The 56,482-nt window shown below is 46.4% G+C and carries 62 protein-coding genes, 1 tRNA gene and 3 pseudogenes (1 of these 66 cut by a window edge); 47 read left to right on the top strand and 19 right to left on the bottom strand.

Annotation, left to right across the window (positions count from 1 at the left end; genetic code table 11):
- Positions 1-272 carry the beginning of an ImmA/IrrE family metallo-endopeptidase gene (locus tag J2T20_RS04250; RefSeq protein WP_307585916.1) on the bottom strand. It extends 277 nt beyond the left edge of the window, so only the first 272 of its 549 coding nucleotides appear in the window; its start codon is at positions 270-272; its stop codon lies off the left edge, out of view.
- A gap of 170 nt (positions 273-442) precedes the next feature.
- Here J2T20_RS04250 and J2T20_RS04245 point away from each other — a divergent pair, with 170 nt between their 5' ends.
- Complete coding sequence (locus J2T20_RS04245) at positions 443-595, top strand: hypothetical protein (RefSeq protein WP_307585914.1); 153 nt, start codon at positions 443-445, stop codon at positions 593-595.
- A 75-nt stretch (positions 596-670) separates the two neighbouring features.
- Here J2T20_RS04245 and J2T20_RS04240 read toward each other — a convergent pair whose 3' ends face one another.
- On the bottom strand, positions 671-1,114 hold the full coding sequence (locus J2T20_RS04240) for a NucA/NucB deoxyribonuclease domain-containing protein (protein ID WP_307585912.1): 444 nt from the start codon (positions 1,112-1,114) through the stop codon (positions 671-673).
- A gap of 573 nt (positions 1,115-1,687) precedes the next feature.
- Between J2T20_RS04240 and J2T20_RS04235 the strand changes: the two genes are divergently transcribed.
- From J2T20_RS04235 to J2T20_RS04225, 3 genes are all read left to right on the top strand, one after another.
- Positions 1,688-1,984 (top strand): cyclase family protein, encoded by a 297-nt coding sequence (locus tag J2T20_RS04235; protein WP_307585910.1) that lies wholly within the window; start codon positions 1,688-1,690, stop codon positions 1,982-1,984.
- Positions 1,985-2,064: 80 nt separating this feature from the next.
- The gene (locus J2T20_RS04230; RefSeq protein WP_307585908.1) at positions 2,065-3,333 is read left to right on the top strand and encodes an erythromycin esterase family protein; all 1,269 of its coding nucleotides are present in this window, start codon (positions 2,065-2,067) and stop codon (positions 3,331-3,333) included.
- A 556-nt stretch (positions 3,334-3,889) separates the two neighbouring features.
- Positions 3,890-4,465, top strand: coding sequence for a GNAT family N-acetyltransferase (locus tag J2T20_RS04225; protein WP_307585906.1), 576 nt, complete (start codon positions 3,890-3,892; stop codon positions 4,463-4,465).
- A gap of 63 nt (positions 4,466-4,528) precedes the next feature.
- On the opposite strand, the gene J2T20_RS04220 is transcribed toward J2T20_RS04225, so the two are convergent.
- Positions 4,529-4,708 carry a small acid-soluble spore protein H gene (locus J2T20_RS04220; RefSeq protein WP_307585904.1) on the bottom strand — a complete coding sequence of 60 codons (180 nt, stop codon included), beginning with the start codon at positions 4,706-4,708 and terminating at the stop codon, positions 4,529-4,531.
- Positions 4,709-4,842: 134 nt separating this feature from the next.
- Between J2T20_RS04220 and J2T20_RS04215 the strand changes: the two genes are divergently transcribed.
- Both J2T20_RS04215 and J2T20_RS04210 read left to right on the top strand, forming a co-directional pair.
- Entirely contained in the window at positions 4,843-5,376 is a 534-nt protein-coding gene (locus J2T20_RS04215; protein ID WP_307585903.1) for a hypothetical protein, read from the top strand.
- Between the two features lie 482 nt (positions 5,377-5,858).
- On the top strand, positions 5,859-6,194 hold the full coding sequence (locus J2T20_RS04210) for a YolD-like family protein (RefSeq protein ID WP_307585901.1): 336 nt from the start codon (positions 5,859-5,861) through the stop codon (positions 6,192-6,194).
- 35 nt (positions 6,195-6,229) lie between these two features.
- Here the strand turns inward: J2T20_RS04210 and J2T20_RS04205 are convergent, their stop codons facing one another.
- On the bottom strand, positions 6,230-6,394 hold the full coding sequence (locus J2T20_RS04205) for a hypothetical protein (RefSeq protein WP_307585899.1): 165 nt from the start codon (positions 6,392-6,394) through the stop codon (positions 6,230-6,232).
- 113 nt (positions 6,395-6,507) lie between these two features.
- Between J2T20_RS04205 and J2T20_RS04200 the strand changes: the two genes are divergently transcribed.
- The 4 genes from J2T20_RS04200 (at position 6,508) to J2T20_RS04185 (ending at position 9,044) form a co-directional block, all read left to right on the top strand.
- Positions 6,508-7,200 (top strand): M15 family metallopeptidase, encoded by a 693-nt coding sequence (locus J2T20_RS04200; RefSeq protein ID WP_307585896.1) that lies wholly within the window; start codon positions 6,508-6,510, stop codon positions 7,198-7,200.
- A 52-nt stretch (positions 7,201-7,252) separates the two neighbouring features.
- The gene (locus J2T20_RS04195; RefSeq protein WP_307585894.1) at positions 7,253-7,666 is read left to right on the top strand and encodes a WGxxGxxG family protein; all 414 of its coding nucleotides are present in this window, start codon (positions 7,253-7,255) and stop codon (positions 7,664-7,666) included.
- Between the two features lie 159 nt (positions 7,667-7,825).
- Positions 7,826-7,911 (top strand) — tRNA-Leu (locus J2T20_RS04190).
- Between the two features lie 266 nt (positions 7,912-8,177).
- On the top strand, positions 8,178-9,044 hold the full coding sequence (locus J2T20_RS04185) for a tyrosine-type recombinase/integrase (protein ID WP_307585893.1): 867 nt from the start codon (positions 8,178-8,180) through the stop codon (positions 9,042-9,044).
- Between the two features lie 54 nt (positions 9,045-9,098).
- Here the strand turns inward: J2T20_RS04185 and J2T20_RS04180 are convergent, their stop codons facing one another.
- From J2T20_RS04180 to J2T20_RS04165, 4 genes are all read right to left on the bottom strand, one after another.
- A complete protein-coding gene (locus tag J2T20_RS04180) occupies positions 9,099-9,224 on the bottom strand; it encodes a hypothetical protein (protein ID WP_307585891.1) in 126 nt (41 codons plus the stop codon).
- A gap of 148 nt (positions 9,225-9,372) precedes the next feature.
- On the bottom strand, positions 9,373-9,624 hold the full coding sequence (locus J2T20_RS04175; protein WP_307585889.1) for a hypothetical protein: 252 nt from the start codon (positions 9,622-9,624) through the stop codon (positions 9,373-9,375).
- An 83-nt stretch (positions 9,625-9,707) separates the two neighbouring features.
- Positions 9,708-10,199, bottom strand: a complete 492-nt coding sequence (locus J2T20_RS04170) for a hypothetical protein (protein WP_307585887.1) — start codon at positions 10,197-10,199, stop codon at positions 9,708-9,710.
- Between the two features lie 504 nt (positions 10,200-10,703).
- Complete coding sequence (locus tag J2T20_RS04165) at positions 10,704-10,922, bottom strand: hypothetical protein (RefSeq protein WP_307585885.1); 219 nt, start codon at positions 10,920-10,922, stop codon at positions 10,704-10,706.
- A 643-nt stretch (positions 10,923-11,565) separates the two neighbouring features.
- Between J2T20_RS04165 and J2T20_RS04160 the strand changes: the two genes are divergently transcribed.
- The 6 genes from J2T20_RS04160 (at position 11,566) to J2T20_RS04135 (ending at position 19,741) form a co-directional block, all read left to right on the top strand.
- Positions 11,566-12,522 (top strand): thiamine pyrophosphate-dependent dehydrogenase E1 component subunit alpha, encoded by a 957-nt coding sequence (locus J2T20_RS04160; RefSeq protein ID WP_307586251.1) that lies wholly within the window; start codon positions 11,566-11,568, stop codon positions 12,520-12,522.
- Positions 12,519-13,490 carry an alpha-ketoacid dehydrogenase subunit beta gene (locus J2T20_RS04155; RefSeq protein WP_307585883.1) on the top strand — a complete coding sequence of 324 codons (972 nt, stop codon included), beginning with the start codon at positions 12,519-12,521 and terminating at the stop codon, positions 13,488-13,490. The genes J2T20_RS04160 and J2T20_RS04155 overlap by 4 nt, the downstream gene beginning before the upstream one ends.
- 44 nt (positions 13,491-13,534) lie before the next feature.
- Positions 13,535-14,872, top strand: a complete 1,338-nt coding sequence (locus J2T20_RS04150) for a dihydrolipoamide acetyltransferase family protein (RefSeq protein ID WP_307585881.1) — start codon at positions 13,535-13,537, stop codon at positions 14,870-14,872.
- Between the two features lie 36 nt (positions 14,873-14,908).
- Entirely contained in the window at positions 14,909-16,297 is a 1,389-nt protein-coding gene (gene lpdA / locus J2T20_RS04145; RefSeq protein WP_307585879.1) for a dihydrolipoyl dehydrogenase, read from the top strand.
- 170 nt (positions 16,298-16,467) lie between these two features.
- The gene (gene rpoN, locus J2T20_RS04140) at positions 16,468-17,754 is read left to right on the top strand and encodes an RNA polymerase factor sigma-54 (protein WP_307585878.1); all 1,287 of its coding nucleotides are present in this window, start codon (positions 16,468-16,470) and stop codon (positions 17,752-17,754) included.
- Between the two features lie 31 nt (positions 17,755-17,785).
- On the top strand, positions 17,786-19,741 hold the full coding sequence (locus J2T20_RS04135; RefSeq protein WP_307585876.1) for a sigma-54-dependent Fis family transcriptional regulator: 1,956 nt from the start codon (positions 17,786-17,788) through the stop codon (positions 19,739-19,741).
- 7 nt (positions 19,742-19,748) lie between these two features.
- Here J2T20_RS04135 and J2T20_RS25705 read toward each other — a convergent pair whose 3' ends face one another.
- From J2T20_RS25705 to J2T20_RS04120, 4 genes are all read right to left on the bottom strand, one after another.
- Positions 19,749-19,901, bottom strand: coding sequence for a helix-turn-helix domain-containing protein (locus J2T20_RS25705; protein ID WP_373457756.1), 153 nt, complete (start codon positions 19,899-19,901; stop codon positions 19,749-19,751).
- 167 nt (positions 19,902-20,068) lie between these two features.
- On the bottom strand, positions 20,069-20,470 hold the full coding sequence (locus J2T20_RS04130) for a phage integrase SAM-like domain-containing protein (RefSeq protein ID WP_307585874.1): 402 nt from the start codon (positions 20,468-20,470) through the stop codon (positions 20,069-20,071).
- Positions 20,451-20,639, bottom strand: a complete 189-nt coding sequence (locus J2T20_RS04125; protein ID WP_307585872.1) for a hypothetical protein — start codon at positions 20,637-20,639, stop codon at positions 20,451-20,453. The genes J2T20_RS04130 and J2T20_RS04125 overlap by 20 nt, the downstream gene beginning before the upstream one ends.
- A 48-nt stretch (positions 20,640-20,687) precedes the next feature.
- Positions 20,688-20,897: a hypothetical protein gene (locus tag J2T20_RS04120; protein WP_307585870.1), complete on the bottom strand. Its 210-nt coding sequence runs from the start codon at positions 20,895-20,897 to the stop codon at positions 20,688-20,690.
- 521 nt (positions 20,898-21,418) lie between these two features.
- On the opposite strand from J2T20_RS04120, the gene J2T20_RS04115 reads away from it, so the two are divergent.
- The 4 genes from J2T20_RS04115 (at position 21,419) to J2T20_RS04100 (ending at position 27,713) form a co-directional block, all read left to right on the top strand.
- Positions 21,419-22,417: a LacI family DNA-binding transcriptional regulator gene (locus J2T20_RS04115; protein WP_307585868.1), complete on the top strand. Its 999-nt coding sequence runs from the start codon at positions 21,419-21,421 to the stop codon at positions 22,415-22,417.
- Positions 22,418-22,540: 123 nt separating this feature from the next.
- A complete protein-coding gene (locus J2T20_RS04110) occupies positions 22,541-24,019 on the top strand; it encodes a glycoside hydrolase family 32 protein (RefSeq protein ID WP_307586250.1) in 1,479 nt (492 codons plus the stop codon).
- Between the two features lie 19 nt (positions 24,020-24,038).
- Entirely contained in the window at positions 24,039-26,057 is a 2,019-nt protein-coding gene (locus tag J2T20_RS04105; RefSeq protein ID WP_307585866.1) for a sucrose-specific PTS transporter subunit IIBC, read from the top strand.
- A gap of 864 nt (positions 26,058-26,921) precedes the next feature.
- Positions 26,922-27,713: a serine/threonine protein kinase gene (locus tag J2T20_RS04100; protein WP_307585864.1), complete on the top strand. Its 792-nt coding sequence runs from the start codon at positions 26,922-26,924 to the stop codon at positions 27,711-27,713.
- A gap of 57 nt (positions 27,714-27,770) precedes the next feature.
- Here J2T20_RS04100 and J2T20_RS04095 read toward each other — a convergent pair whose 3' ends face one another.
- Positions 27,771-27,986 carry a hypothetical protein gene (locus J2T20_RS04095; RefSeq protein WP_307585862.1) on the bottom strand — a complete coding sequence of 72 codons (216 nt, stop codon included), beginning with the start codon at positions 27,984-27,986 and terminating at the stop codon, positions 27,771-27,773.
- 623 nt (positions 27,987-28,609) lie between these two features.
- On the opposite strand from J2T20_RS04095, the gene J2T20_RS04090 reads away from it, so the two are divergent.
- From J2T20_RS04090 to J2T20_RS04055, 8 genes are all read left to right on the top strand, one after another.
- Positions 28,610-29,578 (top strand): ABC transporter permease, encoded by a 969-nt coding sequence (locus J2T20_RS04090; protein WP_373457751.1) that lies wholly within the window; start codon positions 28,610-28,612, stop codon positions 29,576-29,578.
- An 18-nt stretch (positions 29,579-29,596) separates the two neighbouring features.
- On the top strand, positions 29,597-30,475 hold the full coding sequence (locus tag J2T20_RS04085; RefSeq protein WP_307585861.1) for a carbohydrate ABC transporter permease: 879 nt from the start codon (positions 29,597-29,599) through the stop codon (positions 30,473-30,475).
- A 92-nt stretch (positions 30,476-30,567) separates the two neighbouring features.
- A complete protein-coding gene (locus J2T20_RS04080; protein ID WP_307585859.1) occupies positions 30,568-32,274 on the top strand; it encodes an extracellular solute-binding protein in 1,707 nt (568 codons plus the stop codon).
- A 106-nt stretch (positions 32,275-32,380) separates the two neighbouring features.
- Positions 32,381-34,090, top strand: coding sequence for a sensor histidine kinase (locus J2T20_RS04075; RefSeq protein ID WP_307585857.1), 1,710 nt, complete (start codon positions 32,381-32,383; stop codon positions 34,088-34,090).
- Positions 34,068-35,678 (top strand): response regulator, encoded by a 1,611-nt coding sequence (locus J2T20_RS04070; RefSeq protein WP_307585856.1) that lies wholly within the window; start codon positions 34,068-34,070, stop codon positions 35,676-35,678. Before J2T20_RS04075 ends, J2T20_RS04070 begins: the two co-directional genes overlap by 23 nt.
- A 47-nt stretch (positions 35,679-35,725) precedes the next feature.
- Positions 35,726-36,739 carry a glycoside hydrolase family 5 protein gene (locus tag J2T20_RS04065; protein WP_307585855.1) on the top strand — a complete coding sequence of 338 codons (1,014 nt, stop codon included), beginning with the start codon at positions 35,726-35,728 and terminating at the stop codon, positions 36,737-36,739.
- A 252-nt stretch (positions 36,740-36,991) separates the two neighbouring features.
- On the top strand, positions 36,992-37,405 hold the full coding sequence (locus J2T20_RS04060) for a MerR family transcriptional regulator (RefSeq protein WP_307585854.1): 414 nt from the start codon (positions 36,992-36,994) through the stop codon (positions 37,403-37,405).
- On the top strand, positions 37,405-37,944 hold the full coding sequence (locus tag J2T20_RS04055; RefSeq protein WP_307585853.1) for a hypothetical protein: 540 nt from the start codon (positions 37,405-37,407) through the stop codon (positions 37,942-37,944). Before J2T20_RS04060 ends, J2T20_RS04055 begins: the two co-directional genes overlap by 1 nt.
- A gap of 418 nt (positions 37,945-38,362) precedes the next feature.
- Here J2T20_RS04055 and J2T20_RS04050 read toward each other — a convergent pair.
- Positions 38,363-38,656, bottom strand: a pseudogene (locus J2T20_RS04050) (helix-turn-helix domain-containing protein); the annotation flags it as partial.
- Positions 38,657-38,758: 102 nt separating this feature from the next.
- Here J2T20_RS04050 and J2T20_RS04045 point away from each other — a divergent pair.
- The 6 genes from J2T20_RS04045 (at position 38,759) to J2T20_RS04020 (ending at position 42,591) form a co-directional block, all read left to right on the top strand.
- Positions 38,759-39,028 carry a hypothetical protein gene (locus tag J2T20_RS04045; protein ID WP_307585851.1) on the top strand — a complete coding sequence of 90 codons (270 nt, stop codon included), beginning with the start codon at positions 38,759-38,761 and terminating at the stop codon, positions 39,026-39,028.
- Positions 39,000-39,395 carry an MATE family efflux transporter gene (locus J2T20_RS04040; RefSeq protein ID WP_307585848.1) on the top strand — a complete coding sequence of 132 codons (396 nt, stop codon included), beginning with the start codon at positions 39,000-39,002 and terminating at the stop codon, positions 39,393-39,395. Before J2T20_RS04045 ends, J2T20_RS04040 begins: the two co-directional genes overlap by 29 nt.
- A 159-nt stretch (positions 39,396-39,554) precedes the next feature.
- Entirely contained in the window at positions 39,555-39,905 is a 351-nt protein-coding gene (locus tag J2T20_RS04035; protein ID WP_307585846.1) for a hypothetical protein, read from the top strand.
- 273 nt (positions 39,906-40,178) lie between these two features.
- Complete coding sequence (locus J2T20_RS04030; protein WP_307585844.1) at positions 40,179-40,709, top strand: hypothetical protein; 531 nt, start codon at positions 40,179-40,181, stop codon at positions 40,707-40,709.
- A gap of 10 nt (positions 40,710-40,719) precedes the next feature.
- Positions 40,720-41,376, top strand: coding sequence for a hypothetical protein (locus J2T20_RS04025; RefSeq protein ID WP_307585842.1), 657 nt, complete (start codon positions 40,720-40,722; stop codon positions 41,374-41,376).
- Between the two features lie 96 nt (positions 41,377-41,472).
- A complete protein-coding gene (locus tag J2T20_RS04020) occupies positions 41,473-42,591 on the top strand; it encodes a hypothetical protein (RefSeq protein ID WP_307585840.1) in 1,119 nt (372 codons plus the stop codon).
- 27 nt (positions 42,592-42,618) lie between these two features.
- On the opposite strand, the pseudogene J2T20_RS25700 reads toward J2T20_RS04020, so the two are convergent.
- From J2T20_RS25700 to J2T20_RS04010, 3 genes and pseudogenes are all read right to left on the bottom strand, one after another.
- A pseudogene (locus J2T20_RS25700) lies at positions 42,619-42,846 on the bottom strand (hypothetical protein); the annotation flags it as partial.
- Between the two features lie 14 nt (positions 42,847-42,860).
- Positions 42,861-43,754: a metallophosphoesterase family protein gene (locus J2T20_RS04015; protein WP_307585839.1), complete on the bottom strand. Its 894-nt coding sequence runs from the start codon at positions 43,752-43,754 to the stop codon at positions 42,861-42,863.
- Positions 43,755-43,887: 133 nt separating this feature from the next.
- Entirely contained in the window at positions 43,888-44,466 is a 579-nt protein-coding gene (locus J2T20_RS04010) for a hypothetical protein (RefSeq protein ID WP_307585837.1), read from the bottom strand.
- Positions 44,467-44,550: 84 nt separating this feature from the next.
- On the opposite strand from J2T20_RS04010, the gene J2T20_RS04005 reads away from it, so the two are divergent.
- From J2T20_RS04005 to J2T20_RS03990, 4 genes are all read left to right on the top strand, one after another.
- Positions 44,551-45,132 carry a TetR/AcrR family transcriptional regulator gene (locus J2T20_RS04005; RefSeq protein ID WP_307585835.1) on the top strand — a complete coding sequence of 194 codons (582 nt, stop codon included), beginning with the start codon at positions 44,551-44,553 and terminating at the stop codon, positions 45,130-45,132.
- Positions 45,133-45,186: 54 nt separating this feature from the next.
- Entirely contained in the window at positions 45,187-45,849 is a 663-nt protein-coding gene (gene rnhA / locus J2T20_RS04000; protein ID WP_307585833.1) for a ribonuclease H, read from the top strand.
- 73 nt (positions 45,850-45,922) lie between these two features.
- Entirely contained in the window at positions 45,923-46,591 is a 669-nt protein-coding gene (locus J2T20_RS03995) for a uracil-DNA glycosylase (RefSeq protein WP_307585831.1), read from the top strand.
- Positions 46,592-46,630: 39 nt separating this feature from the next.
- Positions 46,631-47,035, top strand: coding sequence for a hypothetical protein (locus tag J2T20_RS03990; protein ID WP_307585829.1), 405 nt, complete (start codon positions 46,631-46,633; stop codon positions 47,033-47,035).
- A 69-nt stretch (positions 47,036-47,104) separates the two neighbouring features.
- Here J2T20_RS03990 and J2T20_RS03985 read toward each other — a convergent pair whose 3' ends face one another.
- On the bottom strand, positions 47,105-48,202 hold the full coding sequence (locus J2T20_RS03985; protein ID WP_307585827.1) for an AI-2E family transporter: 1,098 nt from the start codon (positions 48,200-48,202) through the stop codon (positions 47,105-47,107).
- Positions 48,203-48,457: 255 nt separating this feature from the next.
- Here J2T20_RS03985 and J2T20_RS03980 point away from each other — a divergent pair, with 255 nt between their 5' ends.
- Positions 48,458-48,721, top strand: coding sequence for a hypothetical protein (locus J2T20_RS03980; RefSeq protein WP_307585825.1), 264 nt, complete (start codon positions 48,458-48,460; stop codon positions 48,719-48,721).
- A 13-nt stretch (positions 48,722-48,734) separates the two neighbouring features.
- On the opposite strand, the gene J2T20_RS03975 is transcribed toward J2T20_RS03980, so the two are convergent.
- On the bottom strand, positions 48,735-48,944 hold the full coding sequence (locus J2T20_RS03975) for a hypothetical protein (protein ID WP_307585823.1): 210 nt from the start codon (positions 48,942-48,944) through the stop codon (positions 48,735-48,737).
- 153 nt (positions 48,945-49,097) lie between these two features.
- Between J2T20_RS03975 and J2T20_RS03970 the strand changes: the two genes are divergently transcribed.
- The 8 genes and pseudogenes from J2T20_RS03970 to J2T20_RS03935 all read left to right on the top strand — a co-directional run.
- On the top strand, positions 49,098-50,240 hold the full coding sequence (locus J2T20_RS03970; protein WP_307585821.1) for a copper amine oxidase N-terminal domain-containing protein: 1,143 nt from the start codon (positions 49,098-49,100) through the stop codon (positions 50,238-50,240).
- 233 nt (positions 50,241-50,473) lie between these two features.
- Positions 50,474-51,238 carry a DeoR/GlpR family DNA-binding transcription regulator gene (locus tag J2T20_RS03965; protein WP_307585819.1) on the top strand — a complete coding sequence of 255 codons (765 nt, stop codon included), beginning with the start codon at positions 50,474-50,476 and terminating at the stop codon, positions 51,236-51,238.
- A 16-nt stretch (positions 51,239-51,254) separates the two neighbouring features.
- Positions 51,255-52,193: a 1-phosphofructokinase gene (gene pfkB / locus J2T20_RS03960; protein ID WP_307585817.1), complete on the top strand. Its 939-nt coding sequence runs from the start codon at positions 51,255-51,257 to the stop codon at positions 52,191-52,193.
- Between the two features lie 45 nt (positions 52,194-52,238).
- Positions 52,239-53,603, top strand: coding sequence for a PTS fructose transporter subunit IIC (locus tag J2T20_RS03955; protein WP_307585816.1), 1,365 nt, complete (start codon positions 52,239-52,241; stop codon positions 53,601-53,603).
- A gap of 16 nt (positions 53,604-53,619) precedes the next feature.
- Positions 53,620-54,072, top strand: coding sequence for a PTS sugar transporter subunit IIA (locus J2T20_RS03950; protein WP_307585814.1), 453 nt, complete (start codon positions 53,620-53,622; stop codon positions 54,070-54,072).
- Between the two features lie 154 nt (positions 54,073-54,226).
- Entirely contained in the window at positions 54,227-54,727 is a 501-nt protein-coding gene (locus tag J2T20_RS03945) for a Crp/Fnr family transcriptional regulator (RefSeq protein ID WP_307585812.1), read from the top strand.
- Positions 54,728-55,036: 309 nt separating this feature from the next.
- The gene (locus J2T20_RS03940) at positions 55,037-55,711 is read left to right on the top strand and encodes a YitT family protein (RefSeq protein WP_307585810.1); all 675 of its coding nucleotides are present in this window, start codon (positions 55,037-55,039) and stop codon (positions 55,709-55,711) included.
- Between the two features lie 486 nt (positions 55,712-56,197).
- Positions 56,198-56,482: pseudogene (locus tag J2T20_RS03935) on the top strand (group II intron reverse transcriptase/maturase); the annotation flags it as partial.

Genomic DNA, 56,482 nt, shown 5'->3' with positions numbered 1-56,482 from the left:
CTTTGGTTGCCCGCGTGGCGGAGTAAATGACAAAGCTCATGTAAAAATTCAAGGCGCTGCATTCCGGCAGGCAGGCGATTATCGATGAACATACTATACATACCGGCCGAGGCCTCAATGCCTTTGCTCCTTACATCTAAATAATGAATCCAAATATTTAGCCGTTCTGAAATATTAGTTATTGATATCTGTGAAGGTTCTCTAATACCCAATCTTTCATAAAGATCCTCAGTCCATTTCTCCAAAGCAGTCATTTGATAATATGATTTCATTATAGCCACCTCAGTCCGTTTAAGAACAAATGTTCCTATTTCACTAAGCATAAAGCAAATAAACTTTAATATCAAGCATTCACTCTTTTCTTTGCCAATTTGCCCAAACGGTATGGTCTATTGCCACATATTCTGTGCTGTAGTCATTATCAATTAGGAGGTTTTCGTAAATGGGAAATGAATGTTGTTACGGTGGTCATGTTGGTGGAGCTAATGTAGGTCCTGGTCCGGTATTGCCAGTTGTTAGTCCTTGGACTTCAACAGGTGCAATTCTGGTTCTTTACATCCTGTTGGTTATTATCTTAAAAGCCTGTATATTCTAAACATGCTAAAAACCGTTCCGGTCCTATTAGGCATCTGCCTGCAGGACCGGAACGGTTTTGAATTTGTCTTGAGCTTTATTTGAACATAAACTCGACGCGTGTACCGTCAGCAAAGTCTTCTAGTTGATTGCCAACCCAGCTTCCGGCGCCTCGATTATCGCTCGGAGGTATGTATTCGATGTCTGCGCCTTCTCCGCCCTCCAGACACATAGCCATAGGCCACTCATCCCGGTCATAGCCTTTTTTAGTAGGCACACCTTTTAGGGAAAGGCGGCGATTTTCGTCAGCACCCTCGCGGTCAATCGTGCAGATCGGTGCCTCGCCATCCTCAATAGCATCTTGAATATGCCTCGCTGTCTTCGGATAACGATCGACAGGGAAGAGGATTTGTACAACCTTTCCGCTGGACGTGGAAGAGGGCTCGTTGCTGAATCTTTCTTCTTCGAACAGATAACTTGCTACGACAAATAGCAGGAGAATAATAACACTCCATAGTAATTTCCGTTTTCGTGCTTTCACTGCGGCTCCTCCTTCTACTTAGTCAAATAAGTACGGCTATGAAAAAACGATAGCCGTTTTTATTTAAGCGTAAATTAGGGCTCTTTCTCGAAATCAGTGCTTGATTTTCCGTTTACGTCACTGTGCCGGGAACGATTTCGATTTAACTTCGCCTGATGTTTCACCGGGTTTGGGGTAACTACGTCTTACAGGTAGCGAATCCGGGTTGCGGACCAGTCCATCGGTGAATTAGAGGGGAAAATGCCCGCTAATACCGACCGAAACGCCATGAATATGAGATTAAAGGGAAAATATCCCTATAATCTTACCCATTCCGTCCCAAAGAGGTATATCCTCAAAATTAGCGGGCGAAATTCCCTCTAATTGCCCAAATGGGGTAGCGGGTGCAGAAATAGAGGGAGAAAACGCCTCTATTGGGCGTAATGGATTTCTGTCTTTCTGGTCACCTGTCAAGAACTGATATTAGTGTTGAGCCTAAATTAGTATATCTTATATCTAAAAGCTCTGTACGTTTTTTTAATAGCGGTGCTAGAACCTACACTGATCATCTATCAGTTGGACATGGAGGGAACTATGATTAGCAAGTTATTTGGGCAAGCCGGTTATTTTAAAAACCATCCCGTCATAACGCTGGCATTCGCTGAGTTATTAGTAAGGAAGCGTGTGAAAATGATCTGCTTGGAGACACCCTCACCGGACCAATACCCTTTTGAAGTACATAAATATTTATTTAAGAATAAAATCCTTGTCACCGAAAATTTAACGAATGTTGAGCAGCTATTAAATGTGGATTCGTTTGAGGTGATTGCATTGCCTCTGCATATCCGGGCGGATTCTTCAGTTGCAAGAGTAATTGCTCGGGTAAGGTAACTTCTGACGAATGTTTTACCCTGTATACGCGCAAACTTTGGTGGACATACACTGAGAAATAGTGCGAGGGGTGAAGCGATATGAAAGAGAAGTTAATCATGCAGTCTATTCGCAAGCTGGCAAGATCCTTCAACAGCGAAGAAGAAACCAAAGGACTGGTCGAAGAGGCTGGTAAGTCTAAATATGTGCTCCTGGGTGAAGCATCCCATGGTACCTCGGAGTTTTATACTGTCCGTGCAGATTTGTCTAAACGTTTGATTTCGGAAAAGGGCTTCCGATTCATTGCGGTAGAAGGGGATTGGCCCTCATGCTACACGTTGAACCGGTATGTTAAGGGTTATACCGATGAGGGTGTCGATGCAAAAGCAGCGCTAAGTGACTTCAATCGATGGCCTACCTGGATGTGGGCTAATCGTGAGATTATAGAGCTTGCTGAATGGCTTCGTCAGTATAATAGGGACAAACCGGATGAGGAGAAGGCTGGTTTTTACGGGATCGATGTGTATAGTCTCTGGGAGTCTATGGACGAAATCTTGAAGTATTTGAGTTCGAAGGAGGACACTTCTGATCTGGAGGCAGCCAAACGGGCGTTTGAATGTTTTGAGCCCTATGATCGGGAGGGCCAGTCGTACGGGATTTCTGCTTCCATATATGGAGAAGGCTGCGAGAATGAGGTTGTTTCCCTTCTCCTCAGGCTGCAGGACAAGTGGAAGGACGCTTACCCGAAGGATAAAGAGAATGCGTTAAGCGCTGAACTGAACGCGTTGGCGGTAAGAGGGGGAGAAGCCTACTACCGGACTATGATTCGCCATGACACCGAGTCTTGGAATATCAGGGATCGCCATATGGTCGAGGCTCTGGAGAAGCTGATGGAATTCCACGGTGAAGGCGCCCGAACGATTGTCTGGGAACATAATACCCATGTTGGGGATGCCCGAGCGACGGATATGGCTGAAGACGGGATGGTTAATGTAGGACAGCTACTTCGGGAGGAGCATGGGGATGAGGTATTTGCCATCGGCTTCGGCACCTACCAGGGAACCGTTATAGCAGGTAAGTCATGGGGGGCTCCAATGGAGATAATGCGTGTGCCGGCCGCAGTTGCCAACAGCTGGGAGGAGATGCTTCACCGGGATGGTGCGGAGGACAAGCTGCTTTATTTTGACAAGGAGGATTCTGTTTTGGACGATACCTTCATTGGTCACCGTGCGATCGGTGTGGTGTACCATCCGGAATGGGAACGGGGGAATTACGTGCCTACGGTCATCTCCAAACGGTATGATGCCTTCATTTACATTGATCAGACGAAAGCGGTTAGCCCGTTAGCGTTAGAAACTGTTAAGGTATAGAGAACAATAGAAGCGAGGCTGCCGGAGGTGTCCGGTGGTCTTTTTTCGCGGTGTGCAGTAATGTTAAGAGAGATGCTCTATATTTTGACTAAAGAGGAGCTTGTTTAATGATCAGGATGTAACAAAGGTCGCCGACCTGTACAATCACGATACCTTGAATGAGGTCAGTTGCTTGGAATTTTTAAAAGCGTCAGCTATATCACCTGTTATTCATGATGTACTAGAGTGCTCTAATGAAAGAGTATTAGTGAATACATACATATGCATCAGGTGCTGATCCCCATGGGATTCGGAAGAGTAACGCGGAGCAAATAAGAAGTCTAGTATTAGACCTCGGATTCGTACCCCAGCATTTGGTCAACCTGAATGTTCTGGATTGGGAGTGGGCGGAGTGGGCGGAGTGGGGGCATCCTCTGAATGACGTTGGTTGGGTGGTATGGTTCACGAAACTCCACTATCCCCAATTAGCTCCTGTTTTGAATAACGCTTTTGTTGAGATCAGGTTGAATGGATCCGGCGTTTAGAATGGACATTTGATACTCTGGAGGAAAATAATATGATGGAACAATTAAAAACACCAAGTATCATGGGGAATAATATTTATCTACGTTTTGTTAAGGCCTCTGATTTGGATACTTATTATTCTTTATTACAGGAACCTGAATTGAACCGACTAACGGGTTCGCAAAGCGAATTTACGGGTGAGGAAATCGCTGTTTGGATCGAGAAGATCGGGGTCCCCCAAGAAGGCCGTGTGGATTTCATGATTGTGGTGAAGGGCACAGATCAACTGGTAGGTGAAGTGGTGTTGAACGAAATAGACCCTATCAATCGGAGTGCGAATATTAGGATTTGCATTCAAGGGACTCAACATCGCGGCAAGGGTTACGGCACAGAAGCTATGATACATATGATCCGCTACGGCTTCAAAACCTTGAATTTACATAGGATTCATCTGGGGGTTTACGACTTTAATCCCCGAGCCATACATGTGTACGAAAAGCTTGGATTTCAACGGGAGGGAATTGAGCGGGATAGCCTATATCAGGACGGGGAGTTTCATGACATGATTTTGATGGCTATGCTTGAGGATGAGTTTCGCTTTATTTATGGAGAAAAAAGTCCGAATTAATAGTATAAAATAAAAAGGCAGCCGCAACTGCCTTTTTTTACAGAGTAAGTACTCTATAATGATCTAAAGTTCTTCCAAGCTGTTCAAAGGAACCTCTTGTTCCTGCTCAGGGTGATCGAGAGGGAAGATTCTAGCCACTTCATTCCCTTCATCCACGTTTTGTATGTAAATAAGAACTCCTTCATAGGACACTTTAGCCATAGAAGGTGATTTGGCAATTTCTTTTGCGCGTTGGATGTTCATAATCTTTAACCTCCATTTTTACTTTGTCTTAATGTTTTCACAATATGGATAAAGTATGCATCCTCAATTTTTACAAATATTTCATTTGCTCTTTACAAAACTCCACATTATGCTTTAGTAGGAGGGATAGAGAAATGAAAAAAATGTTATTAGTGGGACTGATTTTGGTATTTTCCCTACTCAGCGCCTGTAGCAATGAGCCTACGGCTATTGTCTCCAAAGAAGACAAACAGGCCCATGTGCAAAAATTCTTTGATGAAATGTCAGCGATCGAACAGGAAGGGAAATCTTCGTTGGAGGATTTTAATGAATCACTTGCCTCCTATTCCGCTGGAAAAGCTACGGACAAGCAGTTGAAGAAGGCGATTGATGTATTTCAGAACACAGCTACAGATATATTACAACAGGTTAATGATGTGGAAATTTCCTCGGGGTTGCCCCAAGACATTAAGGCATTTCTGGAAGACTCCAAAATTGCCTTTCAAAGTGCTTACTCATTAAAAGAGCAGGCCTCGCAAGGCGCAGATTCGGCTACCGTGACGGCTGAGCAATTTAAAGAATTAAATCAGAATGCTGAGCTCGCCATGATGTACGGGATTTCTAAGCTTAATGAGGCAAGGGTAGCTTCAGGGCTTGTGGAAGCTGAATCAGCGATAGAAGCTAAATAGATTTGGTGTATGAATACACAAAAAAGGCGCTCGACAAATTAATTTGTCAGCGCCTATTTACATCGTTCGTATGATGTTTATTTTGATCGGAGTAATCTGGCTTTGAATTTCTTATGCTTCCACTGTTTTAATTGTATCCCACACAGCTGTAATAGAATGATGAAGACAGTTGCAAGGATAAGCCCAATAACTATTCCGGTTACACTTCCTTTGGTAAAGTCTGAAAGCGAATGGTTCTGATATACAATAAGGAACAGAATGACTATGTATGCCGGTATCATCATAAGTAGTGGAGCAGTTTTTTTCAAAGCTGGGGCTCCTTTCACAATAGAGATACACAATATTATACATATTTTAGGATGAAAATGTTTGAGATATTTGTCACTTATTTCTTATTGATAATTCGCTACAGCATTGAGTATAATACAAACGTACGTTCCCTTTATTGGGGATAGAGCTGAGCGGAGGGAGAAATGAATTCAATGGCCAAAAAACTGGACGGAAATGGGCTGTGGGAGAGTAGCCGCATGATGCTGCCGGAGCATAAAAGCCGGATTAGACGCGATGAACTGGAGACCCTGCGGCGTGATAAGCCAACCCTAGATGATCAAAAGCAGGAGGAGATGGAGCGCGCGCTCGTATTGTCTCTTCGCAACCATGTTCGGGTAACTATAGTCCTATTCGACCCCTTTGAGGATGTTAGGCTTAGCGGGTTTATAACCTCCATTCATGCCCACACGCGTGAGATCAAATTGCAGTGGGCGGAAGAATGGAAGTGGATTGCTCTGGATAATATCGTTGAAGTGTATACGTGTTAACAGTAAGGGTGATAAAGAACTAAGACGGTGGGTGGCTACTCTTTGGAGTCGTTTCCACCGTTTTTTTCATAGGCGATCAACGTAACGGAGTTATTACCGGTTAGATTAGATAAAGCATCCTCAGCCCTTCTTATGATCTCAACTGCGTCCTCTTGATTACTAAGTGCTGCGATTTTGTAGTTATCACTATGGATATCCATAAAGTTGTCCCCCCTTTCCTTTAGTATATTTCCCTAAGGTTTTACAGGATATCCGGGTTATGAGTACAAGCAAGTGTGATTTTATAACATTACATATACCAGGGGGTGATTATATGCTTACTCTGGATCAAGTACAGGATAAATCGGAAGCCCGTCTTAAAGGGCTTAATCCCGCACTTATGGCATATACCAAAGAATTAATACAGCAATGCTACTTCAAGGATGTTCCCATCATTATTACACAGGGTTTGCGGACTATTGCAGAGCAAAATGCGCTGTACGCGCAGGGTAGAAGCAAACCGGGACCCATTGTTACCTACGCTAGGGGTGGAACCAGTTATCACAATTATGGCTTAGCAGTTGATTTCGCGCTGCTCCTGCCGGATGGGAATACCGTTTCCTGGAACATGAGTCGTGACCTTGACCAAGACCGCAAAGCGGACTGGCAGGAAGTTGTAACAGTTGCCAAGCAGCTTGGTTTTGAGTGGGGGGGAGATTGGACCTCTTTTAAAGACAATTCTCATCTGCAGATCACCTTCGGTTTGACGATTAATCTACTGCGGACAGGCAAGCGTCCTACTGCACAGCAGGTTCAGGATCTCTTAACGCGGATTAGCGGAGGTGACAACGGATTGAATAAAGATGCCAAAGTAACGATAACCATAAATGGTCAGAAACTTACGGAAGGGTTTATTGATTCGGGGACGACCTATGCACCAATACGGGCCATAGCTCAGGCGCTGGGAGCAACAGTTACTTTCGATCCTGGTAGTAAAACTGTGGATATCATTTTTTTGAATAAATAAGGAGATAAGTGGGGAAATTATCAGCGATAAACAACAAAGGAGGCATAACAACTTGAATAAGCTGATAAAAAGCTTTGTGTGCTGTTCTGTTTTATCCATGAGTCTGTTAGGTGTTGGTTACGCATCAAGTGCAGCCGGAACTACAGGCATGGGTGGTAACAATCATGTCGGAAACGGTACGAATGGCATTGGAACTATGGGTACCGACACCATGAATGGAACCAATGGCACAGGCGCTATGAACAGAACTGGCAACATGTTGAACAATGGGGTCCGCAACGGAGTAAATGACAATAACAGAGTGTCCCCGTTGGCTAACAACAACCGTAATGGAAATGGGAATTACCGTGCGACGGCAACAAATGCTACCGATAATGATAACGATGGTTTTAGCTGGGGCTGGCTTGGCCTGGTAGGACTTCTCGGTCTAGCTGGCATGAGAAGCAGAAGCGGCGAACGTCGATAATTCAGCTTCCAAATAACCTGTCTCAGCTTCTGCTGGGATGGGTTATTTGTATGTTCAATCAGAGATATAAAAATTCCTTAGAGAAAAGTATTGCCCTTTTTCAAAATCCATGATATGATATTTCTTGTCGCGTTACACGCTACAAACACTTTATATCATGCCGGGGTGGCGGAACAGGCAGACGCACAGGACTTAAAATCCTGCGGTACGTGAGTACCGTACGGGTTCGACCCCCGTCCTCGGCATCTTTGATTTATAAGGGTTTTCAGAGCTATGATTCTGTGACCGACATTCGCAAAACCGCTTAAAATTCAGTAGTCCTGTGTACCTGAAAAGGTCGTTTCAACAACACAGGATTACGGAAGCATGAATCCTCCTTTGCAGCGCTTGGGGTTAAATCTCAGGTGAAGGCGAAGGAGGTTTTTGTTATGGCTGGAAGATTAACAAAGGTAAGAAAGGTGAGAAAGTCAGCACCCGCAACGTATGAGGTGGCATTGGAACAGTTTCTGCTATGGAAGAAGGCACAGGGGATATCGGAACAGACTATGAAGGATTACAGAGAGCATGTGAACCGTTTCACTTTAGGAGGTATCCCGAGGCGAACAATCCGCAAGCTGTTGAATCTTTGGAGAGAAGTGTTTACGAATATCTTGGTGAGGACAACATCAAACCAGCCAGGTACAATAATCGTCTTGTATATTTAAGCACATCCTTCAACTGGTGTACCGATAATGGAATGATTGAAGATAATCCACTGCTGAACTTTAAGAAGCGGAAAGCCGAAGGCAGGATTGTCAATCTTGATGAGAATGTTCTAATGATGCCAGATGTAAGCACATATACGGGGCTGCGCAACCATACATTGATGATCTTCTTCCTGGATACAGGAATTCGCCCTAAAGAGGCATTTGCGCTGCGTAAATCAGACTTTAATGTACAAGCGCTAGAAGTTGAAGTAAGGCAGGAGACAGCCAAAACGAAGGCCTCACGCACCCTTCATTATTCACCTGAGACAGCAAAGGTTATTTCTGATCTGCTCTCTGTTCGTCCTGAGGAGTGGGATGAATCTGTCCCAGTATTTTGCACGTATGAGGGAAATCCGCTTAATCGGCTTTCATGGGGCGACAGAATCGAGTCTTACTGCAAGAAGCTTGGAACCCATATTGTTCCGTATGATTTGCGGCATTCATTCGCTCTTCTGTTCCTGCGGCAAGGCGGCAATGCACTGGCCTTGCAACGTATGCTAGGACATGTTGATCTTACTATGACCAAGCGTTATGTAGCTCTAACGAACAATGATTTGAAGAATCAGCATGCGCTAGCTTCGCCGATAAAGAGACTGCTTCCATCTAAGAAACGGATGGGTAAGCTTAAATAATAGAAGTTGAGCACCATCTCATTGTGGGATAGGTGCTCTTTCTATTTTGGCTCATTAATTCTTAACCTTATTGATAAAGCGATTGATTCCAATTACTGCAAATACAAGGATCAGCAAGATAAACCATGCAGGAGCAGAGAAGGCCTTACCGCCGCCCAGAGCGATACCGATATTACCCATTGAGTTTCACCTCCTTTCCCGTGGACTGAGCCGCAGCGGTAGACCATTCTGATACTAGTTGCCGCCAGTTATCTCTAGTCAAAGGATTGAACAGGAACTCTATGAGCGGTTTACGGAAGTTTCCAACAATAAGAGTAAGCAAGGCGAATCAGTAGAAGTCAGGACGATCCGAAAAGATCTCTATATTGTATTGGTTCTCAATTGTTTCAATGAATTGACCGAAGACTGGGATATTGTAGAGACTTCCGTAGCTTGATTCTAAATTCGAGCAATAGTCTTTGATTAGTTCTATAAGATCAAAGGATTCAACGTATTCGTGCTCTTCAGATAAACTGACCGCATTTTTCCAGGTCTGAAGCTGAAGCCAGTTATAGGCATGTCCCAGAATCGTATCCTGCATATCATTAGCACTTAGGTTATTCAGACTATTGAAGGAATGGAATACTTCCTTTGGTATGGCTCCATTCCTAGTAATTCCTGCTATCAACTTGCTGACAAGAAGGTATCTTCTAGCTGTATCATTAGCTTTTTTCTTCTTAGCCGCAAGGGATTGGATAGTAGGGCGCCCCATTGGCTTAGGCGCTTTATCAGCCTCGTCCTCGGCGATACGGTGGATGTAATCCGCATAGTCGGGCTGGCTAAGTAACCTGTGACAGTATTAAAGTAGTCCATGATGCCGCTGTGAAATTTTAAGAGTCTAGCCTTGAGTTTGTCCCACTGAACAGGGTAGCCTTTCCAGTAAAGAATGAAGATATAATTCTTTTGATTCCCCATTGCTTTATTTGCTTTAAGTTCCTCAATGAAGCGGATAGCTTCCATTGTTCGTTTGTGGTAATAGGTCTTAACCCCTCTCATGCGGCATTGTCCGTCCTTATCACTTACAATCAGACCATATTCATAGTATCGCTCAAACATATACTCGCTAAGGTTTATGCCTTCTGCTTCAACCCGTTGCATTAGGTCCTTCTTCAACATTTCTCTCACCTCTTGAACTGATTGTAGCCTGCCTATGAGGTCGAAACAACGGGATGATAATGCGGAAATGAACAGAAGGAAATCATTTTATTTGTGGAGAGAATGACTTGGGTAGAGATTACAAAGAGGGGTGATTCACGATTCTAGCTGCATATTGCATCCAAGGGATGCTGTCTATATTGGAACCTGGTGTAGTTGATAATATTTTCCTGAAGCACTTTGAGATGTGAGGAGTCGAAGAAAATCCATTGATTGATATGCTTTCCCGTGCTCAGATCGAGGGGGAGCTCCAAAGAATTCTCTACTTTCTTGTGACGATAAGTCTGCTTCTTATATCGGTACTCTATAGCCCGTCTAGTCTGCACGTAACAGGACACATTATATATTCTTCCTCCGAATCCAACCATGAGGTCTATGCTTTAACCGAATTCTCTTCAAATACCCGTAGGAACTGTCTATGGCATCGTATGTAGTGATTCATAAACTCATCCTGTGACATATTGATTAATCCTCCAGTTTCTTCTCGATAAGGTTGCTAAGAGCATTTTGTTTCTTCGTCCATCTCTCCTTACGCCGTTTCATTTTCTCAATCAACAGCTCGGCATCTTCTTTTAGCTCTTCATATTCCAAAGAACTAAAAGAAAATGGTTCATCAATGACTATTTCAGTCACAAGTCCAGATTTAACAGTTAGTGTGAGGGGGGCCTCATATGCAGGCTTCATTGTTCTATAGTCCCTGATTGGGCTATGCAATCCACTAATCTGAAAAGGTTACCGAATACTGGGTGATTCACGCATTTATTCACTCCAAATACTGCTATGCTAATTTAATGTCCTGACTAATGCTCTGTCCAGACTATCTAATAGCAGGCACATTGAGCCCCTAGGGAACTTTCATAGCTACGGTGTACACAAGGGCTGAAATGCTTCCGATAATAGCAATCCCCGATGCTCCCCCATCTCATAAGCAACTTCCTCAATGGATGCGGCCATGTCGAAATCAAATTGCATCAAATAGATACCCATACCGAGACCGGCAATCAGAAGCGAGAGGCTTTTTATACGGATAACATTCTAGCCCTTAGAGCTTTTTGCTAATTCCTCCGTATTCCCATTTCGGGAAACTTCCCATAATAGGAAAATTCTCGTACACCCTTTCCCTTTTTGGGAAAGGGTGTGTTTTTTTTGCAGCCGCCGTTCAGTCGACCGGATAGCCTGTCTGACGGCTGTAATTCAAGGGAATCCACCTGAAAAAAATAAAAATAGAGAATTCTGCAAAGTTGGCACGGAATTTGCTGGTATATAGGTGAGGGCCAAATCAAGAGGAGGGATTCACTTGCGTATTTCAAAAGAATTACTTAGCGGGATGTACCGGAAGATGCAGAGTATCAGAAAATTTGAAAAGACTGCATCCACCTTTTTTGCAGAAGGAAAAATACCGGGCTTTGTCCATCTTTACATCGGGGAAGAAGCAATCGCCGTTGGAGCATGCGCCAATCTGCGGGATGACGATTATATTACGAGTACCCATCGGGGGCATGGACATATCGTGGCCAAGGGCGGAAATCTGAAATATATGATGGCAGAGCTGTTCGGCAAGGAAACCGGGTACTGTAAAGGTAAAGGCGGTTCGATGCATATTGCGGACGCGGAGCTGGGCATATTGGGCGCCAACGGAATTGTCGGCGCGGGCCATCTGATTGCAACCGGGGCGGCGTGGAGCGCTCAATATAGAGGAAGCGATCAGGTCAGCGTGTGCTTTTTCGGAGACGCTTCCACGAATCAGAGTACTTTTCATGAAGCGATGAATCTAGCGAGTCTATGGAAGCTGCCGGTTATTTTTGTATGCGAGAACAATCTGTATGGGATATCGGTCAGCCAAGCCAGACATCAGACCATCAAGGATATTGCCAAACGTGCCGAGGGCTATTGCATGCCTTCCCTTACGGCTGACGGCAACGATGTGGTTACGGTGTACGAACATGTGCAAGAGGCGGTACAGCGGGCGAGAAATGGTGAAGGTCCTACCCTGCTGGAATTCAAAACGTACAGACAGCATGGCCACTTCGAAGGTGATCCGGGAGCTTACAGACCGAAGGAAGAAGTGGAGGCCTGGCTGCAAAAGGACCCGATTCCCAGATTTGAGAAGTACATCATGGAGAACAAACTGATGACGGCGGACGAGTTGAAGCAGATCGAGGATGAGGTTGACGGGAATATTCAGGAGGCGCTTGATTTCGCTTTTGCCAGTAATTATCCGGCTCTGGAATCTTCAGTTCAAGATATTTATTCCGATATCGTTGAGGAGGCGCGCAGCAGATGAGAAAAATGACCTATGGTGAAGGAATCCGTGAAGGTATGCGCAGCAAAATGCTGGAGGATCCGAATGTTGTGTTGCTCGGGGAGGATGTCGGGCCGTACGGAGGAACCTTTGGGGTAACGAAGGGCCTTTGGGAGCAATTCGGCGAAGAGCGTGTACGGGATACCCCGATTTCCGAAGGAATTATTGTGGGGGCTTCCGTCGGGGCGGCCGCAACAGGACTGAGACCTGTGGCCGAGCTGATGTTCATTGACTTTCTGACCTTCGGCATGGACGGACTGGTGAATCAGGCTGCGAAGATGCGATACATGTTCGGCGGCAAAATCTCCGTGCCGCTCGTGCTGCGGCTGCCGGCCGGCGGTGGAATCAGTGCGGGGGCACAGCACTCCGGGTCGCTGGAGGCCTGGGTTACGCATGTTCCGGGACTCAAGGTGGTCTATCCTTCCAACGCGCAGGATGCCTGGGGAATGATGCTGACCGCGATTGAAGATGACAATCCGGTGGTGTATATCGAGAGCAAGGTTCTGTATTCGAAGAAATACCAGGTGGACGATACGGTTGCCGCGATTCCTTTTGGCGTAGCCAGCGTCAAGAGGGAAGGAAGCGACGTTTCCATTATTACGTACGGCAAGCAAGTGGAGGATGCGCTTAGTGCCGCAAAAGCACTGGCTGAAGAGGGCATTGAAGCAGAGGTTATTGATCTGCGCTCGCTTTATCCGCTTGACAAGGAAGCGATCTTCGCATCAGTCGCCAAAACGCACCGGGCGCTTGTTGTAACCGAAGAAGTGAAGCGGGGCGGGTTCGGGGGCGAACTGTCCGCCATGATCTCCGAGCTGTGTTTTGATGAGCTGGATGCTCCTGTAGTCCGAATCGGCGCACTTAATACACCCGTCCCTTATTCTCCGGCGTTGGAAGCCTATGTGCTGCCAAATACGGATGATATTATTCAGGGCATCAAGAGCATGTTCTGATCAGGCTCAGGAAACGTCAGTAAGCAAACTTGCGGAGGTGTACAATGGCTGAACTTATCGTTATGCCCAAATTAGGGCTCACTATGACCGAGGGGACGATCTCCAATTGGCGAAAAGCCGAGGGGGACACCGTGGCTCAAGGGGAAATCCTGTTTGATGTGGAGACGGACAAAATCTCCAATGAAGTTGAAGCAAAGCTTGGTGGTGTGCTGCGGAAAATCATTGTAGAGGAAGGAAATGTGGAGATCTTCCAGCCGGTTGCCGTCATCGGGGATGCCAATGAAGATATTTCCGCTCTGCTCGGTGGAGGCGGGGTGCCGGCGGCGCCCGCTCCTGAGCAGGCCGGAACTCCGGCTGATGCCGGGGCGGCCGCGGCCGATGCTGGTGAAGCGTCGGTTCATGCTGCCAGTGGCAGAATCAAGGCTTCGCCGTATGCGAAGAAGACAGCCGCATTGTTGTCCGTTGATCTGCAGCAGGTGAAAGGGACTGGGCCGCAGGGCAGAATTACCGAAGGGAATGTGCGCAAGTATGCTGCAGAAGGCGGTAGCGGAGCCGCGGCTAAAGTGAAAATATCCCCGGCGGCGGCCAAGGAAGCGGCGGCGCTCGGCATTGATCTTTCCGGGCTCCACAAAGAAGGAAGAATTATGAAGGAGGACATCCGTTCCTTCGCGGCAGCATCCAATCAGACAGCGGTACAGGCTGCCGTGCAGGAAGTCAAACGCGTGCCGATGAACAGCATGCGTAAAATCATCGCCAAACGAATGCTGGAAAGCCAGGCGGTTTCTCCGACCGTGACCTACAATATGAAGCTGGATACAACGGCCCTGGGTGCGCTGAGACAGCAGTTGAAGGATACGCTCAAGGTTACTTATACAGACCTGCTGGTCAGTATTGTAGCCAAGTCTCTGCTGGAGTTTCCACTCCTGAACTGCTCCATTGACGGAACCGAGCTTGTCATGAGAAATTATGCCAACATCGGCGTAGCCGTGGGACTGGATGAAGGACTGGTTGTTCCTGTGGTCAAGAATGCCACGCAAAAAGGGCTGGCCGAAATATCGCAGGAAGTGAAACGGCTGGCGGTAGGAGCCAGAAACAACACCTTGAACTCCGAGGATATGACGGGAGGCACCTTTACCATTACCAATCTGGGAATGTACGGCATGGAGTCCTTCTCGCCGATTATCAATCAACCGGAGGTCGCTATTCTGGGCGTCAATGCGATCGTGGATACCCCGGTCGTGGTCAATGGAGAGATTGTCATCAGACCCTTGATGAACATCAGCCTGACCGCTGACCATAGAGCTGTGGATGGAGCGGTTGCGGCGCAATTCATGCAAAAAATCAAGGCCTATGTAGAGAAACCGGCGCTGCTACTGCTGTGAGAAGCCTATGCTATCAAAACTTTTAGGAGGAGAACAATGAGGATCGTTGTGCTTGGAGGTGGCCCAGGCGGATACGTGGCCGCAATTAGGGCTGCGCAACTGGGTGCGGAAGTTACACTTGTGGAGAAGAAGGCTTTGGGAGGGACCTGCCTTAATGTCGGCTGTATACCCACCAAGGTGCTGCTTCATACTTCGGAGCTGTACACACACCTGAAGCGGGAAGCTAAGGAGCTTGGCATTGAGGCGGCGGAGGTCTCTGTGAACTGGAGCCAGCTGCAGAAACGCAAAGATAAGATCATCAGAATGAACACGGGAGGTATCGAGACGCTGCTCAAAAAAAACAAGATTGCCAAGCTGAGTGGCTCAGGCAAATTTATCAGCGGCAGCGAACTGGAAATTACTGCAGCTGATGGCAGTGTCCGGACGCTTGGCTTCGACCGGGCTATTATCGCTACCGGCTCAGAGCCGTCGATCGTGCCTATTCCCGGTGTAGAGCTGGAGGGGGTCATTACAAGCGATGAAGCGCTCTCGCTTCCTGCGGTGCCGGAGAGCCTCTGCATTATTGGCGGAGGGGTAATCGGCTGTGAGTTTGCCAGTGTCTACAGCAGTCTGGGCTGTAAAGTTACGATTATAGAGATGCTGCCCGAACTGATCGCGGTCATGGACCGTGATATTGTGCAATGCCTGAGGAAGGAATTCGCAAGCTCCGGCATTGAGGTGCACACAGAGACCAAGGTGGAGAGAATCGAACAGACTGCGGAGGGCCTGCGGGTAGTCACTACATCCGGGAACGGCGACCATGTTATAGAGGCGGACAAAGTGCTGCTGTCCATCGGCCGGCGGCCGGTGACTGCGGGCCTGGGACTGGAGGACATCGGCGTGGAGATTAAACGCGGTGCAATCCAGGTCAACCGTAATATGGAGACCGGCATACCCGGCATCTACGCTATCGGGGATTGTAATGGAGGAATCATGCTGGCGCATGTGGCCTCCGCAGAAGGGGTTATTGCTGCGGAAGCGATCATGGGTGAGCCATCGCCGATTGATTTCAGAACGGTTCCTTCCTGTGTCTACACCCGGCCTGAACTGGCATCCGTGGGAATGACGGAGGAGGAGGCCAAACAGCAAGGGTTCCAGGTGAAGACCGGAGTATTTCCGCTTCAGGCCAATGCCAAATCCATGATCATGGGCGAGAGCAGCGGGCTGGTGAAGTACGTTGTTGACGCCGGTAATGATGAAATTCTGGGGCTGCACATTGCCGGACCGCGGGCAACGGACATCATTGTGGAAGGGGCGCTGGCAATTCGCCTTGAAGCAACATTGGATGAGATGGTTACCACCATTCATGCCCATCCGACTGTTGCGGAATCGTTGCACGAAGCCGCGCACGCTGTTCATAACCGGGCCATTCATCTTCACGTTTAACGAATCGCCTTCAATTCTCCAGCGCAAATTCAAATAAGATGAACAGAGTATGCCGGTCCCTTATTTCCCCGCGGATTGTCATACTAAGTTCATCGTATTTGTCTTTATTGGACGTTATGGCGATTTATAATAGAGAGATAATGTAAGCGCACACAGTGAGGGGTGAGCAAATGAGGCTTGCTTTGGATACCAAGCAACGAATGGGTTTGTCTCCTGGGCTACGGCAATCCGTCGAGGTGCTGCAAATGGACTCGCAAGAGCTGGGCCAATATGTGGACCGATTGTCAGAGGAAAATCCGCTGATTGAGGTTCAATATTTATTAGGCGGAAGCAGGGTCAAGAGCGGAAAGAGCAGCCAGCATTTGCTGCAATATGCGGCGAGTCCCCGGCACAATCTGCAGGATCATCTCTTGTCGCAATTAAGTCTGTTGACACTGCCCACGACGGAACGAATCATTGCGGCCTATCTGATCGGCTGCCTGGATAACAACGGATATTTTGCGGAACAGGTGGAGGAGATTGCCGCTGGACTGGGAGTCGGCTGTCAGGATATCGAAGCCGGACTGAGGTGCGTTCAGTCCTTGGAGCCTTACGGAGTCGGTGCCAGGAATTTGCAGGAATGTCTGGTGCTGCAGCTGGAGCACTCCGGCAGAATGACGCCTTTATTGCGGATGCTGATTGAGCGCCATCTTGAGCAGTTGGGCGGCAATCAGCTGGTCCGTGTCGCCAAAGAATTGAAGACCCCCCTAAAGAGCATTCAGGAATCATGCAATGTGATTAAATCATTGAACCCCCGCCCTGGGAATACCTTTGATAATGGGGAATCAACGGTTTACATTGTACCCGATGTGTTCATTATGCAGAAGAACGGCTTTTACGAAGCCGCAGTACATCCGTTGTCCTGCCCACAGATTACGCTTGCCGAGAACTATCGACGACTGTTCAGCCTGAGCGGAGACGAAGAAACGCGCCGCTATCTGCGGGAGAAAAACGAACAGGCAAGCTGGATCATGAAATGCATCGAAGACCGCAAGGCGACTTTGTGCAGCGTAGCTGGCGCCATTCTTAAGCTGCAGCGCTCTTTTTTCGAAAGAGGGCAGGATTATCTGGTTCCCTTAACGCTCGGCAGGATAGCCGAAGAGCTGGTTCTTCATGAATCTACGGTGAGCCGGGCGATCCGGGGTAAATATGTGCAGTGTGTATGGGGAACCTTTGAACTAAAGTATTTTTTTCCTTCCGGAATTGCGGGGGAAGATACCGATTGGACGCCGGATGCCTTGAAGAGAATCATCCGCGACCTTATAGAGGGAGAAGATAAGCGGGCAGCCTACAGCGACCGCAGAATCGCTGAACTTCTGCTTGAGCAAGGAGCGGTCATATCCCGCCGGACGGTTGCCAAGTATAGGGAATCCATGCTGATTGCCTCCGCCCCGGGCAGACGTGAATATCCGATTTAATCTCTGCGGGCCACGGAAAGGAGCAGTAAACATGCGAATCAGCTATGCGCAATCGCTTGGGAACTGGAAACATTTCATATCCAGCGGCGAGTTTGCCGCCGGGACGAAGCCGGAAATTGCCGCTTCATGGAGAAGATGCCGCCAAGCCGGAGTCGATCCGATGTGCGGCAAGGGAATGCAGGTGTCAGAAGAGGAGCTGGCTTCCCGCTTGCAGGAGAAGCAGCAGCTTCTTTCCGTTGCCAAGCCGGCCATGAACAGTATCTATCAGATTATCAAGGATACTGTATACGCAATTGTCCTGACCGATGAGGACGGGGTGCTCCTGCACACGATGCTCAATAAGGAGCTCGAACCGGAATGTGTCAAGGTGAATTTCGTGGAGGGGGCCAAGTGGGATGAGGTCAGCGTGGGCACCAATGCGGTGGGCACCGCGCTGGCTATCAATGATGCGGTTCAGGTGCTGGGCGGCGAGCATTACTGCATGACGCATCATGCCTGGACCTGCTCGGCAGCACCGATTCATGACAGCCGGGGTAACGTGATTGGTTGTCTGGATCTGTCGGGCAAGGCCGAGGATGTGCATGCCCATACGTTCGGCGTTGTAGTATCGGCGGTCAGCAGTATCGAGAAGCAGCTCCATATGCTGGAGACGAGCCAAATGATGCATGCCGTATTCCAGTCGATGCAGGACGGGCTGCTTGTCATTGATACCGAATACCGCGTGCGGCATTTTAATGAAAGACTGGCCTCGATCTTTATGCTCAGCCTGGAGCAGATGGAAGCCTTGAGCATCAAAGAATTGCTGGAAGAGGTCGACTTGGACAGTGTATTTGCCGGTGAGAGACATTTAAGCTACGCGGATTGTATCCTCACCGTCGGCAACAACAAGATCGATTGTATGGTGAATATTTATCCGTTCACCTTCGATCACAAGATTCTCGGCGCTTCGCTCACGATCCGGGAAGCCGGGCAGGTGCGCAAAGAGGTCAATCAATTGGCCGGATTCAAGGCGAATTACCGATTCGAGGAAGTCATCACGGACAATTCCTATATGCAGGGACAAATCGCTTTTGCCCAGAGGATAGCGAAGACCAATTGTACTGTGCTGATCGAAGGGGAGAGCGGAACAGGCAAGGAGCTGTTTGCCCAATCCATTCATAATGCCAGCCTGCGGGCCGAAGGACCTTTTATTGCGATTAACTGCGCGGCGCTGCCCAAAGATCTGGTGGAGAGCGAGCTGTTCGGATACGAGAAGGGCTCCTTTACGGGGGCGCTTCGGGAAGGCAATCCGGGGAAGTTCGAGCTGGCGCACGGGGGAACTATTTTTCTGGATGAAATCGGGGAACTGCCGCTGGAGATCCAGGCGAAGCTGCTCCGTGTTCTGGATAACCACAAGGTCCGCAGAATCGGCGGCAAGCATGAGCGGACGCTGGATGTAAGAGTCATTGCGGCAACCAACCGCGATCTGGTGGAGGAAGTAAGCCTGAAATCCTATCGCAGCGACCTGTATTACCGCTTGAATGTGATCAATATCAAGCTGTCGCCGCTAAGGGAGCGCAGGGAGGATATTGCCCCGCTGGCGGGACTGTTTCTGCTGAAGTGTAACCGTGATAATCCCGGCCCGGCCAAGCAGTTAAGTCCCTCCTTTCTAGAAGCCTTGCAGAGCTATGAGTGGCAGGGAAATGCGCGTGAGCTTCAGAATGCCGTGCAGCGGGCTTATTATGTGTGCAGCTCTGCTTGCATTACCCATCTGGATTTGCCTCCCGCAAGGACTGCGCAGGTGAAACACAGCAACAGCGGTAGTGTGGCGGTATCGCAGACGCCTGCAACGGAGGCGTCCGGCAAAAAAATGGAGCAGATTGAGATGGAGAGCATTTGCAGTGCGCTTAAAACATGCGGCGGCAATGTTGTGACCGCAGCCAAAATGCTGGGAATCGGAAAATCGACCATGTACCGGAAGATTACGGAGTATGGAATAAGCAAATAGGACAAATTTAATCAGGCTTTCTGGCCGATTTCTGATTGGATTTTCTATAGACTGCCGGAGTATCGCCATATCTTTTTTTGAAAGCAATATAAAAGGTGTTTAAGGAGGAAAAACCATATTTCAGTACAATCTGCTCAATCGGCGCTTCGCTGGATACCAGTTCCTAGCAGATGACATTCAGCCGCTTCTGTCATATCTTTGCTTCATGGATTGCAGTAATGTGGCTAGAGTTTTTTATCCACCCATCTCATCTCTTAAATTAATCTCGGCAACGGATAGTTTCCTTCAAAGTAAACAGGAATAACAGTGTGCCGAATACTAATGGTTTTATTCTCCAAAATTAATGGCAGTCCACTTCAAACCAACTACTTCGCTTCGTTGCAATCCATAAAAGGCAGCAAGAATAACTGCCAGCTCAATCTCTTGATGGTTGTAAAAGCTGCCGACAAATTCATTCTTTTTGGGCCGTTCCACCTTATCAGCTGGATTGGTATCGATTAGATCGGTTTTGAGCGCATGCTGTAGGGCTGTACGTATATTGGCGTGGTAGTGGATGGCTGTATTGGTTGTCACGCCGTTTTCATTGTCATACTGATAATAATCCTGAATGTGACTGGGTAGTAATTGTTTGAGAAAAAGGCCCTTTTTTTCAAAGTACGGTACAACATGATTGGTAACAACGTTGTGGTAGGAAGCATAAGTTATAAATTCAACACGGTGTTTCATCATTTCCAGCTTTCGCCTTTTCATATTCATTCCGATAAAAATAATGGCCCATGGCAAATCCCGTACGTTCGTTAATCATCTCCCAAGTAACAAAGCGAAATTCACCATCTCCATCATAATGTCCGGCTAGTACATGATGGTTGTATTCCAGCATGCTCCGGTAACTGCTCACACTAGAGATTCCAAGCTGAGCCGCATTGCGATAGGTATTCTCTATTTCCTAGACTTTTCCGACAATGCTTGGAATCTGGTGAGCGAGTTCAGATCCCTCATTAGCCGGATAGTGAATTTCACCATTATCATGAATAAAGGCAATTGGGTGGTTCGCCTGAAGAACCGAGAGAACGGTAGGTGATTCATGCTGAATGATTAAACTTAAACGAGAGAGTTCTGCTTCCAGCACTTCTTTCATTCGATCATTGATCTCCATTCGCTGGTTGCTCCTTAAGCTGAGTTGGACTCTCCTAAGTAGGAATTACTTTAGGTAGTGATTTTGATTTGTCATCTGAAGATTGTCGATGTTTACGTGGGGTTTGGTGCATCAATTTCTCAAAAGATTGTAGCTTTCCATTCGTAAAAAACATTTCATCATTCCTTTCTAGGTAGTTGGTAATTTGCAATATTTCAGAATGCTGTACAAAATCGCTTACAAAAAAACACGCTATTGCGTGTAGTGTGATTAGCTCTTTACCTTTCAAACTCTTTATCCTTATTGCGAAGAAGCCATTCTTTCTTTGCCTGGTTCGATAAATCACCTCCTATTAGTTAGCTTTTGTCGTCGTAATCCGTTTGGGTATTCATCGCTAAGCCCTCCATCAGGTTAAGCAGCTTTCTAATCCATGAGAAAAAGCTGCCTTGCGCATGCACACATATGCCCGCGCTTCACTTCACAAGTTTTACATGTGGTAAAATAGATGTAAAAGAACGAAAAATTCAGCTAGGAGCCTGAGAATGAAGACTATCATTGATATCGCCCGGACGGCGGGCGTGGCCAAAAGCACGGTCTCACGGTACTTGAACGGCGGTTCCATCAGTGAAGCGACACGAGAGAAGATCGAGAAAATAATCAAGCAAAACCAGTACGTGCCCAATACATTCGCCCAAAGCCTGAAGGCAAAGCGGACCAGCATTATCGGCACAATCGTTCCGCGCCTGGATTCATATGCGGTCTCACAGACATTAATGGGAATAGACGGTGAATTGCGGAGGCGCCAGTATCAGCTGCTCATTGCCAACACTAATCAGGATATGGAGCGGGAGATTGAATTCATTTATGAAATGGCGCGGCAAAAAGTTTCCGGTCTGCTGCTGCTGGCTGCGCACGTGAAGGATCGGCACCTGAAGGCGGTCCGGGAGTGTAACATTCCGGTTGTGCTGATCGGACAACAGCATTCAGACCTCCATAGCGTGATTCATGACGATGTAACGGCGGGCTATTTGATGGGCAAGCATATTCTGGAAAAGGGGCATCGCCGTATCGCTTATCTCGGCGTTACGGAGCAGGATATCGCGGTAGGCGTAAGACGTAAGGAAGGCTTCCAAAGAGCTCTTCGCGAATATGTGGATAGTGATGTAAGGTTCTATACCTCCGGTTTCAGAATGAATGAGGCTGTGGCGTCCGCTGAACTGCTGTTCAAGGACAGGGTGCCTTCCGTCATCGTGTGCGCGACCGACAATATCGCTCTAGGGGTGATGAAAGCGGCTTCTCTCAGACATATCCGTATTCCTAGCGGGGTATCGGTGACCGGTTTCGGCGATTATGAGGTCACCGAGATCGTTCATCCGGCGTTGACAACGATGAGATTTTATTACAGAGAAGTCGGGCAACTGGCTGCGGATAACATCATAGCCTTGGTGAACGGAGAAGAGGTCGCCAAGGTGTCGGTCTCCGGCTGCGAAATTATTGAGCGAGAAAGCGTTGACAATTTGACTGAAATCAGAATACAATAACGTTGGAACCGGTTCCCGGCCTTTTTTCACAGTGATGTTGGAAAGAGGCTTTCTCTTTAATACTATTGGAACCGGTTCCGAAATGAAGAGCTATACTAAATATAGATAGTGGAGAGTCATATGATGAAAATGGGTAGAGAACAGCTGTATCGGCTTATCGAAGAAGCTGAGCCGGGTGAACGGGAAGCGCTTGAGCGGCTGGTCGTACACAGTCCGTGGAGACAAAAATTTCATATCCAGCCTGAGGTGGGATTACTAAATGATCCTAACGGATTCTCTTACTACGGTGGGGAATATCACTTGTTTTACCAGTGGTTTCCTTTGGGGACGCAGCATGGCATGAAATATTGGTATCATACTTCTTCAACCGATCTGGTGCACTGGAAGAATCTTGGTATCGGCATTGCTCCGGGCGGGCCCTTCGATTCACACGGGGCGTTCTCCGGCAGTGCGGTTGAGAAGGACGGTAAGCTGTTTTTGATGTATACCGGCAACACCCGCACCGAGGAATGGGTCAGGTTTCCCTATCAGTGTATGGCTATAATGGAACGGGACGGAACGGTTACCAAGCTAGGGCGTCCGGTGATATCCGATGTGCCGCCCGGTTTTACGGATCATTTTCGTGATCCGAAAGTGTGGAAGGAGCTTGAGAGCTACTATTGTGTCATCGGGACACAGCGCACCGATCATACAGGCTGCGTAGTGTTGTACAGCTCAGCGGATTTACTCAATTGGCGTTTTGAAGGAGAGCTTGGCACCCGACTGAAGCAGTTTGGATATATGTGGGAGTGTCCCGATTACTTTGAACTGGACGGAGCAGGAGTGCTGCTGTTTTCTCCACAAGGCCTTACATCGGAGGGAAACAATTGCCGCAATATTTACCAGTCGGGATATCTCATAGGCGATCCGCTGCGCTTGCCTGACAGGGATTTCCGACACGGCGAATTTTGGGAGCTTGACTATGGCTTTGATTTTTACGCGCCGCAGACGACACAGGCTCCCGACGGCAGACGTCTGCTGGTCGGATGGATGGGCCTGCCGGAGATTGAATATCCTACAGATCAGCACGGCTGGGCGCATTGCCTGACTTTGCCGCGCGAGCTGACCCTGGATAACGGCCGCTTGATTCAGCGCCCGGCCAGGGAACTCGTTAAGCATCGGGGGCGGATGGCGGAGGTCCACACGGTAATGCACAGCAGGGCAGCGGACATGAAGGAGCTTGGGGGAACCGTCTACGAGCTGCTGGCCCATATCTGGGAGGGTGGAGCAGAACGCTTCGGCATTGAGTTCCGTGTCGGCCCCAATGAGAGAACGGTTATCTATTACGATTCCGCAGCCGGCAAAGTGGTACTGGACCGTTCCGAGTCAGGTCAAGGTCTGGCCCTGGAGTATGGGACGCAACGGAGCCACGCGGTGGCTCTGCGGGATAGCATGCTCACCCTGCATATGTTTGTGGATACATCCTCGGTTGAAGTATTTGTGAATGACGGAGAAACGGTATTTTCGGCAAGAATTTTTCCTGAACAGGTAAGCACAGGCATCCGGCTTTATGCCGAAGGCGGCAGCGCGGAGTTCCGGGTTGTCCAATGGGAGATTGAATGAAATGGGGAGGAATAGCGTGATGAACGAAAATCAAACGATCGCCAAGCAGGTTGTACAAGCTATAGGAGGAGAAGAGAACATGGTCTCCTTCGCGCACTGCGCCACACGTCTGCGTATTATGGTGCGGGACAAGGATAAAATCGACCAAGAACGGGTCGAGGGCATCGACAAAGTCAAAGGGGCGTTTTTTAACTCTGGACAGTATCAGATTATTTTCGGTACCGGTACCGTCAACCGCATTTTTGAGGAAGTAGAGAAGCTTGGCATTCAGAGCACCTCCAAGGAAGATCTGAAAGATCAGGGGAAAAAGGCGGGGAATGTGTTCCAGCGAGCCGTTCGTACCTTCGGAGATGTATTCGTTCCCATCATCCCGGTTCTGGTAGCCACCGGGTTGTTCATGGGGCTGCGTGGATTGCTGACCCAGCCGCAGATTCTTTCATTGTTCGGGCTTGCGCCTGAGGATATCTCAACCAACTTTCTGCTGTTCACCCAAGTGCTCACGGACACCGCGTTTGCATTCCTGCCTGCACTTGTGGCCTGGTCGACCTTCCGGGTTTTCGGGGGCAGTCCCGTTCTCGGGATCGTGCTCGGGCTGATGCTGGTCAATCCGGCCTTGCCCAATGCCTATGCGGTTGCCGGAGGGACTGCGGAGCCGCTTATTATGTTTGGATTTATCCCGGTTGTAGGCTATCAGGGGTCCGTGCTGCCGGCATTTATTATGGGGCTGATCGGGGCGAAGCTGGAGAAGGTTTTACGTAAGCGTATTCCAGAAGCGCTTGATTTGATATTGACCCCGTTCCTGACTCTGCTGCTCATGATCACGCTTGGCTTGTTCGCCATCGGACCTCTGTTCCATTCCCTGGAGACGGCCGTACTGAATGCAACCACTTATGTGCTTGATCTGCCCTTTGGCATTGCAGGCCTGCTGATCGGGGCGCTGCACCAGATTGTTGTCGTGACCGGCGTGCACCACATCTTTAATTTTTTGGAGATTCAACTGTTGGAGCGTACGGGCGTCAATCCGTTCAACGCGATCATTACCTGCGCAATGGCCGCTCAGGGCGCTGCTTGTCTGGCTGTCGGGCTGAAGACGAAGAACGCCCAACTGAAGGCGCTGGCATTGCCGTCCTCGCTGTCCGCTTTACTCGGTATTACTGAACCGGCGATATTCGGGGTGAACCTCAGGTACATGAAGCCTTTTGTAATGGGCCTCATCGGCGGCGCGGCGGGCGGCTTCCTGGCTTCGCTGTTCCAGCTGGCCGGCAATGGCATGGCCATAACGGTGATTCCCGGAACCCTGCTATATCTAAACGGCCAACTTCCGCTGTACATTTTGACCAATCTGGTTGCGATGACCGTAGCCTTTGTGCTTACCTGGTTGTTCGGCTATCGTGATGATACGCCCGCAGGTCCGGCAGTGCAGGCGGCAGGCTCCGGCGGAACAGCATCTGCGCCTGCATGGTCTGAAGGGGTGCCGGAGAATACGGCGGGCGGGAGTGTACGTACGGCCACCCCGGTCTTCGCTCCGTCTCTGGTGGAGGTAGCGGATGAGCCGGGAACCCTCACGGTGCTGGTTCCGGTTACAGGAACGCTTATAGCTCTGGATCAGGTGCCTGACCCCGGGTTCGCCGGCAAACAAATGGGAGAGGGCATCGCCATTGAGCCGAGCGAAGGCAAGGTTTACGCGCCGTTCGACGGAATTGTGGCCCATGTGATCAAGAAAAGCAAGCATGCTGTCATTCTGGAGCATGCCGGCGGAGCGCAGGTGCTCATTCATGTAGGCATCGACACGGTCTCCCTGAAGGGAGAAGGCTTCGTGCTTCATGTTGAAACTGGTGAGCATGTAAAGGCCGGACAATTGCTGATTGAATTCGATCCTGACGTCATCCGCGGAGCCGGACTGTCTGCGGTCACTCCGGTTATCGTGCCGGGGGGAATCGACAGCGTGCTTGAGGTGTGTCCCGCTTCACCGGGAACGGTGGTAGCCGGACTCGACAAGGCAATACAAGTGAAATATGTGGTCCCGGTCAGTTCCTAACTCCGAGGAGTTGGGTATTATATACATCTTATGGAACAGGTGGATTTATAGCTGCATTTTAACCTTACACGGATCGTAGCCGTCCTAAAAGCTTCCAGAACTGAGGCAAGAGACTAAAATTCAAACCGAAATAGCAAAACGGGACAAAGCAAAAGTGGTTTCCTGCATTGTCCCGTTTACATATTAATTGCTAAAGGCTTTGTGTAAGAAACAATCCATCCGACCTCCAGGCTCACTATTACGAGGACAGAGGACCACTTCGTTGAAGAAAATTGTGCTTTGACTTCACATATTCATTAATAAAAATAATAACTCAAGGAAAATCCAGTGTACTGTTTATTCATCTCCCAAGGTTATATTGTCAGTTTTTCATCTGAAAATTATCGATGTTTACGTGGGTTTGGCGCATCAATTTCTCAAACGATTGTAACTTTTACGGATTGTAGCTTCCCTTAAATTCCCCAAGAGGGATGTAAAGTGCGAATGAATTCTAGGACTTAAAATCCTGCGGTACGTGAGTACCGTACGGGTTGAACCCCTGTCCTCGGCATACCAGAAGAAACCTTGAGAAATCAAGGTTTTTTCTTTTTTACGGACATAGCTTCTCCCATAATAACTAAAGGTCCTGTGTGTCTAGGAATCACATACCAACACATAGGATCAAGAAGATAATACTCCTTTTCAGTGCTTGTCTAACCACAAGTTCTGGAGAGGAGTTTTTATTATGCTTGGGTGAAGGCTTTTTCTTTTCATTGAAGGGTTGTCTATTAGAATATATATTAAGATTATCGAGTAGTAGCCACAAAGCCTTAAAGCCATGGAGGGAGTGCATTAACGTTGCTTGACAGGTGGCGCAATTTCATAATGGCATGGCGTGATTATCCGGCGCAGACCGGGACAGTGATTGGAGAACGATATCGTGTAGTTCAGGTACTTGGTATCGGAAGCTATGGCATCGCATATCTGTGCCGGGATGAGTTGGATAGCTGTGAAGTGGCGGTGAAACTCGCCAAACCCAGCAAGAAGAAGACTGCGAAGCTTCTGCTGGAACGGGAGAGAGAGGTTCTATCACGGCTGGACCACCCTTATATTCAAAGGCTGAGGAATTATGGGGTGAGTAAAGAGGGAAGCTGGATCGTAACCGACTATATTGCTGGTAAGACAATGGAGGATCTGATCTTTGAGGAGAACCTCGTAATAGGTGAGCGTGAATGCCTGCACTGGACGTTAGTGCTCATGGATCGGATAACCCATGTTCATGAACAGGGATTTGTACATTTGGACCTGCGTATCCCGAATGTTATTGTGCGGGAGCAAGAGGTGTTGGTTATAGATTTTGGTCTGGCACGACCTATTGGGGGCGGACAAGGTCTGCTCTGGGACGATACTTCGCTCAAATCTGTACCTCCAGCTCGCATGAAGCCTTACATCCAGTCGGATCTGTTCGATATTGGTCATCTGATGTTATACATGCTCTACTCCGGTTACAGTCCGGAACAGGGCATACCGGAACGTTCCTGGGAGGAGGAACTCAGTCTTTCCGCTATGGTACGGCAGATTCTCAGGCGTCTTCTAGAGGAGGATAACCCTTATCCTGACTCTGCAGCTTTTGTTGCTGATCTGCACATTGCACTTGGTGGAGTCCCGGGATTATGATGCTGTAGACAGCAAAGAGCCGCCCGTATCAACGGGTCGGCTCTTAACAATGAAGAATCAACTGGAACTGCCGCGGCGGTTCTTATAATACCCGTGTCCGTTACTTCCTCCGCTATATCCGTGACCGGATGAGGAATTCCGGTGACTGCGGTGCCCTGCACTGCTTGAATAACGGACATGGCGTCCCCTGTGGCTGCTGGAATATTTACGGTGTCCTCCATGTTTGGAATGCTCTAATGAATGCAGGACTTTGCCAAGTAATTTTTTCAACATCCTTAACGCCTCCTTGAGTGAATGTACTATTTATTAGCTTTGTTTTAAAGTTCAAATTTAAATGATCTTGACATTACATACGATTTAACTTCCGCAGGGTTTCATTATTTGGCACAGTCTGGCTGAAAAGTCTAGCAGGTGCATGCAGCTCCTGTTTAGCTCAAGCGGTCAAGATAGTGGAGAATCTAGTATCAACACTGGTTTTCGGATGGGTCACGACGCATAGGACTTAAAAACCTGCGGTACGTGAGTACCGTACGGGTTCGACCCCCGTCCTCGGCGTTGTAGTTGTGGCGGAAGATTGAAGAACCAGAAGACAAGGATGAGACATCGTTCAAGAGTGCCGGAGGTTTACCGTGAACAACGGTTCATTCGCGGAGCTTCTTCCCAAAGTGTCTACGTATATCCTACTCGAATACAAAAGGGGCTGACCCAAGTAGCCATGAAATGGCTACCGGGGTCAGTCCCTTTTTATTGAAAATTTTATTGAAAATTTATTGGCAGGTTATAAATTTGTTATTTATGCTTTGAATTTATCGTATCTCTGAAAGGTTGAACTAGCTATGATAAATCAGTAAAGAACACTAACGGATGCACATTAACCGACAAAGGGGAGTAAGTACATGAAAACTTCGGTTCAGCCCAACGGCGTAAATAGCAAAGAAAGTGTTACCGTTGTTGGGACTGTTCGGCGAAAATCACTATGGAAGACAACTATTGGTCTTGATCTTATGATTTTGCCGGCATTGATTTTAACCATAATCTTTTCCTATATTCCTATGGCGGGGCTTGCCATTGCCTTCAAGAATTATAAGCCAGGCCTAGGTTTTAGTAAGTCAAAATGGGTGGGGCTTGAGCATTTTCAATACCTGTTCAGCATTCCCGAAAACGTTCAAATTATCTGGAATACGCTCATTATCGCCGGATTGAAAATGGTCGCAGGGCTGATCGTACCTTTTATCTTCGCGCTTCTCTTGAATGAGGTCCGAAAAATGAGGTTTAAGAAGGCGGTTCAAACCATAGTCTATATGCCTCACTTTCTTTCTTGGGTAATCCTGGGCGGCATTCTTTCCGACCTGCTGGCGAGAGATGGCGGGCTGGTCAATCAGGTTCTGGTCAGTCTGTTCGGGATCAAGCCGATATTCTTCCTTGGAGATGGCAATTGGTTCCGCTTCGTAGTGGTCATAAGCGATGTCTGGAAAGAGTTTGGCTTCAACACGATCGTCTTTCTGGCTTCCTTGGCGGGTATTAATCCAGCCCTTTATGAAGCGGCAGAAGTGGACGGGGCAGGCAGATGGCAGCAAACCCGTTCAATTACGATTCCTTCGCTGCTTCCCATTACCATTGTTGTGGGCACCCTTGCACTTGGTAACGTTCTCAATGCGGGCTTTGACCAAATTTTCAACCTATACAATGCGTTGGTGTATGACAAAGGGGATATCATTGATACGTTTGTTTATAGACTGGGCATCATCGACGGCAAATTCAGCTTCTCAACGGCGGTTGGACTGTTCAAATCGGTCGTCAGCTTTGTCCTGATCGTATCGGCCTACCGCATATCGTATAAATTAGCCAATTATCGTATTTTCTAGAATGGAGGCCTAACTGGTATGTATCATAAAACGAAATCCTATCGAATCTTTTCGGTTTTCAATTATATTTTCCTGATTGCTGTGTCGCTGATGTGTATTATTCCATTGATTCATGTCCTTGCTGTATCGTTCAGTGACAAATCTGCGGCAAACGCAAATCTGATCGGTCTGTGGCCAGTGAATTTCACAGTAGATGCCTATACCAAAACGATTCTCAATGAAAATTTCATCCGTTCGATCTGGGTTACGTTGGAGCGGACAGTGATAGGCACCATTTTCAGCATGGTAGTGGTGATCCTTGCCGCCTATGCGTTGTCCAAGGATAGTGTCAATTTTAGACGCCGGAATATTTATATATGGTTTTTTGTCTTCACCATGCTGTTCAGCGGTGGTCTGGTTCCAATGTACATACTGGTTCAGAAATTACACCTGATGAATACGTTGTGGGTTCTGATTCTGCCAGGTGCCGTTTCGGTCTGGAATATCATCCTGCTGCTTAACTTCTTCCGGGGCGTTCCGAAGGAAATGGAGGAAGCAGCCTTCATCGACGGTGCCGGCCACTTCAGGACACTTATAAGCATTTACCTGCCCGTATCGATGGCTTCTATTGCTACACTGTCCCTGTTTACGCTGGTCGGGCATTGGAACTCATGGTTCGACGGCCTACTCTTTATGACTGACCACCGGAACTATCCACTTGCGACGTTCCTGCAGACGGTCATTGTTCAGCAGGACTTCAGCAAGGTGACCGTACGGCCGGAGGATCTGGAGAACATCTCGCAAAGAACCGTCAAGGCCGCCCAGATTTTTATTGGAATGGCCCCTATTCTAATGGTCTATCCGTTCTTACAGCGCTATTTTGTCAAAGGAATTGTAATCGGAGCGGTTAAGGAATAATTGCTCCTCCCTTAAGGAGGTGATGCCGGCGTTAGAAAGGGAAAGACGTTGGCATAACATTTACTAAAATTTTATTAAAGGGGTTGCAAAAAATGATAAAGAAAATGAAAAGCAGCGCAATGGCTGCACTTTCTGTAGCCATGCTGGCCAGCTCGCTTGTGGGCTGCAGCGGCGACAAGGAGAATACGGGAAATGCCGCAGGTACAGAAAACGCACCAACCGGAGACTCTATGTATTCGGCACCGTTTGAGAACGGAAAGTACACCACACCCGTCACCATTTCGACTGTATTCCCGATTTCTAGCAATATGAAGTTCAAAAATGGTGAGAACATTGAAAATAACGTGCATACCAAATGGGCAAAGGATACGCTTGGCATCGACATTAAATACCTCTGGACGGTAAGCGAGCAGAATAGTGCATATGAAACCAAGCTTCGCCTGATGCTTACTTCGGGAGAGAAAATGCCTGATATTATCGCATTCCGGGGCAGTCCTTCACTTATCGCTGATTTGATCGACAGCGGCCAATTCACGAATGCCGGAGAACTATTTGACAAATATGCTTCCGACGTCTACAAAAAAGCTATGGCTGAAGAGCCGAGTGTTTGGAATCCCTATATTCGGGACGGTAAACGAATGGGTATTCCGATTTTGGAAAACGCCTACAATAATGATCCGGTCATGTATATAAGAGAGGATTGGCTGAAGAAGCTGAATCTGAAGGCTCCAACTAACCTGACCGAGCTGGAGACGGTACTGGATGCGTTCACAAATCAGGACCCCGACGGTAATGGGAAGAACGATACAACGGGTCTGTCCGTGGGCTTTAAGAACAATCTGAATACTTGGATGTCCGATGCCGGATGGATCTTCGGTATGTTCGGTGCAATGCCGAACCAGTGGAATAAAACGGCCGACAACCAACTTGTGTACGGCTCCGTCCAACCGGAGATGAAGCAGGGGCTGGCGACCTTGCAGGGCTGGATGAAGAATGGATATATTTCCTCCGAATCAGGACTGTATGATGAAACTAAAGCCAGTGAAGCCTTTACGGCAGGTAAATCCGGCATCATTGTTGGTCCCTACTGGATGACAGGCTGGCCGATCCCTGACCTGCAAAAGAACGTCCCGACAGCAGAATACAAAACATATCCACTGCCGGCCGGACCAGACGGAACGGTTGGACGTCATGGAACATCGATCAGTACGGGAGCTGTTCTGATCAACAAGGATATGGAGCATAAGGATGCCTTCTTTGTATATCAGAACTATTTGTTCGATAACTGGGCCAACCCGGAGAGTACTACATTTAAAGATGGTTTTGCCAAAGGCTACGACTATGATCTGGGCCCTAACGGTGAGGTGTATAGAGAGCAGCAAAGTGATAAAATTCCAGGGGGTTGGGTGGATGTTATCCGCTATACCTTAACGTTCGATGGAGCAATAATTCCTAACCTGGCAATGAATACACTAGCCAAGCTGGCAGGCGGCGCTGAGCCATCCAATCAATATGAGAAAAACATGGCGGAGCGGATTCCTGAACAGATCCAAGCGGCCAAAATTGTAATCGATCAGAAAGACAGCGTGATGCCAGAGATGTTCACGGGTGCGCCAACCGAAACGCAGCTCTCCCGCGGAGACATGCTTACCAAGCTGGAGAAAGAAATTCTTAACAAGATTATCTACGAGAAGGCTTCTGTCGCTGAATTTGACTCATTTGTAGAGAAATGGAAATTGACTGGCGGCGATAATATGACCAAAGAAGTCAATGAATGGTATCAATCCGTTCAGAAATAAAAAAACCAGGATATATGGACGGCCCTTGAGGTCGTCCTTTATTTCCCGTATTCTTGCCTAAAAGCGAGGTTCAACTGCTTATAAAAAATGTACCGGAGGACTCCATGTGACATCACGACTATCTATTTTTCAATGGTTATTGTTTGTCCTGATGCTGATGCTCTTGATTATCGTGATGGCCTTTTGGATTATTTACATGCTTAACGTAAAAGACATCCAGAGTGAGCTGAGAAGGAACAAGATGAACGAGGTCAAGTTCATAACCTCTCAGTTATCCACACAATTCGAACAGGTGCTCACGAATACCATTACCCTTTCCCAGGATCAATCGGTACGCGGATATCCATATATCCTGAAATTCGGTGATCAGTACTCCAAATATGAGATGAAATTAACCATTATTGATAAATTGGCCCTGAACACGGCCTCCACTTCATGGAACAACACAGTCATTCTGTATTATCCGGATGAGAAAGAAACAGTTTCATCAGATCCATCCTACTCGTTCAGTTCCTTTGCGCCTCCGGCTCAAACGTATAATCGGTGGATTCTGAATATGGCGGAGGATGGTACCGGTTATTACTCTACTGTGATGCGAAGCCATCTAAGTCCGCTGTTGATTGAAGTCAGAATTTCCCTGGATAATCTGAGAAAAATGATGGAGCAGTACGTTTCCGGAACACCGATCCTGTACGATTCACAGAAAAAGGTATTTGTCCAAAAAGGAGAAGAGTTCAGCGAAAAGCTGTACCCAACCGTGATTCCCAGAATCAGCGGGGACAGCGGCACATTTTCCGTAAAAGAGAACGGAACTGAGTATCTAATCAACTACATGAAGTCGGACATGCTGGACTTGTATTTTATCGACGCCTATCCCAAACGCCAGTACATTGAGCCTATCAACCGTAATAATAGGCTGTTTCTATATGTTGTGTTAATCGTTTTGTTCGGGGTGCTGCTCTATACGCTGCTGTTGCGCAGACAGGTGCAGAAGCCCGTCATAACACTCAAGAAGGCGATCGACCGTTTTGACCGTGGAGATTATTCCAGCCGTGCAGTTGATCTTCAAGTCAATGAATTCCGTATGCTCGGCAATTCCTTCAACCGGATGGCGGAGAATACCCAAAGGCTGATCGAGCAGGTTCTGTTGGGTGATATTGAGGTGAAGGAAGCAAAGCTGAAACAGTATCAGGCACAGATTAATCCGCATTTTCTCTACAATTGCCTGAATTATATCCAGAGCAAGGCCAGTATTGAGGACTACCAGGCGGTCACTGCCATGACCCTTCATTTGGCCTCGTATTGCCGTTACATTCATAAGATTGAACAGATCGATTCTACCCTTCAGGATGAGTTGGACTTTGTTGAGCACTACTTGTTCATGGTTCATCTCCGGAAAAGAGAGATTGCTTTTGATATCGATATCCCTGAACATCTAGGAAAATACCGTCTGCCGAGGATGATTCTGCAGCCCTTGGTAGAGAACGGTATTCTGCATGGAATTGAGCCGAGTCTGATGCCAGGAGTCATTACCATTACGGCTGAAGAAGACAAAACCTATCTCCTAATTACGGTAAAAGACAACGGAGTTGGGATGGAAGCGGACAGGCTGTCCGCTGTCCGCAGGCATATGGATGACTATATAATTAAGAATCAGACGCTGGGGACCGGGCTTCGGAATGTTAATCAGCGGTTGCGGCTATATTTTGGCAAACGCTCCGGGCTCTTGCTGGAATCAAGTCCGTCCGAAGGTACCTGTTACCGGATTCAGATTGAAAAGGTGGAGGAGAATCATGCTACACATTCTGCTGGTTGATGATGAGCAATATGTCGTCGATGATCTGGAACTTGCCTTTCCGTGGCATGAGTTCGGCGCCCAAAAAGTATATAAAGCGTATTCCGGTTATCAGGCTATGCAAATGGTCATGCAATATCCGATCGATATTCTGATTACTGACATAGCGATGCCAGGCATGAGTGGGCTTGAATTAGTAAAGCAAGTGAGGCAGGACAAACGGAGAATTAAGTGCATCCTACTTACCGGCTATGCGGAGTTCGAATATGCCCAGGAGGCTCTGCAGCAAGGCGTGGTTGAATATCTGGTCAAGCCTCTCGACCATAGCAAGCTTCGGGTGGCTTTGGAGGACACTGTAAAGATTATTCGGGCGGAGATTGATAGAACGGCTTCATATGAGAAAGCTCTGCTTGCCTTCCGTGAGCATCTGCCTGCTCTTAAGGACAAGCTTCTGGTTGAGCTTATTCAGGGGAAAAAGTATTCCCTTGACAGGCTGAGGGAAAAGCTGTCAGGGTATCAGTTGAACTTTCAGGAACAGGATGAAATCTACCTGATCCTGATTCGTCTGGAGGAGCATTTCACCAGCTTTGGTCTGGAAAGCCAGCTTCTTTTTGAATATGCCGTAACGAATATTGCCTGCGAGCTGCTGGGGGGTGGCTTTGAGGTATGGCATTGCCGCGACCCTTATGAGAACCTAGTTTTTCTAGTGAAATGCAAAGAAGAAACGCTGCAGGCGGATACGGACAGAATTCTGAAGCAGCTGACCCATAATACCCATCAGTTGCACCACAACGTTAATGATTATCTGCGTGGCGGAATATCCGTCATTCTTTCTTACGCGGGAGAATTTGTGCAGGACATACGCTCCATGTATGAGGATTCCCTCGCGGCATTAAGGCAGCAGATCGGCAATGACAAGGGCTATTTCATATCCTTGACAGATAAGCGGAAAAGTTCGCCTGTTCAGCCGCTTAAGGACTTATATGCGCCCCCTACGCTGATGCATCTGCTCGAGACGGGGCAATGGGAAGGTTACAAAGAACGGCTGCAGCAGATGAAGGAACTTACTTACCAATTACCCAAATACACTGAAGAGTATATTGAAGAAATCCGAAGTCTGGTGCTGGGCTCTTTTCATCACATTGCCCATATGAATCATAGGCTTTTATCTGATCTGGTAGGACGGGAGCTACTGAATAAAACTACCTTTCGTTCCTTGTCTCAACTGATTGTATGGGGCGAGACGCTTGTCGACACCCTGCAGGCAAGACTCGAGAAGGAGACACAAACTAATCAACAAAGCATTGTGAAGGACATGCAGAGCTTTATTGCGACAAATCTGGCGGACGCAAACCTGCAATCCGTTGCGGATTGTGTGTCTCTTCATCCTGTCTATGTGTCCAGGCTGTTCAAGCAGATCAGCGGAATAAGCATCAGCGAATATATCCTTAACATGAAGATGGAGCAGGCGGTCACCTGGTTGCGCAGCTCCGATATGAAAATTTATGAAATCTCCGACCAGCTCGGCTATGCCAATTCCCAATATTTCATTAGAGTTTTTAAAGATAAATTTGGAATGACGCCCCAAGAGTTTCGGGGGAAATTGTGAAGTAGACAATAAAAAATGAAGGTGGAAAACTGAAAGGATGGAATTATATGAAGGTATGGCCTGGTTATTCAAGAGGGGTAAATCTGGGGGGCTGGTTGTCACAATGTTCGTATCAGCAAGCACACTATGACAGCTTCATTATACAAAAGGATATTGAAACGATTGCCTCGTGGGGGCTGGACCATGTCCGGCTACCTGTTGACTATGAAGTCATCGAGAAAACGGAGAACGATGAGGCATTCGCCGGCTTTAAGCATATTGACAACTGTATCGGCTGGTGTGCCGACAGTGGGTTGAATCTCATTATTGATTTGCATAAGGCTCCTGGTTATTCATTTGACAGCCTGGTATCCAATTCACTGTTTGACGATCCGGCGCTCCAGCTTCGTTACATCGATCTATGGAAGGCTCTTTCTGTCCGCTACGCACAATATAAGGATACTGTTGCCTTTGAATTATTAAATGAAATTGTGGAGAAGGACAGTAGCCGCTGGAATGCTCTGGCGCATAGAACCATTGCCGAGATTCGTCAGCATGCGCCGGAGAGCAAAATTGTTATCGGAGGCATCCAATGGAACAGCGTACATACCCTTGAATTACTTGATCAGCCTTATGATGACAATATCGTATATAACTTTCATTTCTATGAGCCGTTCTTGTTCACCCATCAAAAGGCGGGCTGGGTGGAGCAAATGCCGGACAGCAACATGGAATATCCAGGTGAGCTTTCCGTGTACCGCAGCACCTCCGAAGCCATCGGAGCCTTCGGATCAGGACTGGATGCGGAAGGCATCGACAAGATGGGGCCGGAGTATATCTCAAGCATGATCCAGTCTGCCATCGATGTTGCGGCCGAACGAAATGTTTATTTGTACTGCGGAGAATACGGAGTGATTGAGCATGCGCCGCCGCAGAGTGTAGTGAACTGGTACAGGGATATCCACACCATTTTTGAACATTACAAAATAGGAAGAGCCGCATGGAGTTATAAATCCATGGATTTTGGAATAAACGACCTGTATGACAGCAGCATTAAACCGGAGATTATTTCCTATCTATAATACCAGATAGTTATATAAGTTCAGAAGGACACCTTAATCGTCAACCGTTGACCGATGTCCGGGCTATACCGCCCGGACTATTGGGCTTAGGGTAAGAAAAAACGCTAAGCCGGACATATCCGATGGTATGGTTTTTAACCTAATTGGTAAATGGGTCCCTTCAAATTGACACCTGACTATAGTTACAGTAAACTGTAATCAATACACTTAACTGTATAGTAATATACGGTGGAATGTAATTGGAGGTGTGTAATGAGTAGTTATACAGCCAAACAGATAGCAGAAATTCTCGAACAAGACGACCCACGTATGAATTTGCGGACGGTAAGGTATTACACGCAAATAGGCATGGTCCCTCCCCTTGAATTATTTGGTAATAAAAGGGTGTATACGGATAAGCATATTCACTATTTTCGAGCTATTATTACGTTGTCAAGAACTGGGGAGACGTTAGCATCCATTCAGGAAACTTTAAAAAAACTTTCACCAGAGGATATTGAAAAAATCAGTAAGCAAATGGAGTTGTATGAGTCCAGCCGAATAATTGAAAATGAAACGCTGAAAATAACAGATGACGTTATCTTAACGATAAGCCCCCGGATTTCTGCGGAGTTAAAACAAAAAGTTATTGATTCGGTATCCCAGGTATTAAGGGGTGAAAATTAATGATACTTGAAATGAAATTAGCCAAATTGATGATGGAGAACGAAAACGGAATGAATCATTTGTGGATTCAAATCGTACGAGATGAAGCGGCTGTTCCCCAAAAATCGAAAATGCACTTACAGCTTCCGAGTGGGATTTCCCGTTCCTATAATCTCAACGGTTATACCGAGGATGAACGTCAACAAATATTCCTAGACGCCAAAGACGAAGAGGTTATGATTGAAATCTTCACACAAGATGCTGTTCCATGTAGAGAAGTATCCATTGGTGTGACCTTGATATCCGGCGAGACCTCACTTAGCAAGGAAATCTTAGTTCAGTTGGTAAGTGAAGATGAAATGGATCATGTTGTGATTGACGAACGGGTGGTTGAACGTATTAAAGAATTAGGAATTTCCAGTACGATATCCACAGGTAAAGATGGAGACTTCGTTTATATTAAACCAAGATATTGGGTAACAAGGATGAATGAGTATTCTTACTTAGAAAAGGAATATCGTGTTGAGGGTAACGGAGTTTATGGAGAATGTAAAAGTTAAATTGTTGAATGAATGAAGACTTAATGATATGAGGCTGCAGGAAGAGACCTTGATTGGCTAAATGCCCTATAGGTCTCTTTTTGTTGATTTGTTATTTACTTAGAACATTGACAATTAGAATCCTAACTAATATGGATGAGGAGAAAATAATATGACTAAGCAAGTTTTAGCTAAAAAGCACAGCCGATGCAAAATTGAATGAGTTAGGTCTCAATTCTCAGCAAGGCCGGATGATCGGTTATATACAGGAGAATCAAGATAAAGGGGTTATTCAGAAGGATCTAGCAGAGGAATTTAATCGTAAAGGTCCAGCATTACCGGTATGGTCCAAGGTCTTGAGAAAAAAGGGTATATCGAGCGTGTAACCCCAGAGAATGATGAGCGGCAAAAAAATATCTCAGTGACGGAAAAGAGCGGCGCTATCTGCCACGTGTCGAACGGCGGATTGCAAGGCGATGCTATCCACCGTTTTGAGCCAATCAAACTGCCCTTTGAGAGCAGGAAGTTGCGTGGCACAGGTGTTGTAGGATAAGCCTTTGCCTGTTGTCGCATAGGTATTGTTCCATAGTCCCAAGAAATGATTGAACACAAAACGGCAACAGCCAAACATCTGATGGATGAGTTGCTGTTGTTCCTTTGTCGGATAGATTCGGTACTTATAGGCTTTATGGACACGTTTTTGTGTACCAAAATCTTGATCCGATGCCAGCATGCCACACATCCCCTTTCAAAAGGGTTATAGGGATATATTAGCACATATGTTCGGTTTCTTAAACCGCCGATTCATCCCCAACCTATAGAGGTAGGGGTGTTCTTGGCTTTTATTGATAAAATAGGTCTTTCTGAGTTGTTTCAAGCCAGTTTTTTAATTGTTACGACACTTCTGCTTAACAACTATGCCATTCAGTATGGAGATAGTGTGGTGGCTGCGTTTGGTGTGACCCTAAGAATTGTTCAGGTTCCGGAATTTTTAGCTATGGGTTTATTCTTGGGTTTGATACCACTGTTTGCGTTTAATTTTGCTAGTAAAAATACGGCAAGAAACTATTTCCATTGTGTTTGTAAGTTTGGTCTATGTATTTAGAGAAACTATCATACGTTTATTCTCTGATGATCCTTCTGTGTGGAGTGTAGGAACAACTGTTATTGGAGCTATGCTGATCTCTGCTTTGTTCAACGGATTTACGGGTTTATTTATTAGTATTATTCAAGCTACTGGACAAGGAACTCCGACTGCCATTATGTCTATAACACAAGGCGTACTGTATATACCTGTGATTATCACATTGCATTTTTTCTTTGGGTTAGATGGTGTGATCTGGTCAATGACGGTAACCGAAGTTACAACAAGCTTAATGGGAGTAATATTATTTATTATTTTTAATAAAAAGTTAAAAGAGGGAAATCAAGAAGATACTCTAGAGGGATCTATTGCGTCTACGTCCGTGTAGGAATGTAAAATGAGGGTTCAAAGATTGCTGTAACAGCGCTCCCTTTCAAGGCTTATGTAACCACAAGCTCTGGAAGGGTGTTTTTATTTTCGAGGAAACGAGCTCCTGTGGCGAAATGAAGAATAAAAGTACCTTTGAATTCGTGTCTCCTGTGGCGGAATGAAGAGTAAAAGTACAATTGAATTCGAGGAAACGAGCTCCTCTGGGGAAATGAAGAGTATAAGTACAATTGAATTCGAGGAAACGTGCTCCTGTGGCGAAATGAAGAGTAAAAGTACAATTGAATTCGAGGAAGTGTGCTCCTGTGGCGAAATGAAGAGTAAAAGTGCAATTGAATTGGAGGAAACGTGCTCCTGTGGGGAAATGAAGAGTATAAATACAATTGAATTCGAGGAAAAGTGCTCCTATGGCGAAATGAAGAGTAAAAGTACAATTGAATTCGAAGAAACGTGCTCCAACGGCGAAGTGAAGAGTAAAAGTGCAATTGAATTCGAGGAAGTGTGCTCCTAAGGTCGGGATAATGTAAACACCATGGAAATTTGCTATTCCAGACGGGGATGCACTAGATGACACTAACCCAATTATCATTGAAATTGTTGTAATGTAATCTTCTATATTATTGAGATCCCGACGCTTTAATTACTATCAAGAAATTAAGTTAGTATTATACCTTTGTACTCGGAGGAGTACATAGAAGGTTAGTGAAGTGGTAGGATATTGGAGAGAGCAGGGCGAAGGTGTATCCTGAGATAAGTAGATTAGAGTGTTGAATGAGGTGAAATCATGGATGAACAAGCCCAACGAGCCAAGGAATTATTCACTTTATATTATGGAAGCTTACTCCATATGCATCGTGAAGGAAAATCCGAAGAATATAGGTCTTACAACATTTCGAAAGAAATTGAAATCGAGTGGTTTCAAGAAATGATACAAAAGCATTCCAAGGATTTATCGATTCGGAACTGGGACGCTGTGGCCTCCTTAAGTTCAATCGCCAAGAATTATCAGGATAGCAGTATGGTTGAGAAGGTGGCCTCCTTTGCGGCACGGAACATAATGAGTGCAGACAGCATTGTTAAATTGATGTTCGCAGAAGGTATGGTAGAGATCATCCGTTCTAATAAAGAGGTAATATCGAAGGATCTTTTATTTAAAGCCTGCAAGGTTACTGTGGAAATATTGGAGGGAATTATCTCTCTGCCGTTAGTGATTGACCCGGGGCATGAATTAGAGCAATTTCAAATCAAAGACAAGCGTTCACTGAATAGCAGAGCTAAACAAGATGTACAAGCAGTAATGAATATTCTGAATTGAGGTGGCAAGCATGAGATTACTCGTAGCTCAACCTAATCACGAAGCAGGTTTGGAACAATTGAGGGAAGAACTCATGAAGCATGAAGATTGTGATGCCCTCTTATACCCTGAAGGATATGTTTTAGGTGATAGCGGTGTACTTAATCTCTGTAAGTTGGCTAAACAGTATAAGAAGCTGATCATCACAAGTTATAGAGATCGGAATAACAAGGATCGGGCCCTGATCATTAATTCTTGTGGAGATATTATATTAGAGCGAGCCAAGTCCCCTATGAACGAGAGCTTGTACAGCCCGTCCGCTGCAGTGGTGGACAATGTTACAATAGGTTATTTATTGTGTGTGGAGATTCTGCAAGGTTTTGCTGGATTAAAAGGGATGGAAGGCCCCGGAGGGAAAATTGACATCATTATGCATCCGATTGGTGTAGGGATGTTCAGCGATGAGCAGTTCGAAGAGTGGATTGAAGAAGCCACGAAGATTGCTCGAAAATATAATGCGATGATTATAGGCACGAGCCATGCAGATGGTTCCTATAGAAATTGTGGCGTCTCCATCCCGATATCCTATTGTATTGATCCTAACGGGGAGCCTGTTTACATATCTAAGAACGATATAAGGAGTCGTATCATACATCTTGAAACCCGGCAGTTCGATATACTCGGCTAATAAAATAAATATGACATACGGCTGTCCAGTTCGCTATGATACGATTTCCAAAGTGGACTAGAAAGTACTCAGTTAGCATATAGGGAGGACAAGAGAGTGGCGGAACCTTTAAAGGCTATGTATAATGAGGATTTTTTGCGTCGCTTCGGTGAGCGTGTACATGCTGCTCATGGGGCGTTTGATACGGAGGATTTCATTGCGACTACAATGACACCTCCATGGGATGAACTGGAGCTCAAAACGCGGATGAGGAGGATTACCGAATCATTGGGGACTCATCTGAAACTTCCGTATGCAGAGGCGCTGGGGGTTCTATTCGCTATTGAAGAGGATTGCGTCGGCTTTCCGTACCTCTTTTTCCCTGATTTTGTAGAGGTATTCGGCCAAGCGGAGGAAGATTGGGGTCTGTCCATGAAGGCGCTGGAGAGATTCACCTCGAAGTCTTCTGCTGAATTTGCTGTCAGGCCGTTTCTACTACGGGAGCCGGTAAAAATGATGCGCCAGATGGAAATTTGGTCGAAACATCCGGGTGAGCATGTTCGGCGGCTTGCGAGTGAAGGCTGCCGACCGCGTCTGCCCTGGGGACAGGCACTTCCAATGTTCAAGCATGATCCGGCGCCGGTGCTTCCTGTACTGGAGCAGCTAAAGGCGGACACATCACTATATGTTCGTAAAAGTGTAGCTAATAATTTGAACGATATTGCAAAGGATCACCCGGAAGTGGTGCTTGAAATAGCCCGCCGCTGGAAAGGCGTAAATCCGAATACAGACTGGATTGTTCGGCACGGCTGCCGTACCTTAATACGAAAGGCCGATCCCGATATAATGTCCCTATTTGGTTATGCTGCTTCTGAGGAATCATCCCCTCTTACGGTTGGGGCCGCCATACTTGTGGATCCCCGGGTAGTGCAAATTGGCGGGAGCTGCACACTGAAATATGAGTTAAGTATAAGGGAGGGTGAACCCGCGCGGGTCCGTATCGAATATGGGATTGACTTCGTGAAGGCCAACGGGCGAACATCCCGTAAATTGTTTTTATTATCCGATAAAACCGTACCCGGGGGTACAAACCTCAAGGGTACGCGGACTCATCGCTGGTCCGACCTGACAACACGTCGCCATTATGCCGGGGAACATAAGATAGGGCTGCTGGTGAATGGTCAAGAGGTGGCTTTTGACATCATAAGTCTGTACCCCCAAGCATTAAATCAATAAATTACTAAGGTTAATTGGAATGACCGCTCAAGGAAGCGTTACATGCAAATGGTGGTTATCTTTGTTACGTTGGTGAGCCAATTGGAGGACATAGCTTTTCTGTGAACCAGGGGGAGCGGTAAGCCAGAGCTGGTAACCCTCAGAAGAGCTTATATCATCCAAGTCTTCAACACGGTTTCCGGCAAAAAAGTTCTTGTGAAGACGTTGAATAACATCCGCCATAGCCCAAATTTGGTGCTCCGTATATTTGGTGTAGCTGTGGTTTTGGGTTAAACGCCGATAGCTCCCATTGAATGATAATTGTCCGAAAGATGATTCGCATTAGAGTAGGTCATTATACCAAATTGATGAGGGAATACCGATAATGCGCTATTTGCTACATCATAGATTTCTTCGGTGCCTTGCTTATAAGAACTGATATCCTGAATATGGATATGTCCGCTGAAGACCGAAGCAATTCCATTTCTTAATAAAACCTCGCGAACCTCCTGTGTATTCTGAATCGTGAAACCATCATGCATAAGCTCGCTATGATCAAGCAGGCTGTGATGCATTATGCCCACGATGGTAGCGCCTTTTTGCTTGGCCAGCTCACCGCATTTATCTATCCATTTCAAAGTAGAGGAAGACAACCTCCCTTCAAGCTGAGGATGTCTAAGCTCTTTATTGTTACGGTACATGTTCGTATCCAACATCAGCAGCCACAGCTTGGCTGAGGGAGCCGCTAAATAGCTTAAGGAGTGACGATCCTTAGATAGCGCTTCATCATAGCCATAGGGACCATAAATTTTACGGAATGTTTTGGGATTAATGGACTCTGTCTTGTATTGATGTTGCCCTTTGAAGCTCTTAGCCCAAGGGTTCAACAGATCGTGATTACCTGGAATAACATAGACTTGGGTTCCGGTGCTGCTTTCCATCGCTTTTAGGTGACCAGCCATATCCAGATGGCTTTGCTTCTCTCCGTTATTCGTCAAATCTCCGCTGATCAGTGTAATATCCGGCTTCTGTATTTGTACATCGTAAGCGAAGGCTTTCATCAACTCCTCACTGTAACGAAGCTGCTTGCCATCCCCCAGAGCAAGGTCTCTTTGGAATGCCGCACCCCCATCTGTCAGACTTTTAGATAAATAATGGATATCCGTGGTAAGGAATATTGTCAAATCACTTCCTGCTTGAATACGGTATACCGGAGTTTGCTCAATTGCCGTGCCTCATTTCTATGTATGATTAAATTCAAAAAAAGGTGTTCCTTTTGTCTCATCGACTTCAGAACACCTTTTACATACTCTGATATTATTTTTGAACTTCGGTAACCCCGGTTACACTTCCTTGATCAGACGGATCATACGTTGCTTGGTATTCATCTTTGGCGAAATAGACGTTGCCCTGAACTTTTGCATTTACGACCTGAAAGCCGTTGGCTTCGACATATACATCACCAACAAATGTTCCTCCTTGAATCCGAGCGTTTTCACTTCTGATGGTTATCTTAGGGGCTGTAAGTGTAAAGGAATTGGTTATATTTTTATCCGCATCCTGTGTGTAAAGGGCAATCTTACGTGCTGGTTTATCCTTATTGGTGAATTCGCCCTCTAAAATGAGGTCCTCAGTGAAGGTCATGTCCCTTAACGTCGCAATAATCCAGGTTCCCTCTTTACTAATCGCCTTTTTGAAGTTCGCTTCATTGTCCACTACGGAAGCTGAGGTTACGGCATCAGTAGGTTGGTCTGCATTGCCATTGGTATTCCCGGTGGTGGTGCCAGCGGCATTATTTGCCCCATTTTGATTTCCGGCTGCTCCATTGTCATTGTTCCCGCAACCTACTATTAGTACCAATAACAATACGGCCGCTAAGCTTGCGATTTTTTTCATGAACTTACCTCCCAAAGTTTTGGCTAATAATCTTTACCAATCGTTCTACAAATGCTAAAATTGAAGGTCAGAGGGGGAGTGACTGTGGCTCGCAATAAAGAGTTTGATGTTGATACTGTACTGAGTAAAGCCATGACTGTTTTTTGGCGTCAGGGATATGAACTCACTTCCATGCAGGATCTTGTTACTCACATGGGAATTCATAAAAGAAGCATGTATGATACATTTGGAGACAAGCATAATTTATTCATGAAGGTGCTGGACCGTTATGCGGAGATTGTGGAATCCAAAATGGATCAGCGTATTCAGAGTCTGCCCTCAGCCATAGAAGCCATCAGACTGCTCTTTGATATGGCCCTCCATAAAGAGGAAAGCGAACCTTTAGGTTGTTTGATTGTGAATACGGCAACGGAGCTATCCCTGCATGATCCTGAGGCTGCAGAAAAGGTTAATGACAGTTTTAGTCGTACAGAGAAGATCCTGTTAGAAATCGTGAAGCATGGCCAAGACAAAGGAGAAATCTCCAAGAACCTTGATCCATCAGCTCTTTCCGAATATTTGAATAATGCGTTAGTAGGATTTCGTGTGCTGGTCAAAGTCACCCGCGACTCTTCCAAGCTGCAAAGAATTATGGATACCACGCTCAGTATTCTGGAGAGAAGATAGATGTAGTATGTATGGATCACCAAATAATTATCCACACAATAAGGAGTTACAACCATGGCAAAGCAAAAATTTTATGTGGTATGGGCAGGTAAACAGCCAGGTGTATATAGCACATGGGCTGAATGTCAGGCACAAACAGATCATTACACAGGTGCCAAATATAAATCTTATGAATCCAAAGCCGCAGCCGATGAAGCTTACAAAGCGGGTTGGAAAGGCAATTGGGGAACAGGGGCTGCGGCATCTGGTATAGCCAAAGATAAGAAGAGCAGTTCGTTCAAGCGGAGCGCTGGCGTTGAGACATCTGAGGAGATTGATTATTTCAGTGTGTCCGTAGATGTGGGAACAAGGGGTAATCCGGGTCCTGTGGAATATAAAGGTGTCGATACGGGAACTGGTGAGGTTATTTTCTCCTGTGGACCGATTAACAAGGGCACCAATAATCTGGGGGAATTTCTTGCCATAGTCCATGCTTTAGCTCTTCTGAAGAAAGAGGGCAGCAACAAGACTGTATATAGTGATTCGGTAAATGCGATCAAATGGGTCAAACAAAAGAAGGTGGCAACCACCCTTCCGCGTGATGCCTCCACTGAGGAAATCTGGGTACTGATTGATCGGGCAGTTAAATGGCTTCAGACCAACACCTATGATAACAAGCTGCTGAAGTGGCAGACCAAGGAATGGGGAGAAATCAAAGCCGATTATGGCCGGAAGTAGTTCCCAAGCTTATAATAGGTTTAATAATAGATAAAGAGCGAACACTACTAAGTCAGCAGGGGGAGTACCCGCTATGTTCGGCAACGATTGGGACAAGGTATTACACGATGAAATCAAAAAACCGTATTTTAAGAACCTGCAGGTTGCCTTGGATAGTGAATATAAGGAGCAGATAGTCTATCCTCCGCATGAGTTTCTCTTCTCTGCCTTCAAGGTGACATCGTATCAGGAGACCCGGGTTGTTATTTTGGGCCAGGATCCCTATCACGGACCTGGACAAGCTCATGGCCTTAGCTTCTCGGTGATGCCAGGTGTTCGGATTCCGCCATCCTTGCGTAATATATACACGGAGCTGAAAGATGACCTTGACGTATCCATTCCTAATCACGGCTCACTGCTTCACTGGGCACAGCAAGGTGTGCTACTGCTGAATGCAGTGCTTACCGTCCGTCAAGGACAACCATATTCTCATAAAGGTCTTGGATGGGAGACCTTTACGGATGCTGTTATAGATAAGTTGAATGAGCGGAACGTTCCGATCGTATTTATTTTGTGGGGAAGTCATGCGCAGAAAAAAGGTTCATTCCTTAATAAAAACCGCCATCATATTATTCAATCCACCCATCCAAGCCCATTGTCTGCGTATCGTGGTTTCCTGGGGAGCCGTCCGTTCTCAGAGACTAACCGGTATCTGGAGGCACAGGGTTTGAAAGGCATTGATTGGGCTATAGAGAGTACATAGGAATTAGGAATTCTCTGATAAACGGAAGAAGGTGAAGCAATGAAACATTGGGTGGGCAGACCTGTAATTATGTATTGTGGCGAACCGCCGTACAGAATTATGAAGGGGGTACTGCGTAAATGGGATGCAGCGCTCGGACAGGTAGTGATTGGCCATCAGGAGATTGCGGTACCTTTTCGTGACATTGCTTGGATCAAAGCCTTAGCGCCTAAAGAAAGAGCTTTGCCGCCCGTCCTTCATTCTGTTGGATACGTTATGAGAGAACGGCAGCAGTTTGATAATGCCATATATTTTAAATCAGCAGTAACCGTTTGGAAAGATGAGGTACTGATCGCCTTAAATACAACTATTGTGTCACATACTAAAGGTTCAGTAACCTTGGAAGATGGACAGTGTTTGATGAAAGGGACTTATTTATTTGTTGTTCGTTCTTTGCGGGGTTGAGTAAAGAAACAGACAGTTAACACACAAAAGGACGGCTGACTCTCCACATTCGGAGGGGGCCGTCCTTTTTTATAGCTCTTTTTGAACCCCGGATGCGTCTTCGACCCTTTCAGCGACTATAATTTCATAGATTCGGAGGAAAATAATTTTGGCAATCATATATACCGGCAGTGCAATTAATACGCCGATGATACCGTAAAAGTCACCGCCTACTATTACGAGCAGTACAATAGTAAGCGGATGAACGTCCAACGATTTCCCGTAAATGATAGGAGATAACATATTATCCTGAATTTGCTGAGCCACCACTACAATCACCATTGCCCAAATAGCCATTGTCGGAGATTCGATAAAAGCCACGATCAACACAGGGATTGCAGCTAATAAAGATCCTACATAAGGGATGAAGTTAAGCGGTACAGAAATCACAGCCAGAAGCAGCGAATAGGGCAGTCCTATAATAAGAAATCCGATATATAAAATAACTCCAAGGATGACGTTAAGCAAAACCCGTGTAACGATGAAGCTGCTAAGAGCCGAATCAATATCCTTAAGAGTTTCTTGTCCTTCTTTACGATATTTTTTAGGAATCAGACTCTGTACGATTGGAGACAGCTTATACCCGTCCTTGAGCATATAATAAAGAATGATAGGCAGTGTAGCTATAACCACAACGATACTGGAGACCACTCCGATCAGATTGGACATGGAATCGGTTACCCAAGTAATGGTATTGTTCAAGTATCCTGAAAGTCGTGAAGCCAAGTCAGACTCACCGGGAAAAAAGCGTGAAAATAAGGGACTCTTCTGTAATTTTTTGAACTGATCTTGAAGTCCCTGAACCAGTTTAGGAGTGTTATCTATAAAGTTCTGAATTTGCTCCCTCAGTGTCGGCCATACCAGCACCCAAAACAGGACAAACAGGCCGATCATCACCAGATAAAGAAGCAAAATAGAGAGGGCGCGGTTCAACTTCCTTTTTTCCAGAAAACTCACTAACGGACGCAATAGATAATACATGAAGCCGGACAGCATCATCGGGACAAGAAGAAGCTTGATTATGGCAGTCAGAGGCGTGAATATAAACATCACTTTGGAGCCCAAATAGAGAATCAATAGAAAGGTAATAATCGCAAAGCTTGTCCGAAAATATTTATGTTGAAGCATCAGCAACACCTCCTAGTATGAAAAAAATTTTACGGTAATTATGTATTGTCTTAACTCTATCTTTATAACCTAATTAGGTCTTGTTGATTCATATTGGAGTCTCATAGCTTGAGTTTCGGTAATATTTGGACATGCAACAGATGCGTCGCTTGCGATTTAAAATTAGTCATAATACCGGTATTGGCAAGCCTGATGTAGGGATTGGCAACAATGGAGTGTTCGGGACTGCCAGAGGAATTGGCACGATGACTGGGGTTGCTCCCTGAGACCGCTGTCGCTGCGGGACCCGCCGCACATAAGATGGCAGGAGCAGAACAGGATGAGTCTAATATACAGGGGGAGGGACTAGCGGTCAGCCTTATGGGACTGGGTATTCCCAAAGAGGATGCCGTAGGCTACGTCAAGCATGCTGCCCTCGAGCATATAATCTTGATTGTCGCCTTCAATAATAAAGAGAAGAGCCAGCAGGTCAACTCATTGTTTAATAAGCATCATGCTATTCCATTGCAGGTTTTTTGATGGAAGCTTGAATTCAATATCTCTTCCTTTTTTTCGAGCGGATATAGACAAGTGGAATTGCACCGGGGGCCTCTCCGGTTTCTTTGGTGATTTCCTTCGCCTTAATAAGTGACAAAAAAGCAAAAAAGTCGCCTAAAGCAGTCAGACCGGCGGCAATGATGGCATAATCCTCGGCGCTAAGTTCTTCCTGTTTTTCCTCATTGCCATTATTCTTGTTGGCCATCCCTCTTTCACCCGCTTTTCCGAAAATTATCTAATATTAAAATATGTAAGAACCGACAATCGTGAATAGGCACTTGGGACAGAATTTAGGGCAGCAACTTTCTCTGTATATTATCGTCTAATGAATATTGGATAAATGAGGGGGATAAGGGTAATGAAGGGATTTCGGAATTCTGCAAAGAGTCTTGCTGTGTTGCTTGCAGCTATATTCTTATTTGGCGGAACGGCGGAAGCTGCTGGGCAGACGATTTGGATCAATTATATGTACACCTCTATGAGTAATCACGCAATTGTCTTAAACGGAACCACTTGGGTCCCGCTAAAAAAACTGGCATCAGATATGAGCTATAATCTCACATGGGACTCCACAACACGGTCAATTACATTAATTCGTCCTGGACAACAAGCTGGGTTTCAAATAGGTTCAAAGACCGGTGTAGTTAACGGAAAGTCGGTTAGTCTCAGTAACAACATACGAATCATCAAGAATACAGCGCATGTACCACTGGTATCGATGGTAAGGGCGTTAGGAGCTACACCTTTGCTTGAAAAGGAAAGCGGCAATCTACAAATTGTAGACAAGCTAAGATTTGTATCTCTATCCACAGCAGGGCGAACCTATTGGGTCTCACAGGAAAGTGGGGAACTCTACCGAATGCTGCCGACGTCTGCCAAGCCTGAACTGCTCATAAAGTTTCCGATTAAGCCCCGGACATCGGGATCTCTGAGTATTAGGCAGGTATCGAAGGACACGGATTTAGTTCTATTAAATTCGCGATACATTTCAATGTTCAATGAGTTTGACAACAGCTATCAGGCCCTCGTAACAAGAGATACAGTGGTAAAGCAGATGGAGTATCATTATGTCGGCCAATATTTTAAGGATCAATACGGTTCTAAAATTTCTTCTAAGCAAATCTATATGACGGATGGGTTGAACGTGCAATACATTAATCAAGACGGTACCCTCGGCAAGCTTTACGAATTAGAGAAGAGTACTGAGAGCAAAGGACCGTTCCTTGTAGAATATGCTACCCCTAAGATATTGTTAGTGCGTTCAACTTCAACTACCGCCCTTGTCGCCATGAACTTAGTTAAAGGTACAAGCGAGAATCTAACGCAGACGCTTATTCCCCTAGAGAATCGTAAAGAATGGGAGAGAGCCGACCCTAATGACCCCTATGTACTATCTCGCATGCTGCGTTTACAAGCGGATGATGGAAAGGAATTAACCTTTACTTTTACCACTTTAATCACAGATAAGGCGAATAAAGTAAGGTATAAATATGAGGAATAATACAAATTATAACAATGTTGAAGATATCTATTTGCGGTAAAGCGAATAGGTATTTTTTTTATGAAAAAAGCGCTTTACAGACTATGAAAACGCTGTTAAACTCATAAGTGAGCACAAATGATCAATAACGGTCATCATATTGAATCTAAATGATCAAGTAAATGATCATGTGAGCTATAGATAAAGAGGCAGAATATTGTCGGCTGCAAAAAAATTTTAAGGAGTGAGTCACGATGCTGTTTGAAGAAGAAAGAAAAAGAAGTATCGTGCAGTTTGTAGAAAAGCATTCTAGAGGATCAGTGCAGGAGCTTAGTCAAGAGATGGGTGTATCGGAGTCTACTGTACGCCGGGATCTGAAGGAGCTGGAGGAAGCTAGATTATTGAAGCGAACCCATGGCGGCGCAGTATCTTTGCAGAGTGTTAACTTTGAAGCAGCTATTTCGGATAAGGAAGACCGATTTCTGGATGAGAAGCTGCGAATTGCCCGCAAGGCTGTGGAAATGATCAAAGCTGGCGACGCCATTCTGCTGGATGGAGGTACTACAACACTGCAAATTGCTAGAGAATTGAAGTCATTCTCGGATATTAAAGTGATTACAAACTCCATCATGGTGCTGAACGAGCTGAAGGATTGCCGCAATCTCGAAGTATCCATTACGGGAGGTATGCTTCGTCAGGATACAATGGCTTTCGTAGGACCGATGACGGAACGTTCACTGGAAATGGTGAGAGTGGATAAAGCGTTTCTAGGAACTAACGGCATGGATTTACGGGAAGGTATTACCACGCCGAATATGCTAGAGGCGGCTACGAAGCGCAAAATGATCAGTGTCGCGAAGCAGGTTGTGCTTGTTGCAGATCACAGCAAGATCGGTCAAGTATCCTTCTGTAAGGTGGCTGATTTAGCGGAGATGGATCATTGTATTTTCGATTCGGAAACTTCGGAAGATTTTGTGCGGAAGATTACAGAAATGGGCGTAAATGTAACGCTGGTTTGAAGTGGAGGAGGTTACCATGAGTAAATTAGTCATCACAGTCACCCTGAATCCAGCTTTGGACAAAACGGTAACCATTGAGGGTTTGGAAGTTGGCGGGTTAAACCGTGTGGATGACATTCGAATCGATGCTGGCGGCAAGGGCATAAATGTAGCCAAAGTATTGAAAGGGTTTAACGAGAATGTGACAGCGGTTGGTTTTATGGGTGGTCACAATGGGAAGTTGATTCTTGAGGGTCTGGAACGTGAAGGGATAACTCATTCCTTTACAGAAACTGCAGCAGAGACAAGAATGAATCTGAAAGTTGTGGATAGTATAGTTCAGGTAACAACGGAGATTAATGAACGTGGAGGTGTTGTCTCCCCTCAAGAAAGAACTCTATTTCAAAAGACTTTAGAGAATCATTTGGATAAGGCTTCTATTCTGGTATTGGGTGGGAGTGTCCCGCCAGGAATAGAGCATGCCGAGTACGCTTTGCTGATCAAGGCTGCCAAGAGTAAGGGAGTTAAGACCATTCTGGATGCGGACGGAGATGCACTAAAATATGGTCTGCTGGCCTGTCCGGATGTTATAAAGCCGAATATCCATGAATTAGAACAGTTGCTGGGTGTCACCCTTGAAAGCGATGATGAGATTGTTGAAGCGGCCCGTAAACTGACGGCCCAAGGCATCGAATGGGTCATTGTCTCGATGGGCGGCGAAGGCAGTCTGGCAGTCAGCAAGGATGAAGCCGTACGCGCACGTCCATTCCGCATTAAACCGGAGAGCACAGTAGGTGCAGGTGATTCTATGGTTGCAGCTATTGCATCAAGTCTGCTGCATGGACGGGGAATGGAAGAAACATTGCGCTGGGCGACAGCGGCAGGAAGTGTGACCGCATCGAAACCGGGAACTCAAGTATGCCGTTCCGAAGAAGTTGAGGAACGCCTGAATGATGTGGGAATTACAAGAATTTAAGGTTAATACAACGAAGTAACACTAAGCATAATGGGGGAATAAACAATGAAAAAGCTATTGGCTGTAACAGCTTGCCCTACCGGGATTGCCCATACGTATATGGCGGCAGAATCTTTGCAAAAAGCAGCTGGAGAGAAAAATGTTCCAATTAAAGTAGAAACGCGCGGCGCAGTTGGGGTGGAAAATGAATTATCTGCAGCTGAAATTGCTGAGGCCCACGCTATTATCATTGCCGCTGATACCGATGTAGATGAAGCCCGCTTCGCAGGCAAGCCTATTGTTAAGGTAGCTGTTGCTCAGGGTATTAAGATCCCGGGTCAATTAATTGAGCAAGCTCTTGCTCTGCAAGCATCGGCTGGAACTGCCGCACCTCAAGCTCAGGTTGCTGAAGGCAGTGATGGTAAGCGCAAACAACCTGTATTCTACAAGCATTTGATGACAGGTGTATCTCACATGCTACCTTTGGTAGTAGCGGGTGGATTGCTTATCGCGCTATCATTCTTTAAACTCAACCCTGATGAGGGTACCTTCCTAGCCAATCTTCTTAAAATCGGTGGGGCGGCAATGGGTCTAATGGTACCGATTCTGGCGGCATTTATCGCATTCTCCATCGGCGGTAAGCCAGCACTTGCTCCAGGTCTTGTCGGTGGTATGTTGTCCACTCAACTAGGAGCGGGTTTCCTTGGCGGTATTCTAGCCGGTTTCCTGGCAGGTTATGTTGCTAAATGGCTCATTCAGAATATTAAGTTACCGCGTTCGATGGAAGGGCTTAAGCCGTTACTGATTGTTCCATTCCTCTCTGTACTTGTTGTTGGACTCTTAATGGTATATGTTATTGGCACACCGATCAAATCTCTTATGGATGCGTTGACTGTTTGGTTGGAAGGTATCGGTTCGGGTAATAAAATTATGCTTGGTGCTATTCTGGGTGGAATGATGGCGCTTGATATGGGTGGACCTTTTAACAAGATCGCTTACACCTTCGCTGTTGGTCTTCTAGGAAGTGGAGTATATGGACCTATGGCCGCGGTTATGGCTGCGGGTATGACTCCACCACTGGGTATTTGGTTGGCAACTGTCCTGGCTCCTAAGAAATTCACCCAAGAAGAACGTGAAGCAGGAAAAGTTGCTTCCATTCTAGGTTTATCCTTTATTACTGAAGGTGCAATTCCGTTTGGGGCAGCGGATCCGTTCCGTATCATTCCTGCTTTTATGATCGGCTCAGGTTTAACAGGGGCATTGTCGATGGTGTTTGACGTAACGTTGCGCGCACCACACGGTGGTATTTTCGTTCTCCTAGTTCCAAATGCGATTAGTCCTGTATTCATGTACCTGATTGCGATTGCAATTGGAACAGTTGTAACTGCGCTGCTCGTAAACCTCTTCAAGAAAAAAACAACACAACTGTGATTGGAGCTGAATGGAATTGAATATTCATGAACTACTAACAGAAGATACAGTATTCCTGCCTTTAGAAGTGGGCACTAAGGAAGAAGTTATAGCAAGAATGACAGAAGGTCTTAAGCTATCCGGTTCTGTAACAGACGGCGTGCAATATGTAAGTGATGTACTCGCTCGTGAAGCTACGGGTTCTACAGGTATTGGCTTTGGAGTAGCCATTCCTCATGGTAAATCGGCAGGCGTAGTCAAGCCGGGTTTGGCTGTAGCCCGTATGGCTGGACCTACAGATTGGGATTCCTTGGATGAAACCCCAGTATCAATTGTATTCCTGATCGCCGTACCGAAGGAAAATGTCGGTAACGAGCATCTACAGATACTGGTTGCTCTGTCCCGTAAGCTGATCCATGATGATTTCCGCCAGTCCTTGCTAGATGCAGGAAGCAAGCAAGAGATCATTGATATCCTCAAAAACATGTAAGTAATCATAAGTGCTTAGCTGCCGTATTTCTAGACCTGTGAGGTCTTGAGATCCGGCAGCTTTTTGCATAAATAACAGATAAACTCCCTTTTGCGGGTTTATTTTTGTATAATTCTTAATATAAATAATACACATGGGTAAAGGAGTAGGCGAGATGATACTGCACAAGGGAGAGTTCTTGTTCCGTCAAGGCGACAGTTGCCAGTTCTTATATCAGGTCAAGAGCGGCCTGTTCAAGGTAACAAGACTCCATGAGAACGGGAATATGGTTCTGTTTAATATTCTATATCCCGGCGAGACGGTTCCCCATCATTCACTCATTTCCCCGAAGGAAGCTCATGGAACAGCTATAGCGCTAATGAGAAGCGAGGTGGAGATTATTCCGGCTGCGGAATGGTATCGGCAGCTGCGAGAGGAACCGGGTAAAGCATTGGAGATTGCGATGCTGCTTCAGGAGAAGGTGCGGTTCATGCAGACTCGACTCGACCACCTGACAGTGGGAACACCGGGTGAACGGCTGGGGCTGCTGACCCGCTGGCTTAATGAGTATACACATGGGGCCATGCTGACTGATCTCCTAACACAGGAAGAGATTGGACAATTAATCGGTGTCCGGCGTGAAACAGTCAACCGTTTGCTCCGGAATACGGATTAATACGATCTTTTCTGAGGATAGGTGTTTTGAGAAGGCTGTCTCCGTGGTATAATCTAATCAGAACATATCAAATTACAGAAAGGATCAGGATACCATGTGTCCCCGAAGGACGATTCCCCAAAGGACGATTTGGAAACGTTATGATCTATCTTATACTTAGCTTCCCTGTAGAAGGTGCGAACCGTTAATTGACGAAACCGCCTCTACGAGGGAAGGAGTATTGTATGCGAAGGAGCAACGCCTCTGGTTCACCCCGTCGTAGAGGTTGGTGGGACGTCTAGCCGCCATATACGATAAGGGGAGACCTGTATGAGGAAACACAACAACGGAGTAATAAATTTACTGCTCCGAATGTCAGTCATTTTGTCCGGAACATTGCTGCTTGCATTTACTTATTATCACATTAATTATCAAAACCATTTGACCGAGGGCGGATTCGTTGGTTTGTCCCTGCTCGGCAAATATGTATTAGGGATTTCACCTTCACTTTCGATCCTGATCTTAGACATTCCAGTACTCCTAATTGCTTGGTTCTCCAAAGGAAAAACGTTTGTATGCAACACATTTGTTTCAGTAGGGGCCTTTACAATCTTCTACGGACTGATGGAACGGTATTCCGGAATGGTCATTCATTTGCAAAACAATTTGCCGGTTGCGGCACTATTGTCTGGCGTACTTACAGGTCTAGGAGCAGGAATGGTACTCCGCGGAGGCGGAGCGAGCGGCGGAGACGATATATTGTCACTGCTGATCAGTGAATGGAAGGGAATCAAGGTAGGAACCGTATTTATTCTGATGGATGTAATCGTTCTGGCATTATCGCTTTTTTATATGCCTCTGAAAGAAACATTGTATACCGGAATGGCAGTCGTTATTGCTGGCTATGTCATTACGTTTACAACCTCTCTAGGCAGACCAAAACTGCAGAAGATGCCGAAGATTAAGCCCGTGCTGGGCAAGCCGCAGGATAGTACAGTAATGTGAAGTGATATCAACAATCAGTTAATTACCCTTAACCAGGGATGTTCTACATTAAGGTCAGCCGGAATTTGGCTGGCCTTTTTTTGGTGCGCCACGCATGGCGACTAACTAGGTGGTGAAAGTCCACTGTGGGGGTCTGTAGTTACCAACCACTAGCCAAGAGCAAGGGTGTCCATCGTGAGATGGAATCTGAAGGAAGCTGGAGGCAAAATTCCGACCCGAGGAACACGAACATCATCAGGCACAATACATGGGATGAGCTTGCTAAACAAAGCGAAGTCCAATAACTACACGGACATGTCAGTGTAAATGATGCGGGTACATGGAAGGAAAGTGAGTCGTCTTACCGTGGGAGGTCTCATGGACGTGAGGAGATGGATTTCGAAACACGGTTGAAACAAGATTTACCATGAGAAGTCAGCAGACGCCATAGTACCTAATGTTGTCGACGACATAAGGGAAGGGCCGAACTTAAGGAGGTGGTAGTCAATGAATGTTACCAAAGCAGGAGCGAAGTACAGCCAACTTCCAATGGAAGGCTCTGCGCGGAAGAATAGTGCGGAACACGAAGAATATGCAGGAGCGTACATTCCGGCAAGGATAACTGAAAACAACACCACCAACGCAAACGAGTTGAAGGAGGGAATGCTTGAGAAAATTGTAAGCAGAGATAACCTCAATGAAGCATTCAAGAGGGTCAGAGCAAACAAAGGATCTCACGGAGTCGATGGAATGAAGGTAGATGAACTTCTACCGTATCTCAAAGAGAACGGA

The sequence above is a fragment of the Paenibacillus wynnii genome, from assembly GCF_030812855.1.
Taxonomy (GTDB): domain Bacteria; phylum Bacillota; class Bacilli; order Paenibacillales; family Paenibacillaceae; genus Paenibacillus_AQ; species Paenibacillus_AQ wynnii_A.
The sequence above is the reverse complement of the archived record's forward strand: the minus strand, read 5'-3'. Positions and strand labels throughout refer to the sequence as shown.

What these genes read in the sequence shown, in the direction of transcription:
- rpoN (WP_307585878.1), top strand. Translation starts at nt 16,468, where the DNA reads ATGAGGCTTGCTTTGGATACCAAGCAACGAATGGGTTTGTCTCCTGGG.
- J2T20_RS04030 (WP_307585844.1), top strand. Translation starts at nt 40,179, where the DNA reads ATGGATGAACAAGCCCAACGAGCCAAGGAATTATTCACTTTATATTAT.
- J2T20_RS04245 (WP_307585914.1), top strand. Translation starts at nt 443, where the DNA reads ATGGGAAATGAATGTTGTTACGGTGGTCATGTTGGTGGAGCTAATGTA.
- J2T20_RS04185 (WP_307585893.1), top strand. Translation starts at nt 8,178, where the DNA reads ATGGAAGAAGGCACAGGGGATATCGGAACAGACTATGAAGGATTACAG.
- J2T20_RS04060 (WP_307585854.1), top strand. Translation starts at nt 36,992, where the DNA reads ATGAGTAGTTATACAGCCAAACAGATAGCAGAAATTCTCGAACAAGAC.
- J2T20_RS04035 (WP_307585846.1), top strand. Translation starts at nt 39,555, where the DNA reads ATGAAGAGTAAAAGTACAATTGAATTCGAGGAAACGAGCTCCTCTGGG.
- J2T20_RS04210 (WP_307585901.1), top strand. Translation starts at nt 5,859, where the DNA reads ATGGCCAAAAAACTGGACGGAAATGGGCTGTGGGAGAGTAGCCGCATG.
- J2T20_RS04220 (WP_307585904.1), bottom strand. Translation starts at nt 4,708, where the DNA reads ATGAACATCCAACGCGCAAAAGAAATTGCCAAATCACCTTCTATGGCT.
- J2T20_RS04025 (WP_307585842.1), top strand. Translation starts at nt 40,720, where the DNA reads ATGAGATTACTCGTAGCTCAACCTAATCACGAAGCAGGTTTGGAACAA.
- J2T20_RS04165 (WP_307585885.1), bottom strand. Translation starts at nt 10,922, where the DNA reads ATGAAGCCTGCATATGAGGCCCCCCTCACACTAACTGTTAAATCTGGA.
- J2T20_RS03985 (WP_307585827.1), bottom strand. Translation starts at nt 48,202, where the DNA reads ATGCTTCAACATAAATATTTTCGGACAAGCTTTGCGATTATTACCTTT.
- J2T20_RS04085 (WP_307585861.1), top strand. Translation starts at nt 29,597, where the DNA reads ATGTATCATAAAACGAAATCCTATCGAATCTTTTCGGTTTTCAATTAT.
- J2T20_RS03995 (WP_307585831.1), top strand. Translation starts at nt 45,923, where the DNA reads ATGTTCGGCAACGATTGGGACAAGGTATTACACGATGAAATCAAAAAA.
- J2T20_RS04150 (WP_307585881.1), top strand. Translation starts at nt 13,535, where the DNA reads ATGGCTGAACTTATCGTTATGCCCAAATTAGGGCTCACTATGACCGAG.
- J2T20_RS04135 (WP_307585876.1), top strand. Translation starts at nt 17,786, where the DNA reads ATGCGAATCAGCTATGCGCAATCGCTTGGGAACTGGAAACATTTCATA.
- J2T20_RS04010 (WP_307585837.1), bottom strand. Translation starts at nt 44,466, where the DNA reads ATGAAAAAAATCGCAAGCTTAGCGGCCGTATTGTTATTGGTACTAATA.
- J2T20_RS04230 (WP_307585908.1), top strand. Translation starts at nt 2,065, where the DNA reads ATGAAAGAGAAGTTAATCATGCAGTCTATTCGCAAGCTGGCAAGATCC.
- lpdA (WP_307585879.1), top strand. Translation starts at nt 14,909, where the DNA reads ATGAGGATCGTTGTGCTTGGAGGTGGCCCAGGCGGATACGTGGCCGCA.
- J2T20_RS04205 (WP_307585899.1), bottom strand. Translation starts at nt 6,394, where the DNA reads ATGGATATCCATAGTGATAACTACAAAATCGCAGCACTTAGTAATCAA.
- J2T20_RS03945 (WP_307585812.1), top strand. Translation starts at nt 54,227, where the DNA reads ATGATACTGCACAAGGGAGAGTTCTTGTTCCGTCAAGGCGACAGTTGC.
- J2T20_RS04105 (WP_307585866.1), top strand. Translation starts at nt 24,039, where the DNA reads ATGAACGAAAATCAAACGATCGCCAAGCAGGTTGTACAAGCTATAGGA.
- J2T20_RS04225 (WP_307585906.1), top strand. Translation starts at nt 3,890, where the DNA reads ATGATGGAACAATTAAAAACACCAAGTATCATGGGGAATAATATTTAT.
- J2T20_RS03940 (WP_307585810.1), top strand. Translation starts at nt 55,037, where the DNA reads ATGAGGAAACACAACAACGGAGTAATAAATTTACTGCTCCGAATGTCA.
- J2T20_RS04170 (WP_307585887.1), bottom strand. Translation starts at nt 10,199, where the DNA reads ATGTTGAAGAAGGACCTAATGCAACGGGTTGAAGCAGAAGGCATAAAC.
- J2T20_RS04055 (WP_307585853.1), top strand. Translation starts at nt 37,405, where the DNA reads ATGATACTTGAAATGAAATTAGCCAAATTGATGATGGAGAACGAAAAC.
- J2T20_RS04160 (WP_307586251.1), top strand. Translation starts at nt 11,566, where the DNA reads ATGTACCGGAAGATGCAGAGTATCAGAAAATTTGAAAAGACTGCATCC.
- J2T20_RS04175 (WP_307585889.1), bottom strand. Translation starts at nt 9,624, where the DNA reads ATGCAGGATACGATTCTGGGACATGCCTATAACTGGCTTCAGCTTCAG.
- J2T20_RS04065 (WP_307585855.1), top strand. Translation starts at nt 35,726, where the DNA reads ATGAAGGTATGGCCTGGTTATTCAAGAGGGGTAAATCTGGGGGGCTGG.
- J2T20_RS03955 (WP_307585816.1), top strand. Translation starts at nt 52,239, where the DNA reads ATGAAAAAGCTATTGGCTGTAACAGCTTGCCCTACCGGGATTGCCCAT.
- J2T20_RS03965 (WP_307585819.1), top strand. Translation starts at nt 50,474, where the DNA reads ATGCTGTTTGAAGAAGAAAGAAAAAGAAGTATCGTGCAGTTTGTAGAA.
- J2T20_RS04095 (WP_307585862.1), bottom strand. Translation starts at nt 27,986, where the DNA reads ATGTTGAAAAAATTACTTGGCAAAGTCCTGCATTCATTAGAGCATTCC.
- J2T20_RS04130 (WP_307585874.1), bottom strand. Translation starts at nt 20,470, where the DNA reads ATGATGAAACACCGTGTTGAATTTATAACTTATGCTTCCTACCACAAC.
- J2T20_RS04090 (WP_373457751.1), top strand. Translation starts at nt 28,610, where the DNA reads ATGAAAACTTCGGTTCAGCCCAACGGCGTAAATAGCAAAGAAAGTGTT.
- J2T20_RS04180 (WP_307585891.1), bottom strand. Translation starts at nt 9,224, where the DNA reads ATGGGTAATATCGGTATCGCTCTGGGCGGCGGTAAGGCCTTCTCTGCT.
- J2T20_RS04155 (WP_307585883.1), top strand. Translation starts at nt 12,519, where the DNA reads ATGAGAAAAATGACCTATGGTGAAGGAATCCGTGAAGGTATGCGCAGC.
- J2T20_RS04110 (WP_307586250.1), top strand. Translation starts at nt 22,541, where the DNA reads ATGAAAATGGGTAGAGAACAGCTGTATCGGCTTATCGAAGAAGCTGAG.
- J2T20_RS03970 (WP_307585821.1), top strand. Translation starts at nt 49,098, where the DNA reads ATGAAGGGATTTCGGAATTCTGCAAAGAGTCTTGCTGTGTTGCTTGCA.
- J2T20_RS04070 (WP_307585856.1), top strand. Translation starts at nt 34,068, where the DNA reads ATGCTACACATTCTGCTGGTTGATGATGAGCAATATGTCGTCGATGAT.
- J2T20_RS04120 (WP_307585870.1), bottom strand. Translation starts at nt 20,897, where the DNA reads ATGGAGATCAATGATCGAATGAAAGAAGTGCTGGAAGCAGAACTCTCT.
- J2T20_RS03990 (WP_307585829.1), top strand. Translation starts at nt 46,631, where the DNA reads ATGAAACATTGGGTGGGCAGACCTGTAATTATGTATTGTGGCGAACCG.
- J2T20_RS03975 (WP_307585823.1), bottom strand. Translation starts at nt 48,944, where the DNA reads ATGGCCAACAAGAATAATGGCAATGAGGAAAAACAGGAAGAACTTAGC.
- J2T20_RS04080 (WP_307585859.1), top strand. Translation starts at nt 30,568, where the DNA reads ATGATAAAGAAAATGAAAAGCAGCGCAATGGCTGCACTTTCTGTAGCC.
- rnhA (WP_307585833.1), top strand. Translation starts at nt 45,187, where the DNA reads ATGGCAAAGCAAAAATTTTATGTGGTATGGGCAGGTAAACAGCCAGGT.
- J2T20_RS04100 (WP_307585864.1), top strand. Translation starts at nt 26,922, where the DNA reads ATGGCATGGCGTGATTATCCGGCGCAGACCGGGACAGTGATTGGAGAA.
- J2T20_RS04235 (WP_307585910.1), top strand. Translation starts at nt 1,688, where the DNA reads ATGATTAGCAAGTTATTTGGGCAAGCCGGTTATTTTAAAAACCATCCC.
- pfkB (WP_307585817.1), top strand. Translation starts at nt 51,255, where the DNA reads ATGAGTAAATTAGTCATCACAGTCACCCTGAATCCAGCTTTGGACAAA.
- J2T20_RS04215 (WP_307585903.1), top strand. Translation starts at nt 4,843, where the DNA reads ATGAAAAAAATGTTATTAGTGGGACTGATTTTGGTATTTTCCCTACTC.
- J2T20_RS04115 (WP_307585868.1), top strand. Translation starts at nt 21,419, where the DNA reads ATGAAGACTATCATTGATATCGCCCGGACGGCGGGCGTGGCCAAAAGC.
- J2T20_RS04200 (WP_307585896.1), top strand. Translation starts at nt 6,508, where the DNA reads ATGCTTACTCTGGATCAAGTACAGGATAAATCGGAAGCCCGTCTTAAA.